The organism is Stenotrophomonas maltophilia group sp. Smal12 (genome assembly GCF_037079935.1).
Classification (GTDB): Bacteria; Pseudomonadota; Gammaproteobacteria; order Xanthomonadales; family Xanthomonadaceae; genus Stenotrophomonas; species Stenotrophomonas sepilia.
Genome location: NZ_JBAWUK010000006.1, coordinates 1 through 54,155 on the forward strand (window position 1 = coordinate 1; position 54,155 = coordinate 54,155).

At 66.5% G+C, this 54,155-nt stretch carries 62 protein-coding genes (1 of these 62 running past the window's edge); 22 read left to right on the forward strand and 40 right to left on the reverse strand.

The window, feature by feature from the left end; all coding sequences use genetic code 11:
- Positions 1-682: 682 nt before the first annotated feature.
- Together WDC87_RS03895 and WDC87_RS03900 are read left to right on the forward strand one after the other, a co-directional pair.
- On the forward strand, positions 683-1,039 hold the full coding sequence (locus tag WDC87_RS03895) for a hypothetical protein (protein ID WP_188249917.1): 357 nt from the start codon (positions 683-685) through the stop codon (positions 1,037-1,039).
- Positions 1,040-1,510 carry a hypothetical protein gene (locus WDC87_RS03900; protein WP_252745480.1) on the forward strand — a complete coding sequence of 157 codons (471 nt, stop codon included), beginning with the start codon at positions 1,040-1,042 and terminating at the stop codon, positions 1,508-1,510.
- Positions 1,511-1,571: 61 nt separating this feature from the next.
- Here the strand turns inward: WDC87_RS03900 and WDC87_RS03905 are convergent, their stop codons facing one another.
- From WDC87_RS03905 to WDC87_RS03945, 9 genes are all read right to left on the reverse strand, one after another.
- Positions 1,572-2,240, reverse strand: coding sequence for a nucleotidyltransferase family protein (locus WDC87_RS03905; protein WP_252745479.1), 669 nt, complete (start codon positions 2,238-2,240; stop codon positions 1,572-1,574).
- Positions 2,216-3,277, reverse strand: a complete 1,062-nt coding sequence (locus tag WDC87_RS03910) for an XdhC/CoxI family protein (protein WP_252745478.1) — start codon at positions 3,275-3,277, stop codon at positions 2,216-2,218. Before WDC87_RS03910 ends, WDC87_RS03905 begins: the two co-directional genes overlap by 25 nt.
- 8 nt (positions 3,278-3,285) lie before the next feature.
- The gene (gene paoC, locus WDC87_RS03915) at positions 3,286-5,490 is read right to left on the reverse strand and encodes an aldehyde oxidoreductase molybdenum-binding subunit PaoC (RefSeq protein WP_252745477.1); all 2,205 of its coding nucleotides are present in this window, start codon (positions 5,488-5,490) and stop codon (positions 3,286-3,288) included.
- Positions 5,490-6,440 carry a xanthine dehydrogenase family protein subunit M gene (locus WDC87_RS03920; RefSeq protein WP_252745476.1) on the reverse strand — a complete coding sequence of 317 codons (951 nt, stop codon included), beginning with the start codon at positions 6,438-6,440 and terminating at the stop codon, positions 5,490-5,492. The genes paoC and WDC87_RS03920 overlap by 1 nt, the downstream gene beginning before the upstream one ends.
- Positions 6,437-7,084, reverse strand: a complete 648-nt coding sequence (gene paoA / locus WDC87_RS03925) for an aldehyde dehydrogenase iron-sulfur subunit PaoA (RefSeq protein ID WP_301655214.1) — start codon at positions 7,082-7,084, stop codon at positions 6,437-6,439. The genes WDC87_RS03920 and paoA overlap by 4 nt, the downstream gene beginning before the upstream one ends.
- Positions 7,085-7,390: 306 nt before the next feature.
- Entirely contained in the window at positions 7,391-7,906 is a 516-nt protein-coding gene (locus WDC87_RS03930; protein ID WP_252745475.1) for an Ohr family peroxiredoxin, read from the reverse strand.
- Between the two features lie 47 nt (positions 7,907-7,953).
- Positions 7,954-8,721, reverse strand: a complete 768-nt coding sequence (locus WDC87_RS03935) for an SDR family oxidoreductase (protein WP_252745474.1) — start codon at positions 8,719-8,721, stop codon at positions 7,954-7,956.
- A 127-nt stretch (positions 8,722-8,848) separates the two neighbouring features.
- The gene (locus tag WDC87_RS03940; protein ID WP_252745473.1) at positions 8,849-9,880 is read right to left on the reverse strand and encodes a LysR family transcriptional regulator; all 1,032 of its coding nucleotides are present in this window, start codon (positions 9,878-9,880) and stop codon (positions 8,849-8,851) included.
- A complete protein-coding gene (locus tag WDC87_RS03945; RefSeq protein WP_252745472.1) occupies positions 9,877-10,185 on the reverse strand; it encodes a sigma factor-like helix-turn-helix DNA-binding protein in 309 nt (102 codons plus the stop codon). Before WDC87_RS03945 ends, WDC87_RS03940 begins: the two co-directional genes overlap by 4 nt.
- Positions 10,186-10,274: 89 nt before the next feature.
- On the opposite strand from WDC87_RS03945, the gene WDC87_RS03950 reads away from it, so the two are divergent.
- The 3 genes from WDC87_RS03950 to WDC87_RS03960 all read left to right on the forward strand — a co-directional run bounded on the left by WDC87_RS03950 (position 10,275) and on the right by WDC87_RS03960 (position 12,171).
- Complete coding sequence (locus WDC87_RS03950) at positions 10,275-10,754, forward strand: carboxymuconolactone decarboxylase family protein (RefSeq protein WP_180867889.1); 480 nt, start codon at positions 10,275-10,277, stop codon at positions 10,752-10,754.
- A 55-nt stretch (positions 10,755-10,809) separates the two neighbouring features.
- Positions 10,810-11,214 (forward strand): cupin domain-containing protein, encoded by a 405-nt coding sequence (locus WDC87_RS03955; protein WP_069138529.1) that lies wholly within the window; start codon positions 10,810-10,812, stop codon positions 11,212-11,214.
- A gap of 75 nt (positions 11,215-11,289) precedes the next feature.
- Positions 11,290-12,171 carry an RNA polymerase sigma-70 factor gene (locus tag WDC87_RS03960; RefSeq protein ID WP_065186738.1) on the forward strand — a complete coding sequence of 294 codons (882 nt, stop codon included), beginning with the start codon at positions 11,290-11,292 and terminating at the stop codon, positions 12,169-12,171.
- Positions 12,172-12,283: 112 nt separating this feature from the next.
- On the opposite strand, the gene WDC87_RS03965 is transcribed toward WDC87_RS03960, so the two are convergent.
- Positions 12,284-13,204, reverse strand: coding sequence for an MBL fold metallo-hydrolase (locus WDC87_RS03965; protein WP_252745471.1), 921 nt, complete (start codon positions 13,202-13,204; stop codon positions 12,284-12,286).
- 481 nt (positions 13,205-13,685) lie between these two features.
- Between WDC87_RS03965 and WDC87_RS03970 the strand changes: the two genes are divergently transcribed.
- Together WDC87_RS03970 and WDC87_RS03975 are read left to right on the forward strand one after the other, a co-directional pair.
- Positions 13,686-14,639 (forward strand): alpha/beta hydrolase, encoded by a 954-nt coding sequence (locus WDC87_RS03970; RefSeq protein ID WP_252745470.1) that lies wholly within the window; start codon positions 13,686-13,688, stop codon positions 14,637-14,639.
- Positions 14,640-14,875: 236 nt separating this feature from the next.
- Complete coding sequence (locus WDC87_RS03975) at positions 14,876-15,187, forward strand: hypothetical protein (protein ID WP_252745469.1); 312 nt, start codon at positions 14,876-14,878, stop codon at positions 15,185-15,187.
- Between the two features lie 43 nt (positions 15,188-15,230).
- Here WDC87_RS03975 and WDC87_RS03980 read toward each other — a convergent pair whose 3' ends face one another.
- From WDC87_RS03980 to WDC87_RS03990, 3 genes are all read right to left on the reverse strand, one after another.
- Positions 15,231-15,530, reverse strand: coding sequence for a hypothetical protein (locus WDC87_RS03980; protein WP_252745468.1), 300 nt, complete (start codon positions 15,528-15,530; stop codon positions 15,231-15,233).
- A 263-nt stretch (positions 15,531-15,793) separates the two neighbouring features.
- On the reverse strand, positions 15,794-16,063 hold the full coding sequence (locus tag WDC87_RS03985) for a hypothetical protein (RefSeq protein WP_005416562.1): 270 nt from the start codon (positions 16,061-16,063) through the stop codon (positions 15,794-15,796).
- Between the two features lie 58 nt (positions 16,064-16,121).
- A complete protein-coding gene (locus WDC87_RS03990; RefSeq protein ID WP_252745467.1) occupies positions 16,122-16,337 on the reverse strand; it encodes a hypothetical protein in 216 nt (71 codons plus the stop codon).
- Between the two features lie 154 nt (positions 16,338-16,491).
- Between WDC87_RS03990 and WDC87_RS03995 the strand changes: the two genes are divergently transcribed.
- On the forward strand, positions 16,492-16,773 hold the full coding sequence (locus tag WDC87_RS03995) for a hypothetical protein (RefSeq protein WP_072167046.1): 282 nt from the start codon (positions 16,492-16,494) through the stop codon (positions 16,771-16,773).
- Here the strand turns inward: WDC87_RS03995 and WDC87_RS04000 are convergent.
- A complete protein-coding gene (locus WDC87_RS04000; RefSeq protein ID WP_252745466.1) occupies positions 16,770-19,451 on the reverse strand; it encodes an excinuclease ABC subunit UvrA in 2,682 nt (893 codons plus the stop codon). The two genes, WDC87_RS03995 and WDC87_RS04000, sit on opposite strands and share 4 nt — an antisense overlap.
- Before the next feature lie 177 nt (positions 19,452-19,628).
- Here WDC87_RS04000 and WDC87_RS04005 point away from each other — a divergent pair, with 177 nt between their 5' ends.
- The 3 genes from WDC87_RS04005 (at position 19,629) to WDC87_RS04015 (ending at position 20,704) form a co-directional block, all read left to right on the forward strand.
- Entirely contained in the window at positions 19,629-19,907 is a 279-nt protein-coding gene (locus WDC87_RS04005; RefSeq protein WP_072167048.1) for a hypothetical protein, read from the forward strand.
- A gap of 123 nt (positions 19,908-20,030) precedes the next feature.
- Entirely contained in the window at positions 20,031-20,285 is a 255-nt protein-coding gene (locus tag WDC87_RS04010; protein ID WP_069138523.1) for a hypothetical protein, read from the forward strand.
- Positions 20,282-20,704 (forward strand): low affinity iron permease family protein, encoded by a 423-nt coding sequence (locus WDC87_RS04015; protein ID WP_072167049.1) that lies wholly within the window; start codon positions 20,282-20,284, stop codon positions 20,702-20,704. The genes WDC87_RS04010 and WDC87_RS04015 overlap by 4 nt, the downstream gene beginning before the upstream one ends.
- A 27-nt stretch (positions 20,705-20,731) precedes the next feature.
- Here the strand turns inward: WDC87_RS04015 and WDC87_RS04020 are convergent, their stop codons facing one another.
- Entirely contained in the window at positions 20,732-22,225 is a 1,494-nt protein-coding gene (locus tag WDC87_RS04020; protein ID WP_289852741.1) for an FAD-dependent oxidoreductase, read from the reverse strand.
- A gap of 222 nt (positions 22,226-22,447) precedes the next feature.
- Here WDC87_RS04020 and WDC87_RS04025 point away from each other — a divergent pair, with 222 nt between their 5' ends.
- A complete protein-coding gene (locus tag WDC87_RS04025) occupies positions 22,448-22,678 on the forward strand; it encodes a hypothetical protein (protein ID WP_072167051.1) in 231 nt (76 codons plus the stop codon).
- A 9-nt stretch (positions 22,679-22,687) separates the two neighbouring features.
- Here the strand turns inward: WDC87_RS04025 and WDC87_RS04030 are convergent, their stop codons facing one another.
- The 3 genes from WDC87_RS04030 to WDC87_RS04040 form a co-directional block, all read right to left on the reverse strand.
- Positions 22,688-23,137, reverse strand: coding sequence for a BLUF domain-containing protein (locus tag WDC87_RS04030; RefSeq protein WP_252745464.1), 450 nt, complete (start codon positions 23,135-23,137; stop codon positions 22,688-22,690).
- A gap of 138 nt (positions 23,138-23,275) precedes the next feature.
- The gene (gene ligD, locus WDC87_RS04035; protein WP_252745482.1) at positions 23,276-25,825 is read right to left on the reverse strand and encodes a DNA ligase D; all 2,550 of its coding nucleotides are present in this window, start codon (positions 25,823-25,825) and stop codon (positions 23,276-23,278) included.
- 13 nt (positions 25,826-25,838) lie between these two features.
- On the reverse strand, positions 25,839-26,015 hold the full coding sequence (locus tag WDC87_RS04040) for a DUF3606 domain-containing protein (protein ID WP_065426543.1): 177 nt from the start codon (positions 26,013-26,015) through the stop codon (positions 25,839-25,841).
- A 248-nt stretch (positions 26,016-26,263) separates the two neighbouring features.
- Between WDC87_RS04040 and WDC87_RS04045 the strand changes: the two genes are divergently transcribed.
- Complete coding sequence (locus WDC87_RS04045; protein ID WP_252745463.1) at positions 26,264-26,761, forward strand: DUF892 family protein; 498 nt, start codon at positions 26,264-26,266, stop codon at positions 26,759-26,761.
- A gap of 39 nt (positions 26,762-26,800) precedes the next feature.
- Here WDC87_RS04045 and WDC87_RS04050 read toward each other — a convergent pair whose 3' ends face one another.
- The 3 genes from WDC87_RS04050 to WDC87_RS04060 are packed head-to-tail and all read right to left on the reverse strand — an operon-like array spanning position 26,801 to position 28,759.
- A complete protein-coding gene (locus WDC87_RS04050) occupies positions 26,801-27,535 on the reverse strand; it encodes a DNA-formamidopyrimidine glycosylase family protein (protein ID WP_252745462.1) in 735 nt (244 codons plus the stop codon).
- The gene (locus WDC87_RS04055) at positions 27,528-28,295 is read right to left on the reverse strand and encodes a DUF72 domain-containing protein (protein ID WP_252745461.1); all 768 of its coding nucleotides are present in this window, start codon (positions 28,293-28,295) and stop codon (positions 27,528-27,530) included. Before WDC87_RS04055 ends, WDC87_RS04050 begins: the two co-directional genes overlap by 8 nt.
- Positions 28,292-28,759, reverse strand: a complete 468-nt coding sequence (locus WDC87_RS04060) for a BLUF domain-containing protein (RefSeq protein ID WP_289852744.1) — start codon at positions 28,757-28,759, stop codon at positions 28,292-28,294. The genes WDC87_RS04055 and WDC87_RS04060 overlap by 4 nt, the downstream gene beginning before the upstream one ends.
- Before the next feature lie 303 nt (positions 28,760-29,062).
- Between WDC87_RS04060 and WDC87_RS04065 the strand changes: the two genes are divergently transcribed.
- Positions 29,063-29,386: a KGG domain-containing protein gene (locus tag WDC87_RS04065; protein WP_005409695.1), complete on the forward strand. Its 324-nt coding sequence runs from the start codon at positions 29,063-29,065 to the stop codon at positions 29,384-29,386.
- A gap of 121 nt (positions 29,387-29,507) precedes the next feature.
- Here WDC87_RS04065 and WDC87_RS04070 read toward each other — a convergent pair whose 3' ends face one another.
- The 3 genes from WDC87_RS04070 to WDC87_RS04080 form a co-directional block, all read right to left on the reverse strand.
- Complete coding sequence (locus WDC87_RS04070) at positions 29,508-30,416, reverse strand: manganese catalase family protein (protein WP_188241013.1); 909 nt, start codon at positions 30,414-30,416, stop codon at positions 29,508-29,510.
- Between the two features lie 39 nt (positions 30,417-30,455).
- Positions 30,456-30,977 (reverse strand): ferritin-like domain-containing protein, encoded by a 522-nt coding sequence (locus WDC87_RS04075; protein WP_069138513.1) that lies wholly within the window; start codon positions 30,975-30,977, stop codon positions 30,456-30,458.
- Between the two features lie 158 nt (positions 30,978-31,135).
- Complete coding sequence (locus tag WDC87_RS04080; RefSeq protein ID WP_252745459.1) at positions 31,136-31,477, reverse strand: hypothetical protein; 342 nt, start codon at positions 31,475-31,477, stop codon at positions 31,136-31,138.
- 205 nt (positions 31,478-31,682) lie between these two features.
- Here WDC87_RS04080 and WDC87_RS04085 point away from each other — a divergent pair, with 205 nt between their 5' ends.
- The gene (locus WDC87_RS04085) at positions 31,683-32,075 is read left to right on the forward strand and encodes a response regulator (protein ID WP_072167057.1); all 393 of its coding nucleotides are present in this window, start codon (positions 31,683-31,685) and stop codon (positions 32,073-32,075) included.
- A gap of 15 nt (positions 32,076-32,090) precedes the next feature.
- On the opposite strand, the gene WDC87_RS04090 is transcribed toward WDC87_RS04085, so the two are convergent.
- From WDC87_RS04090 to WDC87_RS04125, 8 genes are all read right to left on the reverse strand, one after another.
- Complete coding sequence (locus WDC87_RS04090; RefSeq protein ID WP_072167058.1) at positions 32,091-32,489, reverse strand: BLUF domain-containing protein; 399 nt, start codon at positions 32,487-32,489, stop codon at positions 32,091-32,093.
- Between the two features lie 138 nt (positions 32,490-32,627).
- Positions 32,628-33,056, reverse strand: coding sequence for a BLUF domain-containing protein (locus WDC87_RS04095; RefSeq protein WP_151355106.1), 429 nt, complete (start codon positions 33,054-33,056; stop codon positions 32,628-32,630).
- Positions 33,057-33,234: 178 nt separating this feature from the next.
- Positions 33,235-33,924 (reverse strand): glycosyltransferase, encoded by a 690-nt coding sequence (locus WDC87_RS04100; protein WP_252745458.1) that lies wholly within the window; start codon positions 33,922-33,924, stop codon positions 33,235-33,237.
- The gene (locus WDC87_RS04105; RefSeq protein ID WP_065196295.1) at positions 33,921-34,508 is read right to left on the reverse strand and encodes an SAM-dependent methyltransferase; all 588 of its coding nucleotides are present in this window, start codon (positions 34,506-34,508) and stop codon (positions 33,921-33,923) included. The genes WDC87_RS04100 and WDC87_RS04105 overlap by 4 nt, the downstream gene beginning before the upstream one ends.
- Positions 34,505-35,263, reverse strand: coding sequence for a PIG-L family deacetylase (locus WDC87_RS04110; RefSeq protein ID WP_072167062.1), 759 nt, complete (start codon positions 35,261-35,263; stop codon positions 34,505-34,507). The genes WDC87_RS04105 and WDC87_RS04110 overlap by 4 nt, the downstream gene beginning before the upstream one ends.
- On the reverse strand, positions 35,251-36,192 hold the full coding sequence (locus WDC87_RS04115) for an acyl-CoA dehydrogenase (protein ID WP_336331285.1): 942 nt from the start codon (positions 36,190-36,192) through the stop codon (positions 35,251-35,253). Before WDC87_RS04115 ends, WDC87_RS04110 begins: the two co-directional genes overlap by 13 nt.
- 109 nt (positions 36,193-36,301) lie before the next feature.
- Entirely contained in the window at positions 36,302-36,799 is a 498-nt protein-coding gene (locus WDC87_RS04120) for a hypothetical protein (RefSeq protein WP_072167064.1), read from the reverse strand.
- Positions 36,800-36,809: 10 nt separating this feature from the next.
- Entirely contained in the window at positions 36,810-37,973 is a 1,164-nt protein-coding gene (locus tag WDC87_RS04125) for a zinc-dependent alcohol dehydrogenase (protein WP_088497169.1), read from the reverse strand.
- 148 nt (positions 37,974-38,121) lie between these two features.
- On the opposite strand from WDC87_RS04125, the gene WDC87_RS04130 reads away from it, so the two are divergent.
- The 3 genes from WDC87_RS04130 (at position 38,122) to WDC87_RS04140 (ending at position 39,603) form a co-directional block, all read left to right on the forward strand.
- On the forward strand, positions 38,122-38,310 hold the full coding sequence (locus tag WDC87_RS04130) for a hypothetical protein (protein WP_088497168.1): 189 nt from the start codon (positions 38,122-38,124) through the stop codon (positions 38,308-38,310).
- Between the two features lie 99 nt (positions 38,311-38,409).
- Complete coding sequence (locus WDC87_RS04135; protein ID WP_252745457.1) at positions 38,410-39,048, forward strand: DUF6766 family protein; 639 nt, start codon at positions 38,410-38,412, stop codon at positions 39,046-39,048.
- 3 nt (positions 39,049-39,051) lie between these two features.
- Complete coding sequence (locus tag WDC87_RS04140; RefSeq protein WP_252745456.1) at positions 39,052-39,603, forward strand: cysteine hydrolase; 552 nt, start codon at positions 39,052-39,054, stop codon at positions 39,601-39,603.
- A 15-nt stretch (positions 39,604-39,618) separates the two neighbouring features.
- Here the strand turns inward: WDC87_RS04140 and WDC87_RS04145 are convergent, their stop codons facing one another.
- The 4 genes from WDC87_RS04145 to WDC87_RS04160 form a co-directional block, all read right to left on the reverse strand.
- Complete coding sequence (locus WDC87_RS04145) at positions 39,619-39,852, reverse strand: hypothetical protein (protein WP_005416583.1); 234 nt, start codon at positions 39,850-39,852, stop codon at positions 39,619-39,621.
- 147 nt (positions 39,853-39,999) lie between these two features.
- Positions 40,000-40,446, reverse strand: a complete 447-nt coding sequence (locus tag WDC87_RS04150) for a Rap1a/Tai family immunity protein (protein ID WP_252745455.1) — start codon at positions 40,444-40,446, stop codon at positions 40,000-40,002.
- Between the two features lie 45 nt (positions 40,447-40,491).
- Positions 40,492-41,160: a hypothetical protein gene (locus WDC87_RS04155; RefSeq protein ID WP_336331282.1), complete on the reverse strand. Its 669-nt coding sequence runs from the start codon at positions 41,158-41,160 to the stop codon at positions 40,492-40,494.
- Positions 41,161-41,238: 78 nt separating this feature from the next.
- Positions 41,239-42,222: a LacI family DNA-binding transcriptional regulator gene (locus WDC87_RS04160; protein WP_252745453.1), complete on the reverse strand. Its 984-nt coding sequence runs from the start codon at positions 42,220-42,222 to the stop codon at positions 41,239-41,241.
- Between the two features lie 157 nt (positions 42,223-42,379).
- Here WDC87_RS04160 and ptsP point away from each other — a divergent pair, with 157 nt between their 5' ends.
- From ptsP to WDC87_RS04180, 4 genes are all read left to right on the forward strand, one after another.
- Complete coding sequence (ptsP, locus tag WDC87_RS04165) at positions 42,380-44,893, forward strand: phosphoenolpyruvate--protein phosphotransferase (RefSeq protein ID WP_336331283.1); 2,514 nt, start codon at positions 42,380-42,382, stop codon at positions 44,891-44,893.
- Positions 44,890-45,846 (forward strand): 1-phosphofructokinase family hexose kinase, encoded by a 957-nt coding sequence (locus WDC87_RS04170; protein ID WP_252744984.1) that lies wholly within the window; start codon positions 44,890-44,892, stop codon positions 45,844-45,846. The genes ptsP and WDC87_RS04170 overlap by 4 nt, the downstream gene beginning before the upstream one ends.
- Before the next feature lie 86 nt (positions 45,847-45,932).
- Complete coding sequence (locus tag WDC87_RS04175; RefSeq protein WP_252744985.1) at positions 45,933-47,639, forward strand: fructose-specific PTS transporter subunit EIIC; 1,707 nt, start codon at positions 45,933-45,935, stop codon at positions 47,637-47,639.
- A gap of 14 nt (positions 47,640-47,653) precedes the next feature.
- Entirely contained in the window at positions 47,654-48,907 is a 1,254-nt protein-coding gene (locus WDC87_RS04180; protein ID WP_072167072.1) for a carbohydrate porin, read from the forward strand.
- A gap of 113 nt (positions 48,908-49,020) precedes the next feature.
- Here the strand turns inward: WDC87_RS04180 and WDC87_RS04185 are convergent, their stop codons facing one another.
- The 4 genes in view from WDC87_RS04185 to WDC87_RS04200 are tightly spaced (at most 59 nt apart) and all read right to left on the reverse strand, a layout consistent with a single transcriptional unit that may run on beyond the window.
- Positions 49,021-49,851 carry an aldose epimerase gene (locus tag WDC87_RS04185; protein WP_242015814.1) on the reverse strand — a complete coding sequence of 277 codons (831 nt, stop codon included), beginning with the start codon at positions 49,849-49,851 and terminating at the stop codon, positions 49,021-49,023.
- A gap of 4 nt (positions 49,852-49,855) precedes the next feature.
- Positions 49,856-50,893 (reverse strand): glycoside hydrolase family 43 protein, encoded by a 1,038-nt coding sequence (locus WDC87_RS04190; protein WP_088497159.1) that lies wholly within the window; start codon positions 50,891-50,893, stop codon positions 49,856-49,858.
- A 16-nt stretch (positions 50,894-50,909) separates the two neighbouring features.
- Positions 50,910-52,394, reverse strand: a complete 1,485-nt coding sequence (locus WDC87_RS04195; RefSeq protein WP_072167075.1) for an MFS transporter — start codon at positions 52,392-52,394, stop codon at positions 50,910-50,912.
- A 59-nt stretch (positions 52,395-52,453) separates the two neighbouring features.
- Positions 52,454-54,155: the 3' portion of a glycoside hydrolase family 3 protein gene (locus WDC87_RS04200; protein WP_252744986.1), read on the reverse strand. It continues 992 nt past the right edge of the window; 1,702 of the gene's 2,694 nt are visible here — the last part of the coding sequence; the start codon falls outside the window, past its right edge; the stop codon is at positions 52,454-52,456.

Genomic DNA, 54,155 nt, shown 5'->3' on the forward strand with positions numbered 1-54,155 from the left:
CATCGAGATGTTCTACAACCCGATCCGCCGGCATGGTTCCGCTGGCGGCGTGTCACCGGTAGAGTTTGAAAGGCGCTACGCGCAGAGCGGCAACTGAGTGTCTACAGAACTCTGGCCGGTCCAGTACCAAGGGGCATTGTGCAGATGATTCGCCCCGCCACATGGTGACATGCAGCGCCTTACTTCGCAGATTTCACGTATTAACGTGACGCGTCACACGCAATCGGAAGCGCATTGCTGGACAGGCATGTCGCATCTGCCTCGCTCACAACCTCGCCGGGCAAATGCCGACACTCGTCATGCGTGCACCACCGACATGGCCGATAGCGTTGCAGCGCAAGGCTCCAGCTTGTTTTCGTCGTATGCAACGATTCTGAAAATGTTGAAAGTAGTGACGTCATCAGCCCTACTGCATTGGCATCGCGCACAACCGGGCGTATTCCTTGCCGTGCCACCTTGAACAGGTGGCCGGGATTCGAAACCCCGGTTCTACGCTGAAGTAAACGCTTGCCAGCCGGCATCACCCATCAGGTGGTGCCGGCTGGCAATCCGTCGGCCTGCTATGGCGGGCGGTGCGTGGAGGCCTTGCGCCTGCCGGTTTAGCGTAGACCGGGTTTCGAACCTCGCATCGTCCGCCACCTTTATCGGTGGCGGCTTCTGCATGCACGCAAGGAGCCCCGCCATGACCCAGCCCCACTCCCCTGCCCCGCACCCGATCCACGACGCGCCTGCGAATGGCCCTGCGCTGGACCCGAACACCCTCATCGCCCTGCTGCACAGCATCGGCTCTGGCGTCGCCTCCGATGGCCAGCCGTGGCCTGAACGCCATCAGATGCCCGGTAGACGCATCGCCTTGGCGGATACCGATTGCTCGCTGGCCGGGCTTCGCGTGGTCCTGGAGATTCTGCTGGCCGCGCAGCGCGCCCGCGAAAATGGCGAGCTGGAGCAGTACGTTGGCCCGCGCGTGATGGAGGGGCTGATCATGGCCGGAATCGGCCTTAGCGCACACGCCAGTACCCGACTGCATCCGGAGGGCTGAGTGGCCTGGTGGCGCTGGGCGGCCACCGCGCTCTGTCTTGTGGTGGTGGTTGCGGCACAGACGCAGTGGCTGGCACCGCCCAAGCCCTCGCCTATCGGTTTCCACAGCATCCCCGGCGATCGCTTTCTGCAGTTGCGCCGCCAAGCCATGCAGTTCGTGCAGGCTCGGCCACTACAGAGCTTCCAGTTCGTTGAGCGGCGCCGAGATGCCGAGTTCCAGGTTCATTGCCGAGGCATACCCGTGCTGTGGCTGGAGAGGCGCTCGCAACATCTGCTGTTGCAGGTCTCACTGGACGCGAAGCAGCGGGCGCCTGCCGTTATGCGGTTGCGGGCGCTCCTCGAATGGCAGTTGGAGCCGTTGGGTTACCTGGAGCAGGTCCTGGCTGACGTGCCGGAACCTGTTCTGTTGGATCGGGTGCTGCAGATTCTTGCTGGTGATGTGCCTGATGGGGCGCGATGTGGCGTGCCGTAGTCGAGCATGGCTCGACTCTACAGGGCTGCGGGCAGCGAGGGTTCGGGGTCCGGCTCTGCCGCTAGTCATCTGCTTGACGGGCGTTGGCACCGTGATCGTGCGACTCGACCTCGGCATCGATCCAGCCCGCATCGCGCGCACGCGCAAGATCTTCTGGCGTATCGATATCCAGGCCCAGTGCCGGTGCCTTTAGGACATGCACCGTATCGGCAGGAAGTTGCCGCAGGCGCGCTCCGAAGCCGCGGTCACCGGTTGCACGCGCAGAGTTGAACCATGCACGCGGCACTACTGCAGGAATGCCAGGCGCGTCTCCATGACGGGTGCCAGCGCACCCTGACGCCGAGGCGCGGGCACCCGAAAGCAGCGCCTGCAGATGGGAGCGCTCGATTGCGGGCTGGTCGCATGCCACGACCATCACCGCGGTCACCGTGGGCAGCAGGTGTGCGCCGGCAACCTGCAGACTGCTCGCCAGGCCGCGTTCCCAGTGCTGGTTGGTTACCGGGGTGGCGTCCAGCCCGGCAATGCTGGATGTCACGGCCTGTGCGTTCGCGCCGACCACGACCAGTACCTGCGCTGGCGCGACCTCGCGCGCCAACCGCACCACGCGATGTACCAGGGTCTCGCCCTGCCGGGTCAGAAGCTGCTTGGGCTGGCCAAGTCGGGTGCTCCCGCCGGCAGCCAGCACGACGACCGCATGCGCATCAGTCACCTGCCGTGCGCGCTTCGCCATTGCTGCAGCTGCGCAGCGATGCTGAGCGAAATCGCCTCTGGCCCTCGGCCGCCGATGTCCAGGCCGACCGGTGACCGAAGTCTCGGGGAAAGGCGGTGGCGCTGATCCGGTGTCAGCAACTTGAACAGGTCCTCGCGCCTTCGCCGCGGACCCAGCAGTCCAATGAACATAACTTTGGTATCAGCCAGGGCCACCAGCGCCTCCCGGTCCAGTTCGAAATCGTGATGCATCACCAGTACCGCGTCGCACGGGTCGCCATGAAGGGCCTCGGCCGGGCTGGTCTGAAGATGCGCGTCTGCGCACTGCCCGGCTGAGGCCCAGCGCGCTCGCCGTTCGGCCACGCTGACCCGCCACCCCAAGCCCCGCAGCAACGGAACCAGGAGGGGCGTTTCCGGACCGCCCCCCAACACCAGGGCCCGCGGAAGCCGGGGCAACGGCAAACGCCACGCACCCTCGCCAAAGGACTGCGTACCGTCCATCGGGTGCAGCTGCCACGTCCGCTCGCGACAGCCCGCGCGGAAAACGATCTGCCCCGATGCGCGCAGCTCGCGCTGTAGTGGCACGCCCTCGCGCAGCCATGCCTCGATGACGTCGTCGATGCCGGCCATGGCACGCAAGGGCAGGAGCGCAATCCGCAGCCGGCCGCGGCACCCGAGCGCGGACCCACTCAACAGATCGTCGTCACTGCGGGTGTCGATCTCAATCCAGTCGACCCGGCCTGCAGCGCTCACCTGCTCCGCGCGTCGCGCGAGCTCGGGCTCCAGGCATCCGCCGCTCAGCCAGCCGACCTGGCTGCCGTTGCAGAACAGCACCATGTCGCCGGCACCGGCGTAGGTGGAGCCATCGGTTTCCAGCACCAGCGCGAGCACGGCGTACTCCCCCGCGCGCACGCGCGTCAATGCCGTCTCGAGTACGCCGCGCGGGCTGCCTTCGGCGAGGAAGCCCGGCGCTGCCGACAGGTCCTCGGCAAGATCGCCGGGCTCCCCTCCGCCTGCGGCGGAGACCTCCAGAGTGGTCGAGGCTGCGGGTCGGTCCATGCGCACCGTCAGCCTACGTCGGGCAAGCCGGGCAGCAGCTTGTCCAGGGTAATGGGATAGTTGCGCACGCGCACGCCGGTTGCGTTGTAGACCGCATTGGCGATCGCGGCGCCGACCCCGCAGATGCCCAGTTCACCCACACCCTTGGCCTTCATCGGCGAGATCACCGGATCCAGCGTGTCGAGGAAGACCACTTCCTGGTACGGGATGTCGGCGTGCACGGGAACCTCGTAGCCGGCCAGGTCGTGGTTGATGAACAAGCCAAGCCGTTTGTCGACCACCAGCTCCTCCATCAGGGTCGCGCCCGCGCCCATCACCATCCCGCCGATGACCTGGCTGCGCGCAGAGAGCGGATTGAGGATCCGCCCGCCATCGCATACGGCAAGCATGCGGCGGATGCGCGTCTCTCCCGTGTAGGCATGCACGGCAACCTCGCAGAAATGCCCTGCATAGGTGCCCACGTCATAGCCTTGCTTGAAGTCGCCGAAGGCAATGCCGTCCTCCGCCGACAGTGTCCCCGCCTCTGCCAGCTTGATCGTCCGCCCACCCGCCTGGATGCGGCCATTGGCGAAGTCTGCGGTGTCGCCGTCGAAGCCCAGTTTCTCGCCCACCTTGCGGCGCAGGCTGACGCACGCCGCGTACACGCCTGCGGTGGAGCTTGCCGCGCCCCACTGGCCGCCGGAACCGGCGGAGGCGGGATGACGGGAGTCGCCGAGGGTCACCTGGACCCGCTCCAGCGGCACGCCCATGGTTTCGGCTGCCGTCTGCGCGATGATTGTGTAGGAGCCGGTGCCGATGTCGGTCATGTCGGTCTCGACAATCACTCCGCCCTGGCCGTCAAGCCTGACCCGCGCCGCCGACTTCATTGTCGGTGCACCGCGATAGCCCGCAGATACGCCCATGCCGATCAGCCAGTCCCCTTCCCTGACCTGCGCCGGCCTGGGGTTGCGCTTGTTCCAGTTGAAGCGCTCCGCGCCTTCGCGCAGGCAGCGCACCAGGTTGCGGTCGGAGAACTTCTTGGACGGATCGCCGGGTACCACCTCGGGCTCGTTGAGGATGCGGAACGCGATCGGGTCGAGGCCCAGCTTCTCGGCCATTTCGTCCATCGCCACTTCCAGCGCCATGTGGCCGGGTGCTTCGCCCGGTGCGCGCATCGCATTGCCTTCGGGCATGTCGAGCGTGGCGATGTAATTGGCCACCAGGCGGTTGGCGCCTGCATAGAGCTTGGGCGTCTGCAGGGTGCCGTTCTCGCCGTCCTCACCGTTGATGTTGCCCGACCAGTTCTCATGGGCGATGGCGGAGATCCGGCCATCCTTTCCGCAGCCGATCCGCACGCGCTGGAGGGTGGCGTGCCGGTGCGTGGTGTTGTTGGGCATCAACGGGCGCTGCAGTGCGATCTTCACCGGCCGCCCGACCTGCTTGGCCGCCAGCGCGGCCAGCACCGCGTCGGCACGGATGAACAGCTTGCCGCCGAAGCCGCCGCCGATATAGGGCGAGTCCACGCGCACCTTGGCAGGATCGATGCCGAGGATCGCCGCCATGCCCTGCCTGGCCCAGTCGATCATCTGGTTCGCCGTCCATAGCGTGAGCGTGTCGCCCTCCCAGGCGGCGATGGTGGCGTGCGGCTCCATCATCGAATGACTTTCGTCGGAGGTGTGGTAGGTCTCGTCGAGCTTGACCGCCGCGCTCGCGTAAGCGGTGTCGAAATCGCCGAGCGTCTGCCGGTCGGGCTTGCCACCGCGCCCCTTTGCCAGCGGCGCGGACGGCGCCAAGGCTGGGAAATCGAAGCGGCCCTTGCCGCGCTCGTAGCGGGTGCGGATCAGCGCCGCGGCGGCGCGGGCCTGCTCGAAGGTCTCTGCCACCACGCAGGCGATGGCCTGGTGGTAGTGGGCCACTTCGGGTCCGCCGAACAGCGGCGCGTTGTTCCAGTTCGATTTGCCGACCGGCGTGGTTTCCGGTGCGGTGATGACCGCCAGTACGCCGGGGGCGGCGCGTGCGCGGGAGGCATCCATCGAAATGATGCGCCCCTTGCCGATGCCCGCACCGACGATGTAGCCGTAGGCCTGGTTCGGAGCCACGTCATGGCGCTCGTAGGCATAGGGGGCGGTGCCGGTGGTCTTGCGTGGACCGTCGATGCGCGGCGTCGACTTGCCGACGACCTTGGCCTTGTCGAACAGGTTGTCGCCGGCGGGGGCGTTGAATTCAAGGAGCATCAGCGCTCTCCTTCCACCAGCACGGCTGCTAGGGTGCGCTCGGCGAGCGCGATCTTGAACGCGTTCTCCCGCGTCGGGCGGGCACCGGCGAACACCTGCCGGGTCGCGGCCTTTACGCCGTCGCGCAGCAGCGGTTCGGCTGCCTCGACGCGCCACGGCTTCGGCGCGACCCCACCGAAGGCGAACCGCGCCGAGCCGTCACGCTGCACGACCGCGGCGACCGACACCAGTGCGAACGCATAGGACGCGCGGTCACGTACCTTGTGGTACACGTGCCGACCGCCCAGGGGTTGTGGCAGCGTGACGTGGGTGATCAGCTCACCGCGCTGCAGCACGTTGTCCTGCTGCGGCCTGTCGCCGGGGGAGCGATGGAAATCGGCAATCGGGATGCTGCGCGTACTGCCGTCACCCCTGACGGTCTGGATCGAGGCGTCCAGCACCCGCAGGGCCACCGCCATGTCGCCCGGATAGGTCGCGATGCAGCTGTCCGAAGTGCCGATCACGCCCATCTGCCGGGAGAACCCCTCGAGTGCGCCGCAGCCGGATCCGGGCAGGCGCTTGTTGCAGGGCAGATTGGGATCGTAGAAATACGGGCAGCGCGTGCGCTGCAGCAGGTTGCCGCCGGTGGTGGCTTTGTTGCGCAACTGCCCGGAAGCACCTGCCACGATCGCGCGGGTCAGCACCGCGTAGTCGCGGCGCACGCGCTCATGTGACGCCAGTGCGGTATTGGTGACCAGCGTGCCGATGCGCAGGCCGCCTTCGTCGGTGGGTTCGATCCTGTCCAGGCCGATGTCCTGCACATCGACCAGGTGCGCTGGCGTCTCGACCTCCAGCTTCATCAGGTCGAGCAGATTGGTCCCTCCGGCCAGGAACTTCGCGCCCTCGGTACCGGCGACGGCCTTGGCGGCCTCGGCCGGGGATTTCGCGCGTTCGTAACTGAAGGCCCTCATGCGCGCCTCCCTGCAGAGGTGACGCCAGCGACCTCTGCCATCGCCTCGGCAATATTGGAATAGGCGCCGCAGCGGCAGAGGTTGCCGCTCATGCGTTCGCGCATTTCCATGTTGGTGGCCCGGGGCCGTGCGCTGATGTCCGCCTGTACATGGCTGGGCACACCCCGCTTGATCTCGTCCAGGACCGCCACCGCCGAACAGATCTGCCCCGGCGTGCAATACCCGCACTGGTAGCCATCATGCTTGATGAAGGCGGCCTGCATCGGATGCAGGTCATCGGGAGTTCCGAGGCCTTCGATGGTGGTGATGGCATCGCCCTGGTGCTGTACCGCCAGGCTGAGGCAGGCATTGATGCGCTCACCGTTGACCAGCACGGTACAGGCACCGCATTGACCGTGGTCGCAGCCCTTCTTGGTCCCGGTCAGCTTCAGATGTTCGCGCAGGGCATCGAGCAGCGTGGTCCGGGTGTCGAGCTCAAGCTCCCGCCGCTCGCCGTTGACGGTCAAGGCCACCGTGCTGATGACCGGCGGCCTGGGCGGCGGGGGCGCCGCCAGTTCGGCGGCGAGCGATGATGCCCCCGGTGCGGCGGACATCGCCACGGTCGTGACGCCGCCGGCGATCACCTGGCGACGCGTCAACTTCATTCCTTCATCACAACTTGGCACAGTGACCTCCTGGCGTTCGGGGAAACCCCGTGGCTGGATGGACGCGCTCACACTACCGAAGGGCCACTATGCCCATCTGCGGGGTACAGATCTGTGAAGTCGGCGAAATGTACGAACCTGCCAAGGCAGTCAGCCTGAGTGCCCAGAAGAACATGTTGTAGCAAGTCCGAAGAAATCGACTGCATCCAGCCCTTTCATGGACACCCGGACTCATTCCCAGCCTGCAGGCCAACTACGGCGGGCTTGTCTGAGTTGCCACTTCCCATGGTCGAGCATGGCTCGACTCTACAGAGGCGAAGCCTGCGGGCCGACCCGCACATGCACCGCATGGCTGATGCCACGATGGAACATCTTGGCGTATGGGCAGACGCGTTCGGTGTTGCGCACCAGTTCGCAGGCGAGGTTCTCATCCATGCCGGGAAGATGTACCACGATCTCGGCCGACAGCAGGTACAGCCCATCTGCCGGATCACGGGCGAAGGTGACCGCCACCTCGATGCTGGGGTTGTGCAGCAGCAGGCCGGCACGCGCGGCCACCAGCACCAGTGCACCGTGGAAGCAGCCGGCATAGCCCGCAGCCAGCAGCTGCTCGGGATTGGCGCCGCCGCCAGGCCCGCCGAGCTCCGGCGGCAGGCGCAGGTCCACCGCCAGTGCACCGTCGTCCGATCGCACGACGCCGGACGCCCGCCCATGCTGGGCCTGGCCTCCGCTCACCCGCACGCGGCCGGTGTACAGCGGCTTCACGTCGTCGCCCTGGTAGCGGTCCAGCATGGCAGGCGAAGGCGGCTTCAGCTCGGTCATTGCACGGCTCCATCAAACGCAGCTGCGGCAGGCGATCGATTCGCCGCTCAGGCAGGCTGCCGCTGCAACAGACCGGACTGCTGCAGCCAGGCTTCGAAATCGACCTGCCCCAGCCACGCGTGGCCGGCCGGCACCAGCGTCTCGATCTGCAGCGGCGCGCCGAAGTACAGTGCATCGGCGTCCGCCACCACCTGCCGGGAATCACCCGTCAGTTGCAGATAGCGCCTGGCCAGATCCGCCATCGCGCTGCGCTGCGGCCCGGCGATCTCCAGCACGCCATTGGCTGGCGCCTGCTGCGCGATGCGTGCCACCGCTTCGGCAACATCCTCGGCGGCAATCGGCTGCACGTCGGCGGCCGGCAGCCGCACGGCCGTCCCGTCGCCGGCGGACTGGATGATGCCCGGCAGGAACTCGAAGAACTGCGTGGAATGGATGATGGTGTACGGCAGGCCCGAGTCGCGGATCAGCCGCTCCTGGGCGATCTTGCCGCGGAAGTAGCCACTGGCGGCAAGCTTGTCGGTGCCAACAACAGAAAGCGCGACATGGTGGCGCACGCCGGCACGGGTGGCGGCCGCAAGTATGTTGTGGCTGGCGGTCACGAAGAACGAAAGCACTGCTGCGTCTTCGAACGAGGGCGAGTTGGCCAGGTCCACCACCACGTCGACGCCGTCCATGGCGGCATCCAGGCCCTCACCGGTCAGCACATCCACCCCGGTGGAGGGCGCTGCCACCACGATCTCATGCCCGGCGACACGCAGGCGCTCCACCACCTTGCTGCCGATGCGGCCGGTACCACCGATGACGAGGAACTTCATTGCGTGTCTCCTGGAATATAGAGGGGCTACCGGCGTGTGGCCGGGCGCAGGCATCGTAGGTGGCGCGGGCGCGAGGCAGTAGGTCCGTGACCGGCCGCGCACTGTTGCCCGGCACGCACCAGTACGCTCAGGCCAAGGCAGGCTGTGCGCCTGGCTTCAGAGGGGTGGCCTGCTGGCGTGCTTCCCAGTGCGAGATCACATCCAGTTCGAGCGCGCGCACCCGCTGCGTGCTGAAGTCGATGAAGGCACGCACGCGCTTGGGCAGCTGGCGGCGGCTGAGGTAGCACAGGTAGTGGCCGCGATCGAGTGGCGCATGCCGATCCAGGCAGGTCACCACCCTGCCCGCCCACAGCGCTTCACGCACCTGATAGCTGGGCAGCTGGGCGATGCCCAGCCCGTCGATGACGGCCTGCAGGGCCAGGTCGGCATCGTTGAACACCAGTGCGGTCGGCGGCTGCAGGTGCACTTCGGCACCGTGGACACGGAATTCCCAGGGCTGCATGCGTCCGCCCGGCAGGCGCCGCCCGATGCAGGCATGCGTGGGCAGCGTGTCCACCGACGCGGGCAGGCCGTGCACCTGCGCGTACGCCGGTGATGCACATACGACCAGCTGCATCGGCACCAGCTGCTTGGCGATCACTTGGCTGTCTTCCAGTAGGCCGTCGCGAAACGCCACGTCGATGCGATCACCGGCCAGGTCGGGGGCCTGCTCGTCCAGCAGCAGCTCCACGGATACCTGCGGGTACTCGGCACGGAAGGCTGCCAGCAAGGGCGCAATCACCCGACGGCCGAAGCCGTGGCTGGCACTGATGCGCAGGTGCCCGCGCGGCGGGCCCTCGCGCAGGTCGCGCATTTCCTCCAGCGCCTGCAGGATGCAGGTCACGCCCGGGTTGCAGCCCTCCAGGAACAGCTCGCCTTCGCGGGTGAGCGTGGTCGAGCGCGTGGTGCGCAGGAACAACCGCACGCCCAGCTGGCTTTCCAGCTTCTGCACGCTGCGGCTGACGGCCGAGCGGCCGATGCCGAGCCGGTCGGCCGCGCGCGCGAAGCTGCCCTCGGACGCCACTGCAATGAAGGCCAGCACGCCGGCGTAGCTGGTGGAGAAGGACGCATTGAGCGCATCGTGGCCGTCGCTGGCCAGGCGGGGCGTTGCGGCGTTCATGGGTGGCCTGGCTCCGGGCGGGCACGTTGTGCGTGCAGGTGGCTCCGCGCCAGCTTCAACCGTTGCCTGCACGCGGCAAGATCGAGCCCCAGCAGGGGCACGATGTCCTCGAATCCGGCACCCAGCACGTCATGCAGCAACAGTACCGCACGTGCATCGGGCGGCAGTTCGCGCAATGCGGAGAGGAAGGCCTGCCAGACCTGTTCGCTGGCAGGGCGCGATGCGGTGCGCAGGTGCGATGAGGTGTCCATGCCCGGCAGACGGCCGAGCATCGCCCGCTGTGACAGGACATTGGTGCTCTTCATGCAACAGCGTGCGGCCCGGCCCCCGCCTACCGACATTGCGAATGCAGGCCTAGCCTCGCTGTGCCCTTCACACGCTACAGGAACACACCATGACCGCACGCCTGGATTACGCCGCGCAATCCCCCGAACTGTTCAAGAAGCTCGGCCTCTACTCGCATGCCGCCCACACCGCCTCGATCGAAGGTGCCATCATCGATCTGGTCAACATCCGTGCATCGCAGCTCAACGGCTGTGGCTTCTGCCTGGACATGCACGTGAAGGAGGCCACCCTGCGTGGTGAGCGCCCGCTGCGCCTGCATCACCTGGCGGCATGGCGTGAATCGACGCTGTTCAGCCCGCGCGAGCGCGCCTGCCTGGCCTGGACCGAAGTACTGACCCAGCTGCCGGCACAGGGCGTGCCCGACGAGCTGTACGCGCGCGTGCGCGGCCAGCTGTCCGATCAGGAGATTGTCGACCTCACCCACGCGGTGATGGCGATCAACGCCTGGAACCGCGCCAACGTTGCCTTCCGTACCACGCCCGGCACGCTGGACGCGGCCTTTGGCCTGGACAAGGCCGGCCTAGCCTGATCCTTCCGCCGCTGCCCCATGCTGCGGCCCTGCTCTACCGCTTTGGAGACCTGCCATGCGTCGTTCTGTTCTGGCCCTGTTTGCGCTGCTGCCACTGTGCGGCGCTGCCGCCACCCCGCCCTCTGCTGCGCCCCAGCCCCTGGTGCGCGAGGTGATGACCCGCGCCCTGCCGGAGCAGCCCGGCAAGGAAGCGCTGATCCTTACCGTGGAGTATCCGCCGGGTGGCGCCGATCCTGTCCACCGCCACGATGCCCATGGCTTCGTCTATGTCCTGGAAGGGCGGATCGTGATGGGTGTTGCTGGCGGCAAGGAAGTCACCCTTGGCCCGGGCGAGGCCTTCCATGAAGGCCCGGCCGATCTGCACACCGTAGGCCGCAACGCCAGCGCCACCGAGCCGGCGAAGTTCGTGGTGTTCCTGATCAAGGACATCGGCAAGCCGGCGGTGCTGCCGCCGCACTGATCGCACGTCCGGCGCTGGCACCAACGACAGGTTCCCGGGTGTCACAATCCGGGGACCTGTCCCGTCTACGCTGGCATGGACGAATCCACTGCGCTGTTCTCACGCCTCCGCCCACGCCTGTTCGGCGTGGCCTACCGCATGCTTGGGTCTTCGCACGAAGCCGAAGACGTGGTGCAGGATGTCTGGCTGCGCTGGCATGGCACCGACCAGTCACAGATCGAGAATCCGGAAGCCTGGCTGGTGGCGACCACCACCCGTCGCGCCATTGATGGCCTGCGCCTGGCCCGGCATGCGCGCGAACACTATGTGGGCATGTGGTTGCCCGAGCCGCTGCTGACCGATGACACCGCCACGCCCGAGTACGTGCTGGAAACCGCCAGCGATCTGTCGGTCGCCTTCCTCAGTGTGCTGGAACGGTTGGCCCCGGATGCGCGTGCGGCTTTCCTGCTGCACGATGTGTTCGATCAGGATTACGCGGTGGTCGCGCGCACCCTGGACAAGACAGAGGCCGCCTGCCGGCAGATCGTGCATCGCGCGCGCCAGCAGCTCAGGCAGGAGCGCCCCCGCTACAACGTCCCGCAGGACGTGCACCAGAAACTGCTGCGCCGCTTCGCCGAGGCTGCATCCAGTGGCGATTTCCGCACGATGAAGGCGTTGATGGCCGAATCGGCCGAGCTGGTGGGTGACGGCGGCGGTATCGTCACCAGCTTCCCAGGGCCGATGGTCGGGGGCGCACGCATTGCCCAGCTGCTGTATGCCCCGCACCTGCGGCGCAGCGCGCAGTTGCGGATGGTACCGGCCATGCTCAACGGACGGCTGGGACTGCTGCGCTATTTCGATGGCGAGCTGGAGGCGGCGATGGCCTTCGAGACCGATGGCGAGCGGATCACGCAGGTTCTGGTGCAGCGCAACCCGCGCAAGCTGCAGCGGTTGGCTCGCCCTATCGCCATCCAGTAGTTCCACGCCAGCCAGGGATGGCGTCCGTTGCCGGCCGCCCTTGCGGGATTCGAGCGGGGCGCCGATGCGCCCCGTCGAAAACTTCTGCTTGCGCTGTAACCGCAGGATCCGATCAGAAGTCCCAGAACACCGGCACCCAGCGGAAAGTCTCGCCCTCCAGCGACACCCGGCCCACTGACGGGAACGGAAGATGCGTGGCCACCAGCATTTCGCCGGTGCCGGCCAGTTCCTTCAGCAGAGCAACGCGAACGCGTGCGGATTCCTCCGGGTCGTGCTCGAAGCCGTTGTGCCAGTTCGGTTGGTCGAAGCCGACCGCGAACACCGCGTCACCGGCAAAGGTCAGGGCCTGCCCCGCAGACGCCACGCGCACCACGCAGTGGCCCGGGGTATGCCCACCGGTACGGCGGGCCGTCACGCCCGGTGCGATCTGCTGTTCGTCCTGGAAGGTGTGCACATAGCTGCTGTACTCGGCCCAGAAGTGCTTGGCCATGGCGCGCAGCGCATCGGGGAAGCCCTGCGGCATGTTGGTACGGCTGAAGTCCGGCGACTTCCAGAACTCGACTTCCGCGGCTGCGACGTGGATTTTCAGGTCCGGGCGCAGCTGTTCCTTTACGCCTTCAACCAGCAGGCCGCCGACGTGGTCCATGTGCATGTGGGTGATCACCACGTCGGTGATTTCGCTCAGGTTGATACCGGCGGCACCGAGGCGGCGGATCAGCTGGCCGGCGCGCGGCAGCTGCAGGTCCGGGTCCATGCCCAGGCCGGCATCGATGAGGATGGCGCGATCACCGCTGTGCACCACCATCACGTTCAATGCCCAGTCGAAAGCATCCTGGGGCAGGTACATCTCTTCGAACCATTGGGCACGGTCGTCCGCCGGCACGTTGTGGCCGAGCATCTGGGTGGGCAACGGAAGGACGCCATCGCTGATCACCAGCACTTCGATGTCGCCCACTTTCAGGGCGTAGCGCGAGGGCACCAGTTCATCGAGGGCGGGAGCAATGGGCGCGGCGGTGTTTTCCATACTGAACATGAGGGATCTCCACGATGAGGCGTTGGGCGGGCAGCAATGCAAGGCTGGCGCGAACGAATCCGGGCGCTTGCCCATGGCGCAGGCCGTGACATTGCCAGGGCACGGTTGCCTGGCAGGCCAGCGCTGCGGAGTTCATGGGAAGACGGGCCACTGCGCGGGCAATGGGCCCGGAACACGGCAGGTGCCGTGTGGGATCAGCCTAGGCAGCACGCCGCAGGTGCGGTAGGTCCGTGAAGGGGTACGTCATGTTGCGTTCCGGGAAGCAATGCGGCAGCGGCTGCAATGTCACCATTGCAAGCGCCTCTGGCTCGTTCGGTGGTGCGCAGGCCCAGGTCGGGCAGCTTCGGACGATCATTCAGTCGACCCTGCTGTGGATTCGTGCACGCAGGACGATCTATCAAGAAATTCGGACTTGTCATATCCCTGGCGCCTGATCGCGGGCGCAAAGTACCTCTCACCACCCACCCATGAGAGTTCCCGCATGAACACCTTCGCCCGTACCCTGGCCGTTGCCGCCCTCGCCCTCTCGGTCCAGGCCGGCCTGTCCGCGCAGGCTGCCGAACCGGCCACGCCGGCGGCAGTCACCAGCATCGCGCGCACCGCCAGCTACATCACCACCGCCGATGGCGTGCAGCTGTACTACAAGGACTGGGGCCCGAAGAACGGCCCGGTCGTGACCTTCAGCCACGGCTGGCCGTTGAACTCGGACAGCTGGGAGTCGCAGATGATCTTCCTGGCCAACCATGGCTACCGCGTGATCGCGCATGACCGTCGTGGCCACGGTCGTTCCAGCCAGCCGTGGGATGGCAACGACATGGATCACTACGCTGATGACCTGGCCACGGTGATCAATACGCTGGACCTGCACGATGTGACCCTGGTGGGCTTCTCCACCGGTGGCGGCGAAGTGGCGCGCTACATCGGCCGGCACGGCACTGGACGGGTGAAGAAGGCCGTGCTGATCAGCTCGGTGCCGCCGTTCATGCTGAAGACCGCCGACAACCCGAACGGCCTGCCGATCGAAGTGTTCGACGGCATCCGCAAGGCACAGATGGAGAACCGCGCGCAGCTGTACAAGGACATTCCGTCGGGCCCGTTCTATGGCTTCAACCGCCCGGGCGCGAAGGTGTCGCAGGGGCTGATCGATGCGTGGTGGGCGCAGGGCATGCAGGGCGGCCACAAGAACACCTACGATTCGATCGCCGCGTTCTCGGCCACCGATTTCCGCGCCGACCTGAAGAAGTTCGATGTTCCTACCCTGGTGATCCACGGTGACGACGATCAGATCGTGCCGATCGATATCTCGGGCCGCCAGTCGGCAAAGCTGATCAAGGGCGCAAAGCTGATTGTCTACCCGGGTGCGCCGCACGGCCTGACCGACACCCACAAGGACAAGGTCAACCAGGATCTGCTGGCGTTCCTGCAGGAAAAGTGAGTGTACGGGGCTCCGTCGTGATGGCGGAGCCCTTCCTGCCCAAAGGCAGGGCCGGCACCGGACGAGCGCCGGCTGCCACGTCAGTGCACGATTGCGGCCGTGGGATTTCAAGCCAGTCATGGCGCGCGGTGTGCCCTTGATGAAGGGTTAACCTCCAACAAAGCATACTGCGCTCTCACGGCTCTTCTCCGGCGCAGAATCCTTTGCTCCCGTGTCCAGCCCCAGACGACACGGCCATGCATCCTCCCAATGCCTTCCGGATCCACGCGATCCAGCCCGTTCTTGCACGCAATGGTGCCATCGTTCGCCTCGATCAGTTGCGATCGACCTGCAAGAGCTGCGGCTTGCGCTCATCAATGACTCAGGACGAGGGCCTCAAGACGAGTCCATTGGGCACGACGCTCACGTGCCCCGCGTGCGGTGCCACGGGGCTGATGGACGAGGTGGAGATATGGCACCACTGGCTCGATCAGTGCCGGCGGGAACGGATGCTGGCGCTCTTCGATCCCGCACCTGACGAACCTCTGGAGCCTGATGGCCCCGAATGAGAGCGACGCATGGACTGTCCGGCCGGCGCCTCAGCGCCGTGCCTCACCCGTCGCCCGGGTGCCGCCCCGCCAGGCTGCCCATCGTGAAGGCGTAGCCGGCCTCCTCCAGCAGCGCTCTCATGCGCAGCTCCACACGCCGGGGGGAAAGCAGGCTGTTGGGCGCGTACAGGGCATAGAGGTAGCCTGCGCCGTCGATGATCTCGCGGCGCACGGCGCACTCATTGGATTCGGCAGCCTCGGACCAGACGGACATCAACCTGGCGGGACTGATGGATTGGCCGTTGCGAAGACGGAAGAACAGCCAGCGCACTCCCAGGGAACGCACCGGATTCAACCTAGCCATTGCGAACCCCCGATGCGCCGGAAAAGGTCCCTCAGGACCTCTGGATCCAAGCGTGGATGCTCGTCTTTCGAAGAGCGCGGAAGGTCGATACGTGCGGCGCCGTTCACCAGCGCGGGCAGATCGGACTGAAGGTCGATCCACCACCCCGCGGGCAGCCGGAGCCCCGTGCGCGTTCTATCGTAGATGCAGATCGGAAAAGTCATCGCGTTGCTCCTGGATGACCCGAGCATACGCCTGCGCGATGTCAGGTCCGGATGCGACGCCTAGGAAGATGCCGCATCGGCGCGCTTTGCGCATTCGAATACGTGTGCTTCGTCCTGCTGGACCCTGCGGAACGACTCCAGCCAGCCGAACGCTGCGCCACGATTGTGAATCGTTTCGCCAAGCCTTCCGGTCAGGCACCGTGCACACTCCATCCCACCAGGACTGGGCGCATCGCAGCAACGGCATTGCGCCATCGTCGTCGTTCTCTCCGGGCGGCACTGGTACATGATCTTGGTCATCAGGCTGATCGCCTGGCTTTGCGAGGACATGCGCGCTCCCTGTCTGCTGCGCGGAAGCAGCCGCGCGACGCGCGGCTCCTCCTGTTCTTCAGCGACGCGTATCACCGCCGGGACCGCCTTTCCTTTGGTCCGTTGGATTCGAGTCGCTACGATCCTTCTTGTCCTGCTGCTGTTGTTCGCCTTGCCGGCCAGGCTCCTCCGCGCTGGGCTCGCCCCCCTCGACCTGCCCCTGCTGCACGGGCTGTTCTGCTTCAGCGGAAGCGTTGGAGCGGTCATTCCTGTTCTGTTCGGGGACGCTGTTCATTTCGATTCTCCGTCGCAGCAAGTGTGCTGCCGATTGACTGTGGGCCTGTTGCCGTTACGGGAACGTGCCGGCAAGCGCGTTGTATGAACGGTTGTGATGAACAGGCTCCCGGCAGCAAGCGTGTACAGTGAGGTTTCGAACAGGGGTAGGCGCCGTGAGCCGCGGAAGAAGCAAGCACGTTGTCGATGTGGAGCGCGAGCTGGCCCACTGGGAAACCGCGTTCAACCTGGGCGCGTTGCCCGCGGTGAGTTTCCGGCACGAAGTGGCGCCGGTCATCCGGCTTGCCTGCGACATCTATGTGAGAGATCCGCACGGTACCCGGTCAGCCTGGATGGACGATCTGCAGTGCCGCCTTGCGAAACGATCAAGCCTGCGCGGCCACCCTGGCGCGGCAGAGATTGCCGATCGTTGCTGGACGCTGCTGTCCTGCGGCTAGGCGCCTCCTGCCGGATGATTCCGCTCGCGCACACCCTGCCCCAGCTCGGATGCCAGGAACGGTGCCGTCCTGCTGCCCTTGGCGCGGGCCACCTGATGCGGCGTCCCAGCCGCCACGATGGTGCCGCCCGCGCCGCCAGCGCCCGGGCCGACGTCAATCACCCAGTCGGCCTGCGCGACAGAACGCATGTCGTGCTCGATCATCACTACCGTGTTGCCTGCGTCCACCAGCCGCTGAAGCTGCATCAGCAGCCTGTCCGCGTCTGCCGCATGCAGGCCGGTGGTGGGTTCGTCCAGCACGTACAGCGTGCGCCCGCGCTGGCTGCGCTGCAACTCTGTGGTCAGCTTGATGCGTTGCGCCTCGCCACCTGAAAGTTCGGTGGCTGGCTGGCCCAGCCGCAGGTAGCCCAGGCCGATCTCCTGCAGCAGCTGCAGCGGGCGGGCGATGGCCTCTTCTTCGGCGAAGAACGTATGGGCCTGGTCCACCGTCATCTGCAGGACCTCGGCAATGTTGCGGCCGTTCCACTGCACCCTCAGCGTGGCTTCGTTGTAGCGGGCGCCGTGGCAGGTGGGGCATGGTGCATAGACGCTGGACATGAACAGCAGTTCGACGCTGACGAAGCCCTCGCCTTCGCAGGTTTCGCATCGGCCCTTGGCCACGTTGAACGAAAAGCGGCCTGCGTCGAATCGGCGGCGGCGCGCGTCGGGTGTCGCGGCGAACAGCTTGCGCACGTGGTCGAACAGGCCCGTGTAGGTAGCCAGGTTGGAGCGTGGCGTACGCCCGATGGGCTTCTGGTCTACCTGTACCACGCGTTGAATGGCGTCTACGTCGCCGGCCAGCTGGCCCCGAGTGGCTTCGATCACGGTGGGTCCATCCGTGGGCGCGCTGTCGGCGCCGTCGTCTGCTGTCTCATGCCCAAGGTGCAGCAGCATCAGCTCAGGCAGCGCCTGCGCCATCAGGCTGGACTTGCCCGATCCGGAAATGCCGGTCACTGCAGTCAGCAACCCCAACGGCACCTGCGCATCCACGCCGTGCAGGTTGTGGCGATGGATGCCTTGCAGCGCCAGCCAGCTGTTGGCACTGCGCTGCCGGCTGGCCGGCGCGGGCACCCGGTCGAACAGGTACTGCGCCGTGCGCGAATCCTGGACGTTGCGCAGGCCATCAGGCTCGCCACTGTAGAGAACACGTCCGCCATGCTCTCCTGCCTGCGGGCCGACATCCACCAGCCACTGCGCGCGGCGCATCAGCTCCAGATCATGTTCAACAACGAACACCGAGTTACCGCCGTCGCGCAGCCGTTCCAGTGCGTCGTACAGCGCTTGGCTGTCGGCCGGATGCAGGCCGGCCGAGGGTTCGTCGAGCACGTACAGCACGCCGAACAGCAACGAGCTGAGCTGCGTGGCCAGGCGCAGGCGCTGCAGTTCGCCGGCCGACAGTGTGGGCGTGGCGCGGTCCAGCGAGAGATAGCCCAGGCCGAGCTCGCGCAGTTGTCGTACCCGCGCCATGACCCCACCCGCCAGCCGTTGTGCCGCTAGGCGCTTTTCCTCAGACAAGGCTGAGGTCAGACGCACGTCGGGTGCGCCGGCGTGGGTCGCGCGGCCACTTGCTGCCCGCTTGGCGCGATCGCGGGGCGTTGCACGCCTGCTGGTACGCGCGCCGTGGCTGTGTGCACTGAAGTCGCCCTGCGCGATGGGCTCGAGCAAGGCCGCCAGCTGGTCCAGCGGCAGCCGCATGAACTCGCCGATGTCCACGCCGGCGAAGGTGACCGACAGTGCTTCCGGCTTCAGGCGCTTTCCGTGGCAGGCGGGGCACAGCCGGCCCTCCATGTAGCGGGAAACACGCTTGCGCATCAGCGCGCTCTGGGTGTTGGCAAAGGTGTGCAGCACGTAGCGGCGTGCGCCGGTGTACGTGCCCATGTAGCTGGGCTCGAGCTTGCGCTTGAGCGCGGCGCGGGTCTCGGCGGGCGTGAACCCGGCATAGACCGGCACGGTCGGGGTTTCCTCGGTGAACAGGATCCAGTCCCGGTCCTTCTTCGGCAGCTTCTTCCACGGCACATCGATGTCGTAGCCCAGCGTGACCAGGATGTCGCGCAGGTTCTGGCCATGCCAGGCCGGTGGCCAGGAGGCGATGGCGCGCTCGCGGATGCTCAGCGATGGGTCCGGCACCATCAGCGCTTCGGTCACCTCATAGACGTGCCCCAGGCCGTGGCAGGTGCTGCAGGCACCCTGTGGGGTGTTGGGCGAGAAGTCTTCGGCGTACAGCATGGGCTGGTGGGCCGGGTAGGCCCCCGCTCGCGAGTACATCATGCGCACCAGGCTGGACAGCGTGGTCACGCTGCCCACCGACGAGCGCGCATTGCTCGCGCCGCGCTGCTGCTGCAAGGCCACCGCCGGCGGCAGGCCGTCGATGGCATCCACGTCGGGCACGCCGGCCTGGTCGATCAGGCGACGCGCGTACGGCGCGACGGATTCGAAGTAGCGCCGCTGCGCCTCGGCGAAGACCGTGCCGAAGGCCAACGAGGACTTGCCGGACCCCGAGACGCCGGAGAACACCACCAGTGCATTGCGTGGAATGGAGACATCAACATTCTTCAGGTTGTGCTCGCGCGCACCGCGGACCTCGATGCAGCCGCTGGCTGCGGCAGCACATGACGATTCGCCAAAGGGGGTGTTGGACATCTCAGCATTCCTGCATTCGGTGGGCGGATCGCGCATGGTGCGCCCGAGGGGCCATTGTCGCCGCTGCGGAGTGAATGGCGTGAGGGCGCCGGAAGCGGGATGTTGTCTTCACCTCCCGTTCGTACGGCCTTGCCCAGCCAAGGGCTAGCGTTGGGTGCCCACACACCGGAGGCCGTCATGCACCCCGACGTACTTGGCTGGGCCGCCACGGCGGTACTGATGGCAACCTTGATCCGGCAGATGGTGAAGCAGTGGCAGTCGTCCAACCCGGAAGCCGTGTCCAGGTGGCTGTTCGCAGGCCAGATGACCGCATCTGCGCTGTTCACGGTGTACAGCGCGATGCTGGGCAGCGTGGTCTTCGTGGTGACCAATGCGATGCTGCTGTTGACGGCGGTGGTGGGCCAGGTGATGGCGTGGCGCCGCCGCGGCCGACGCCGGGCTCCCCCGCCCTGCTGATTGTTAATGCGCGTTGCCTGAAGGTTTGACATCACGTTGCCCCGCCCTTGATGGGGGCGCCCACAACGCATTCCTATGCTGGGCCCACCACCTGCGAGGTGGTGATCAACCTGGAGATGCACCATGCAACGCGACCAGAAAGACCTTCCCCATCCGGACACGGAGGCGCAGCGCCCCGATCCTGTCAGTCCGCTGCAGGCAAAGCTGCACAACCACCGCAATCATGACGAAGCGCTGCAGGAAACCTTCCCCGCCAGCGACCCGATCTCTCCCTTCGTCGCTGCACCCACGCCGGACGAGCAGGCCAAGCGCCTTGGGGAGCGGGTCAGGCTGCCAGACCGTCGCACGGATGAGGAGGCCGCGGGAGGTGACGAGTGATCCGGCGCGGTTTCGCCCGTGTCGCGGCCGCGACGGCGCGATTGTCCGGCAGCCTGGGGGCATTCGTCGCAGCGCTGGGGGTGATCATCACCTGGGCTGCCAGCGGGCCGGCCTTCCACTTCAATGACACCTGGCAGCTGGTGGTGAATACGGGAACGACCATCGTGACCTTCCTGATGGTGTTCCTGATCCAGCATACGCAGAACGCCGACACCGCAGCGCTGCACATCAAACTGGATGAACTGATCCGTGTCAGCAAGGACGCCAACCAGGAGCTGTTGAACCTGGAGTCGATGGAGCCGGCCCACCTTGAAGAGATACGCCAGCGCTACGAGGCACTGGCGAAGACCGCTGCAGACATCAAGTCCAAGAAGGAGCGCTGCATGCCCTGCCATGCGGACGCGGCCGCCGAAGCCTGAGGTCGCTGCTCCGGCGGCTACCTGCACCTAACCCTGTTCTGGTGTGAGGCCCTGCCTGGCAGGGCCTTCCAGCAGCGCTCCGGTGGCGGAAAAGCGGCTGCCGTGGCAAGGGCAATCCCATGTGCGCTCATGACCATTCCATTGAACAACGCACTTCAGGTGCGGGCAGAGCGCCGACATCGTGTGCAGGCGCCCTCCCTCATCGCGGTAGACCGCAGTTCGCTTTCCGTCCACGTCCAGCAGTGCGCCGCAACCACGGGCCAGCTCACTGGGCGAGTGCGACGGCACAGCAGCAAGGCGATCTCCCACCATGTGCCGCGCAACCGTGCCATTGGTACGGGCCCAGCCGGCCGCCGAGCGCACCGGTGTGAAGCGCATGGGGCTGAGCAGCTGCTCGATCTCGCTGGTCGTGCCGAGGATTCCCTCGGTGATCGCACGCGCGGCCACGCCCGCCCAGGTCAAGCCGTCCGGCCCATAGCCGGTAGCCACCCACACATTGTCGTGCGCGCTGCTGCCGATGTAGGGCAGCTGGTCGGCTGCACGGAACTGCTGCGCGGACCAGCACAGCGGCTCTCCCTGCACGGTGAAATTGCGATGCGCGTCGGCGACCAGATGCTCGGCTGGATCCATCGGCGGCGTTTCGCCGGTGCGGTGGGTCTCGCCGACCAGCACCAACCAGTCACGGCCATCAGTACCGCGCACCCCGCGCAGCGATCGGTGCCGATCGGCAATCCAATGAATGCCTGCCGCGGGCGGCGTGGCAACCGGTACCGCCACGCCGTATTCGCGGTAGACCTCCATCTCGGCCTGCACCAGGTTGAAACCTGCTGGCGAATGGGTGGCCAGCACGAAGTGCCTGGCGTGGATGCGGGCGCCGTCGGCCGTCGCAACGCCGGCGGATGCCTCGATGCTGTTGATCCGGGTCCAGTCGTGGATGCGCACCCGGCCCGCCAGATGTCGCGCCAGCTCAATGCAGAACGCCGCCGGATCCAATTGCGCCTGATCTGCAACGCGGAAGGCGTGGCCCAAGGTGAACGGCAGCCCGGACTGGTGGTGTTCGCATTGCAGGCCGACGCGCTGATAGGCCTGCAGCTCACGCTCGAATCGCGCAGTGACCTCGCGGGTGCGCTCCTGCATGCCGTACTGCATGGCCACGCGTTCGAAGCCACAGCGCAGATCGTAGCGGTGAACCAGTGTTTCGATGGACCGCAGCGCCTGCTGCCGCCACTGCACGATACGACTGGCCGTGTCACCGCCCCAACGCGCGATCAGGTCTGCCAGCCGGGAAACGGGCGCGTAAAGATTGCCCGTGGACATCACCGTATTGCGCCCGCCGATGGGCCCCGCATCGACCACCAGCACATCCAGGCCGCTATCGGCCAGGCGGGCCGCTGTCAGCAGGCCAGTCATGCCAGCACCAACCACCAGCACGTCCGCCTGCGTGGTTCCGGCAAGTGGGCGGAAGCTGTTCGATTCGGTATCACGGGACCAGAGGCTGGCGCGCGGTAACGGGTCGGCCATGAATACACCCTTGCAGAGTCAGCTGGAAGCCTTCCCTGATACGCCGCTGCGGGTGAAACAGCAGTGGTGCGGCCGTGCAGGAAATGCTCACACGCGTGGCAGCAGCGATGCCGATCAAGGGCGGGTGAACATCGCGTGGGCGACACGCCTGCGCCCGCTGTGCGGGCGACGACGCCCCCCTTGCAGTGCGGTCGCTAGCGTGCCTGGAAGGAGGAACCCGCTGTGAGCACGCACCTGGAGATCGACCTGATGATCGCGCAGTTGGAGGAAATGCTGCCGGAATGGGCGGCGTTCTACCCCGAGCCACAGTTCATCCGAATGCTCGCCGAGGCGCTGGACTTCATTGCCGCCAGTGCCGACTCCGATGCCCGGATGTATTGCGTGATGCGCACCGGACACCTCAACGTGTGCAGCGGAGAGATCCCGTGGGCGGCGCGCTATGGAGGCGGTTGAGCCAGTACGTCAGGCCGCGATGGCATAGGGTTCGACCAGCTTGGCCAGGACGTCCATCGCCGTCTCAGCCTCGGCCTGGCCGTCGCTGTGCTGCACAAACCCAAGCCAGTCTGCGCAGGCCAGGCGTCTCAACGCCGCCGGCTGCGTAGGGAGCCAGCGCATCGGCCAGAACGGGAGACGCCGGTTGCCTACCCTGCCGCGCTGCAATTCAATCAGTCCCGTGTGGCTGGTAGCACCGAGCACCCGTGAGTACGCCACGCTCAAGCCGTCCTCGGGCCCCTCCGTGTACTGCAGGAATCGGGCTCCATCGAACAGCAGCACCCCGGTGACGCCGGCATTTCGGTTGAAGCGGGCGGCGTCGTCCACCAGTTCGTCCAGCTTCCCACTGCCCAGACCCAGCGGGTCACCCGCAACGGCTGGGGCCGCTTCACTCACGTATGCGACTGCCCTGATCGGCATTGGCTGCTCCTGTAGCGAATCCCCCCAGATTCCGTGTCGAAAGCATAGGCCAACCGCGCCGCCGGTATGTTCCGACGCTGTGTATTTTGTGGATCAGTTGGGTTCAGACAGACAGACGGTACGCAGAGTGCGCCTGGGCTACCCGTCTGCCTGCGCCCATCGCGCAAGATTCTGTTTCACTTTGTCGATGCCGGCCCACGGGTCCCTGCGGCGCCGTTTGAGCTTTGCTGGCACGTCCCTGATCGTGAACGCGTCGGCGCGCTTGAGTTTGGACAGATCCCCCCATGCAATCGGCAGCGCCACCGGTGCCCCCGGCCTGGCCCGCAACGAGTACGACGCGACCGCCGTTGCTCCGCGCCCGTTTCGCAGATAGTCAACGAAGATCCGCTTGTTGCGCAGGCTTCTGGTGGCTGTTGCCAGGAACCGCTGCGGCTCGGACTGCGCCAGTGCTTCGGCGAAACCCTTCGCAAAGCGCTTGGTCAGGTCCCAATCGCATCCCGGGTTGAGCGGCACGACCACGTGCAGGCCCTTGCCGCCGGATACTCGCAGGAACGACTCCAGCTCCAGCTGCGCCAGCAGTTTGCGGATGTCGGTGGCCGCTTTCTTGACCTCGGCAAAGGGCACGTCCGGTCCTGGATCCAGATCGAACACCACCCGGTCGGCCTGCTCGGGCGCTTCGGCGTGGCTGCCCCACGGATGGAATTCCAATGCGTTGAACTGCACCAGTTCGAGCAGGCTGGCCGGGTCGCGCACGACCAGGTAATGGGCATTGATGCCGCTTTCTTCCTTCAGCCTTGCCGCGTCGACCAATTCCAGTCCGGCCGTATGGTGTTTCTGGAAGAAGCAGGGTTTTGCAGTGCCACTGGGGCATCGGATGATCGACAGCGGGCGATCAATCACCTCGGGCAGGAGATGATCCATCACTGCCGTGTAGTAATCCCACACGTCCTGCTTGGTGTAACCGTCGCCGGGAAACAGGATCTTGCCCGGAGAGGACAGCGACGGCGGCACGCGATCCGCCACCGGTGCCTTCCTGGTCTTGCGCGCAGGTCGCGAGGCTGCCGGTGTGCGCGCCGCCGCCGGGGACGTTCCAGCGCGATCGGAATCGGCAAGGTCGGCGGTATCCTTGTCGGCCCGCACCGCCTTCAGCGACGCCTGGCGCAACAGCTTCTGCCCGCCGATCCCGCGGTAGAAGACCTCGACCACGAAACGTGGCTCGAACCAGGTCGCAGCGCGCAGGTCGGTGTCCTGCGTGGGCACGTAGGCGGTCGGCTTGCGGCCGCCACCGCCCTTGATGCGCTTGCTGATGTCACCGATCAGTTCGTCCGAGAACCCGGACCCGACGCGGCCGGCGTAGAGCCAGCCATGCTTCGCATCCGGCCGGGCCAGCAGCAGTGAGCCGAAGCCGGTGCGGTTGCCTTTGGGCGCGGTATATCCGACCACCGCGAATTCGTCGCTGGCCAGTTGCTTGGTCTTGCGCCAATCCTCGCTGCGGCCGCTGTGGTAGCTGCGGTCGGCGCGCTTGGAGATGATGCCTTCGAAATGCTGCTCGCCGGCCACGCGATAGGCTTCATCGCCATCACCTTGCACATGCGAACTGAACGCCAACGGGCGGCCCTGTCCTTCCAGCACGGACTGCAACAAGGCCTTGCGCTCCAGCAAGGGCGCATCAGCGACATCCACACCATCGAGGTGCAGCAGATCGAACAGTGCATACGTCAGCACGCCTTGGCGCTCGCCGGAGAGCGTGGCCTGCAGCAGGTTGAAGTCCTCCTTGGTGCCAGCGCCGGCGATCAGCTCGCCGTCCAGTGCGGCTGAAGTGAGGCCCAGCGCCGCCACAGCGTCACGTATCTCGGGGATCTTGCCGGTCCACTCCAGTGCATTCCGGGACCAAAGCTGCACATTGCCCTCGGCGACCGTGGCAAGGATGCGGTACCCGTCCCATTTGATCTCATGGACCCACTGCCCGCCCTGGGGCGGCGCGTCTCCCAGCTTGGCCAACTGCGGTTCGAATGGACCGGACGGCGCTGCGGCCTTTCTTGCCCTGCTGAGCGCCAGGGCCTTCTTCGCCCAGTTCTTTGGCCGGGTGCGCCTGGCGGGTACTGTGGCGAGCCTTTTCTTTGCAGCCTTGCCGGCACCCGACCGCTTCAGATCCTCTGCAGGGGGTTCAGCGACATCGGCCAGCAGATCGTCCGCCTCGATATCGCCGGCAAATTCGTCGTCGTCCTTGAACAGCAGCCACTGCGGCTGGCGCGCCGGCTTACCGGAACGGACCAGATGCCACCCGCCCTTCAGTTTGGCGCCGAACAGCTCGAAGCGCAGATGACCCTTGGCAAGCTGGGCTTCCGGGTCGCCCTGCGTGGCCCATACACCGTGGTCGAACTGGGCGACATGGCCACCGCCGTACTGGCCCTTGGGGATCTCGCCTTCGAAGCTCGCGTAGTCGACAGGATGATCCTCCACCTCCACCGCCATGCGCTTGACCTTCGGGTCGTAACTGGGTCCTTTGGGCACGGCCCAGCTCTTCAGCGCGTCGCCGACCTGCAGGCGGAAGTCGTAGTGCCTGCGGCTGGCATGGTGCAACTGCACCACGAAGATGGCGCGTTGGCCTTTCGGTAGCGCCTTGCCCGGCTCGGGCTCCTGGGTCTGGTCAAAACGACGCTTGCGGCGGTACTCGACCAGGGACATGGGCAACTCCGCGCTATTTTCCCAGATGCTTGCGGACCGCAACGGCGGTGGGGCCGACCGCAGCGACAGCGGCACGAAGTTCTGCGGCGGACACACCCAGCGTCGCGGTCCAGTATTGCAGCTCGTAATCTTCGTTGACGTTGATACGATCCCGGTCCGGGCTGCCGGTGTTCTTCTTGTCATCGCTCATGGGGGGTCTCCACGCGTGATCGGGCGTGAAGTGACCGTACCGGCCGGTGCATGGGCACGAAGCGATGCCATTGTGAAGCCATGGCGAAGGCTGGATGCATCGGCGGCAACAGACGCCGACAGATCCTGCATCGTGAAGACAGCGCGCAGAGTTCGCGTGGACGTTCCCATGCCGCCTTCACTTGGCCCCTGCTCGATCGCAACCGGTCAGAACCTACGCTGGGCACTCCACTCACTGCGGAGCCCAGTATGGCTATCAAGACGGCGGAAGACCTGTTCATCCACGAACTCTCGGATATCTACAGTGCCGAGAAGCAGCTGACCAAGGCCCTCCCGCGCCTGGCCGGTGCGGCCGAGAACCCGGACCTGGCGGCAGCGTTCGAAACGCACCTGGAAGAAACGCAGGGCCAGATCGAACGCATCGATCAGGTGGTGGAGGTGCTTGGCATTCGCCTGAAGCGCATCAAATGTGCGGCGATGGAGGGCCTGGTGGAAGAAGGCAAGGAAGTGATCGACAGCATCGACAAGGGGCCGGTGCGGGATGCGGCCCTGATCGGCGGCGCGCAGAAGGTCGAGCACTACGAGATTGCGTCCTACGGCACCATCGCCGCGCTGGCCAAGCAGCTGGGCTACAAGGATGCCCTGCCGCTGCTGCTGGAGACGCTGGAGGAAGAGAAGGCCACCGACGAAAAGCTGACCCTGCTGGCCAAGGGCGGCGGCAACGCCAAGGCCGCGCAGGCCGCCTGACCGGCGCACCGCGGAGCCAGGCGGCCACGGATGGTCGCCTCAGGGCCCGTACAGCACCTGATCATTCGGGCAGAAGAACGTGCGTCGCAGCGTGGTCCCCATGTAGAGCTTGCTGATCGGGCCACCGCACAGAGGGCAGACTTTTTTCGTGTGCACCTGCCAATGCTTCTTCAGCTCGAAACGGCGCTTCCACTCCAGGAAATCAAAGCTGTAGGCGCGGGCCTGCTCGATCATGGCGGTAAGCCTGCGTGGCGGCAGGTCGCCCAGCCGGGTGGCCGGATGCACGCCTATCCGGAACAGCACCTCGTTCTTGATGATGTTGCCCACGCCGGCGAAGACGGTCTGGTCCAGAAGCGCATCACAGACCATGACATCCGGCATGGCCTTCAACTTGCGCCGGGCCAGCTTTGGATCCCAGGCCTCGTTCATCACGTCCGCGCGCCAATCGTAGACATCGTCCAACGGCTCCTCGATCAGCCGCACGGAGCACGCATAGAAGTTCAGCTCGCCATTGTCGAACCTCAGGGATACACGCGGCGTGGTTGGCTTCCGTTCGTCGATGCGCCAGCTGCCGAACATCATCAGGTGGATGCGCAGCGTGTGGCGGCTGAATTCCAGCAGGAAGTGCTTGCCCCAACTGCGGACCGCCTTGACCCTGCGGCCCTGCAGCGGTGACAGGTCGATGCGGCTGTTACCGGACACGGTGCGGACCACGTGCCCCTTGAAATAGCTCGCCGCTTCCCGCAACAGCACGATGGAAGGACCTTCAGGCATGGGCGTTCTCCTGCAGCAGCGCCTGCAGACGCAGGGCGTTGCGGGTAGCGTGGCCGAGTGCGGTATTGTCCAGTACGAACCAGGCCGGCCGTTGCGCATCGGCTTCGCGCTGCAGCCGTTGCGCCAGCTTCGCCAGGGTCTGCTCGCTGTACGCACTGCGATAGATCTGCGGTTGGCCGTGCCAGCGCCAGTAGCTCCACGTGCGGTGACCGCCGGGAATCGCTGCCGCCGGCACCCGTGCCGGATCCGCGGCAACCCGTGCAACGCCATGCGCGCTCAACAGCGCATCGACCTCCGGCGTGAACCAACTCGGGTGGCGCGGCTCGCACGCCAGGTCGGCTTGCGTGCGTGCGCGCAGGCCCCGCAGGAAGGTTTCGGTCGTGATCGTGTCGTACACCAGGCTGGGCGGCAACTGCAGCAGCAACGGACCGAGCTTTCCGCCCAGCGCCAGCACGCCTTCAAGGAACTGTTCGAGCGGTTGCATTGCATCGCGCAGCCGACGCTCATGGCTGATCTCGCGCGGGAGTTTCACCGCAAACCGGAAGCCCTCCGGAACGCTCGCGGCCCATCGCGCGTAAGTCCTGGGCTGGTGCGGTCGATAGAAGGACGAGTTGATCTCCACCATCGGCAGGCGTGTGGCATAGCGCTGCAGCAGGCTTTCGCCCGCGCCGAACGCTTCCTGATCCGCCCGCGGCAGCGACCATCCCGCACAACCGACGCGTGGTGGGTCGGACGCAACCGGGGCGGCTGTGGCCCTCATCGTGCCAGCTGCCCGTCCGGTTCCGTGATGCCGCCCGCACCTGCCTCCGTGTGCGACTGCGAGACCGACAGCAGTCGGTCCAGGGCACTGGTACCCGCCTGCAGCGCCGACGCGCTGCGCACGAAGCCGGTCCAGTCGGAGATGGCGATCTTTCCCAGCGCCAGCTCGTCCACCCGCACGCTGCGCATCCGCCAGTGCGGAAACTGTCGACGCCCCACCCTGCCCCGGTTCAGTTCGACGATCCCACTGTGGCTGCTGGCGGCCAGAACGCGCATGTAAGCGGCCTTGAATCCTGCCTCCGGGCCTTCCAGGTACTGCAGGAAGCGCGAGCCATCGAACAGCAGTGTGCCGGTGACATCGACGGATTCGTTGAACTGCACCGCCTCCGCCACTAGCTGCTGCAGCCGTTGTTCGGTCAGGTTGCGGGAGGCTTCACTTACGTAGGCAATTGCTCGAAAAGGCATGGCACCACCGGTTGTTGCAGACCGCTCTACCTTAGCCACGCGGATCGTACGCGCGGTGAGATCGGTGTAGAGGCTGCGTCGAACTGTGGCGTGGCCCTTCCGCATCGCGTTGACGCGCGGTTGGGTTGCGGAAGAAGTGTCTGCCTGTGCGCACACGCGTGCACCATGGTTCGTGGAGGCAGGATGAGGAATCGCAGGCTTCCGGATGACGCCACGTTGGCAGCCATGCCACCGCCGTCTAGCGTCGGATCTGGAAGATGGTCGCTGCCGCCAATCGGGCGGCTGAACCCAAGGAGACTTTCCATGGCCAACCAGAACCAGAACCAGGGCAACAGCAACCGCGGTTTCGCTTCGATGGACGAGGACAAGCAGCGCGAGATCGCCGCCAAGGGTGGACGTGCCGCGCACGAGTCAGGCAACGCCCATGAATTCAGCTCGGAAGAAGCACGCGAAGCCGGCCGCAAGGGCGGCGAAGCAGTGAGCCAGGACCGCCAGCACATGGCTGACATCGGCCGCGAAGGCGGCCAGAACAGTCGCGGTGGTGGCAACCAGGGCGGCAACCAGGGAGGCGGGCAGCAACAGCAGGAACGTGGCGGCGGCAACAACCGCGGTGGCCAGCAGCGCTGATCTGCATTGAAACCCGATGTACCCCTTCGTGGGCGGACGTGATGTCCCCCCACTTTCGTGCGCCCTCGCGTCACTCACGGGCGTTTCAACTGGGGCGCCGCAGGCGGGCGCCCCAGGTTTTTCATGGCTCGCGTGGCGGCAGATCCAGTGCGCCCGCGCCCGGGCCGGCCCCCAGCTCGGCCCCGGTGGTCGGCCGCGCTTCCGGGTCGGAGAGCGTGCGCAGGGTCATGGCCTGCACCGCGGCCTGTTCGCGTGGATCGAGGTCCACCGTGCCGCTGCCGTCGCCACCGTCCACCGCAGCCTGTGCCTCGCGGTCGCTGACCCGCTCCCAGAGCTCGCCGCTGTTCCAGCTGCCCTGCAGGTCGTCGGCGCCGTCGCCCTGCGACATGTCCATGTACAGATCGGTGAACGCAGGATCCCCCGGCAGCTTGCCCGGTGGGAAGTTGGGCTGGATGCTGTGCAGCGCCTTCTCGAACGACTTCATGTGGGCGATCTCGCGGGTCATCAGGAAGCGCAGCGCATCCTTGATGCCCGAGTCGTCGGTGACGTTGATCAGGCGCTCATACACCAGCTTGGCGCGGGCTTCGGCCGCAATGTTCGAGCGCAGGTCTGCGCTGGGGTCACCGATCGAGTCGATGTAGGCGGCTGTCCACGGCACCCCACTGGAATTGACCAGCGCCGGGCCGCCGCCGTAGAGGATCTGTTCGGTGTGGCTGGTGCTGTTCTGCCCCAGCAGCCGCATGTCCTCGGCCTCGGCAAGGCCTTCGGACTGGATCGCCTTGGGCCCGCGGTTGAGCATGGCGATGATGGTGCCGATGATCTCCAGATGGCTGATCTCTTCGGTGGCGATGTCCATCAGCAGGTCCTTGCGCCCGGGATCGCATTCGCCAAGTCCCTGGGTGAAGTAGCGCATCGCGGCGGCCAACTCGCCCTGCGGGCCGCCGAACTGCTCAAGCATGAGGCTGGCGAGCTGCGGATTGGATTCGCGGACGCGCACGGTATACATCAGTTTCTTGTGATGAAAGAACATGAGGATTTCTCCAGTGGCTGGCGTGGGCTGGCTTTGCGGTCAACGCTTGGCCTGGGCGCCAGGCGTTTCGTCACGGTTGAGGAACGCACCGACCAGGCCGTCCTGGTGGTCCTCCAGCCAGCGCGCCATGGCAACCTCTTCCTGCAGGATCTGGCCACACACCGCCGCAATGTCGGGCGCGCCGGCGCGCTCGGCAGCGATCACCAGCGCCCGGTACGTGGCGATCTCGGTGTTCTCGAAGCCGAACGAAAGGCCCACGCTCTTGACCACCTCGTCTTCCATCAGCGTGTTGCCAGCGGCGTGGATGGCGGCGGTCATGCTGGCGAACAATCCCTTTGCGGTGGGCACGCTTCCTCCCAGCGCCTCGATGCACTCCCGCAGGGAAGCGGCCTGCCCCTGTGTCTCCTGGACGTGCTGGCCGATCCGGGCAGCAAGCTGGGGGTAGTTCTCGATCCGCGAAGCCATGGCCTTCATCATGGTCTCCGCTTCCTGTTCCATGGCGTAGGCATCCTGCAGCCATTTCAGCAGGCGTTCGCGTCGGGTGTCGTTGTGGTCTGCCATCTCGATCTCCGGTCTGGGGCGACATGCCTCCGGAGAACATGGTGGAGCGCTGGCAATCACCGCCTTGTCGGGCGGCGTGAACCGCTGGAGGTGGCCGCTGCACGCGGCCCTGATGCGGCGATAACATGCAGGGACTGCGGGTTGGCCCCGCTCCGCGGTCAGGGCATCGGGCTGGACAGTGCCGCGCCGCCGGCTCGACCATGCAGGCTGCCACCCGACGCGCGCGGAGCGTCCGTCGCCACCAGTGCCTGTACCACACGGTGTTGCATACGATGAGCACCGCCCTCCACGCCCACGACATACACGAAGCGCCCATCGAACTTGGCGTGCGCGCCCTCCAGGAGATCGTCGGCCTGCAGGGCCCGCTTGAGCGACTTCATCCACGTGCGCTCAGGCATGCGGTCCAGTTCCACTACGATGGCAGTGCCACCGCAGTCCAGCGGCATGCACTCGACACGCAGCACGCGTGGAGAAGCAGAATCGGTTCCGGATAGCGGCATGAGAGAAGCTCCAATGCGGGGGACGGCGGCAGTATCCATGCCACGTGCCAAGGCGCCGTCAACGAGCTCCATCCCGCCCTGCACGCTGCCTCGACGGTGCTGGAGGCGCGCTTCACGGGCTTCGCGCCGGGCTGACAAGCCGCACGCGTCGTATTGATGCTGCACAGCACAGACTGGCACTCCCGAAGCAATACAGGCTGTACACATGCAATCCGGAATGAGCCAGCGCAGATGCAACCTGCTGCTGGTGGAAGACCAGCTCGACCTGGCAGCACTGATGGAACATGCACTTGAGGACGCAGGCGACCAGGTGACGCACGCCTACAGCGTGTTCGACGCGCTGGGACTGCTGGACACCCAGCGATTCGACGGCGCCGTGCTGGATGTCGAGCTTCGTGACGGCGTGGTGTTTCCAGTCGCTGATCGCCTGGCCGAACTTGGCATCCCCTTTCTGTTCGTCTCTGCGGTCTATGACCAGCTGGTGCCGCAGCGCCACCGCCGCGCCGCCTTCGTGGCCAAGCCGTTCCACGTCGACCAACTGCAGGAGACTGTGCGGCGCGTGGTGGGCGACGCCTGCGCACCCTCTTCGGCACGCTGACCCCGACCGCAGCGGTCAACCCAGGTGCGGGGCCACCACCAGGCTCAGCTGGCGCAGCGCACCACCACGGGAGAGCCCGTCCCAGTTGCCACGCGCCACGCTGCGGATCTCGGAGGCCTCAACCCACAGCAACCGCATCGACCAATCAGGAAAGAACCGGCCTGAAACCCTGCCACGGCCCAGTTCGATCAGCTCGCGATGGCTGCGGGCACTGAGAATGCGGCTGTACACCACGTTGATGCTGTCTTCCGGTCCCTCGATGTACTGGAGGAAGCGGAGCCCATCGTAAAGAAGCACACCGGTAACGCAGGCTTCGAAGTTGAAGCCGGCGGCGGCCCTGGCGAGGTCGTCCACATGGTCCATGGAAAGCCCCGGTATCGCCTCACTTGCGTAGGCGATCGCGCGGAGGGGCACATTCGTTCCTTCTGGCGCAGGAGGTTTCCTGCACGGCAATGATCGCTGTCCCGTTGTAGGCGGCGATGAGGGCCTTCAGGCGCTGAGGCACCGCCGCCTCTCCTCGGCTGCACACTACGCTAACACCCGTCCCGGACTTCAAGCGGCGTTCGCGTAGGGCTCAACGATTGCAAGCAGCTTCTGCATCGCTTCGTCTTCGTCCTGGCTGGTTACCGCCCGCTGGATGAAACGGCTCCAGTCCGCAAGGGCGATCATCTGCAGCTCGCCCGCGCTGACCGACAGGCAGCGCATTGGCCAGAACGGCAACCGCCGCTGCCCGACACGGCCACGCCCGAGTTCGGTCAGTTGGGTGTGGCTGCGGGCGCCGCTTACGCGGGAGAAGGCAACATCCAGCCCGTCGGCCGGGCCTTCCATGTATTGCAGGAAGCGCTGCCCGTCAAACAACAGGACCCCGGTCACGCCCGCTGATCGATTGAAGCGGGCCGCATCTTCCATCAGTGCAGCCAGGCGTTCCGGCGTGAACCCTGGGGCAGCCTGGCTGGCGTAGACAATCGCGCTGTTCGGCATCGACCGCTCCTGCTCTCCCAGCCGATCAATGTAAGGTAGGCAGCGTTCACGCGCCGTAAACGCGTACAGGGCACGCGTCACACATCGGCCGATGTGCCCGGGTTTCATGGGATTCGGCCTGGATCGGAGACGCCTGACGGCGCGACCGCATGCTGCGGTGCGGCGAAATGGCCGGTGTTTACACAATGACCGGCCCGGTCAGCACGGCAGGGGCACCCGCCGCCCCAATCTCCGCCAGATAGGCTGAAAATCCCCCTGCGGCGCGCCCTTCCAGACGCGCACTGGTGAAGACGACGGGAGCACCGGCCCAGCGTACATCCGCGCCGCAGGCCTGCAGCGCCCTCACGATCTGAACGTCTTCCCCGCAGCGCAAGGCAGGAAAACCGCCGACCGCACGATAGAAATGGGCAGAGACACCCAGGTTGGCACCATGGATGCGCCCGTGACCTTCCCCCCACTGCTGCCGCCCCTGGAATACCCTGCGCAGGCGATGTTCGGACGGGCAGCGCGCCGCAATGTCCACCAGTCCGCAGAAGGCGTCACACGGCTGCTCCAGTTGTCCAACCAACCAATTGCCAGGGACCTCGCTATCGGCGTCGGTGCTGGCCAGCCACCTGGCGCCGCGACCCAACAGCTCGACGGCGGCCGCTGCGCGGGCAATCCCCACGCAGCGTGCATCCAGCCGCACAATGCCGACGCGCTGTTGGTGGCAGATGGACGCCGTCGCATCCGAGCAAGCGTCCAGTGCAACCACCACTTCGACCGGTTCGCCGCCCAGGCCCGGGTGCAGGGCCGCCCTTCGGATCGATTGCAGGCAGCGCGCCATGCTGGCTGCCTCGTTGTGCGCGGGGACCAGAACGCCTATCACCGCAGGCCCTCGTTGCGGGCCAGTGACAGCGTGCCGCGCGTCCAGCCCTGCAGCACGAAGTCCGCATCGCGATAGTGGAAGGCTTCGTGCAGGCCGTGGCCCAGGCACCGATGCACGACTTCGGTCCGGCTCACCCGCCCGGGGAACGAGGGCAACCAATGGCACGCGACCAGCAATCCGTCGTCACGAAGTGCTTGATCGATTCCGGCACGCAGCTCGCGAAGGGCGCTCGTCCCCAGGTAGTAGCCCATCTCACCGCAGACGATCAGGTCGAAGCGCCCCGGCGGCCATTGCTCGGGGTGGCTGGCGCAGTGGACCTGCACGTGCGGCAGGTGGGCCAGGTTGCGGCGGGCCCGGAACGCTGCGCGCGGGCTGATGTCGGTGGCCAGCAGGCGCTCACAGCGGGCCGCCAGGGCCTCGGTCAGCACGCCGTTGGAGCATCCCAGCTCCCAGCCACGATTGAACTGGCGCTGGCTCAGGCTGGCCAGCAGCAACGCACGCTTGCGTTCTTCATACCACCGGCTGCGGTAGCCAAAAGGGTCTTCCTGCTCATGCAGTTCATCGAAGTACGGTTGCGCGCTCATGCCAGAAATACCTCGTAATCGCGGAAAAATCGGGCCAGTACATGGGAAGGCAGCACCGGCGGGCTGTTCAGGCCCGGCACGTTGCCCGTCTGCGTCCGGAACCGGGCGATCGCACTTCGTTTCACCGACGCCACTGCGGAAATGTCGACAAGCTGCGGGAACTCCCACGCCATATGCGCGCAGGCCGGATCCAGCCAGTGCCAGCCCCATACCGGGTACTCCAGGCGACGGCAACCCACTGCGCGCGCGGCGCGGCAGGCTGCACGCCCTGCCGCTTCGTGATCGGGATGCCCATCGAAGCGCCAGGGCGCCAGCACCAGATCGCCCGGCTGCAGGTGCTGCTGCAGCCAGTCCTGCAAGCCCTGTTCGTGCTTGCTGACCGCGCCATCGCCGATGCCGAGATGAAACGTCGCGTCGGCCGCAATCCCAAGTTCCGCCAGCGCCGCTGCAAGCTCTGCCCGACGCGCCGACCGCAGGCGGTCCGGTGTCCACCACGGCTCACCCGGATAACACGCTTCACCATCGGTCACGGCAATGACGCCAATCTCCATGCCCTGTGCCGCAGCTTGATGGAGCAGCCCTCCACAGCCAAGGATCTCGTCGTCGGGATGCGGCGCAACGACCACAAGGCGGTGATGGTCGGCGCACAGCGAGCGGGCGGGCGTGGACGGTTGCTGCCAGAGCCAATCGCAGCGCAGCCAGGCCTGTTCCAGAGTTCCCTGTCCTTGCAGGGGTGTGCTGGCTACAGCGCCCATGCGGTCTCCTCGGCTGCCCGCTGCTCACCCAGCCACTGCCAATCGCGATCGGCATGGCACTGCCTGAGGAACACCGTCAGGTCCGCCCAGCGGCGGGCGTGCCCGTCTTCCAGGCACATCGGCGCCGGACCGAGCGCCCGGCCTGCAAGGTCCAGGACGCGCGTCGCCGCCCGCTCGACCACGCAGCGCAGCCGCACTACGTCTTCCCGATGTGCCGATTGGGGCGCGTCGTCGATGCGCGCGGCCACTTCGCGAAGCAGCGCCGCAGCCGGCCCCAGGGCAAGGTCCGCTGCACCCAGCAGCCGTGCGCGGTTGCCGTCGCTGCAGGCCGGCCGCATGCGTTCAGCCAGTGCCACCGCTGCGCCAAACCAGACCGCCGCGATACCGGCTCCGCCATGCCAGAAGACCGGCCGTTGCAGGTAGGCGTCGCGCGGTCCCAGAATCGTCATCGGTGCGCCGTCGAAGCGCACCGTCGTGGACGGAATGCCGGCCATGCCAGCCGCCGGCCAGGGCTCACCCGAAAGCGTGCACCAATGCTCCGCCGCCACATGGCAGAGCCACACGCCGTGTGTGTTCCGCACGGTTACCAGTGCCGCATCCACCCACGCGCTGCCTGAACACCAGGGCTTGTCACCATACAGTCCACCGCCGGCGTCGATGCGCAGGGTGTTGGCTGGGCCTTCTGCGGCCCACACCGCCAGCAGCTGCCCCTCAGCAACCATAGGCGCGTTCAGCTCGGCAATGATCGCCAGGGCGTCGTAATGCGCTTCCAGCACCTTGGCCAGGCAGAGGTCCTCTGCCCCCCACGCCGCCAGCGCCCGCCAACGCTGCAGCGTGTGGCCACTTCCGGGCAAAGGCAGTGCGGGCTGCTGGGCGAGAACCTGGCGCGCGCGGTTGAACAGCGAAGAAGGCAACGTCACATCCTGCATGGCCGATCTGCAATGAAGATAGGTCATGAACGTAGGCGCCCTGCGGTCACATCACTGTCTTGGCGGTGTGGCGGCCACATGAATACCCGGCGCAGTGTTCCTCACGCGCTCACCGCTGGCGCTGTTCGCTGGCACGCACGCACTGGCGCAGCTCCCACAGCCAGGGCAACACCACCAGGCCAAGCGCCGGCAGCAGTACGAACCCCCACAGCGCCGGTGCTGCCGGTGCCACATTGACTGCCCATCGAGGTTCGGCCTGCCACGCCACCCCGCCCAGCAGCACCCAAGGAGCGGCGTCGAGCACACTGTGCACGTGCTGCTCGGCCGGGCTGATGCGTCGCCGCCCGTCCGCGCTGACAGTGTCGAGGTAGCCGGCGATTGCGTGCGCGATGACCAGGACTGCCAGCAGCGTGACGAGCAACCACGTGCTTTCCAGCACGAGCCACGCCAGCACGCCGCTGCCGATGAGCAGCAGCTGCAGCCCATGCAGCAGGCTCTCGCGCATCGCGGACGTGTGCGGCAGGTCGGTACGCCGGTGAAAGTGGAAGTCCAGCGCACCGGCGGCCAGCCAGACTGCGTAGACACATGCCATGACAATCCAACTCATGACGGCCTGCTCAGGGAGTCAATACGATCTTGCGGCAGTCGTCGTCCTTGGCATCGAACATCGCATAACCTTGCGCCGCGTCGGCCAGGCGCATCCGGTGCGAGATGATGTCCCCCGGATCCAGCTTTCCTTCCAGGATTGCGTCCAGCAGCTCCGGCATCAGTCCCTGCACGTGAGTCTGCCCCATCTTGAATGTCAGGCCCTTGTCGAACGCATCGCCCAGCAGGAACCCGTGGATGAAACCGGCATAGACACCGGGAATGCTGACCACGCCGCCGCGGCGGGCGGCTGCGATGCACTGACGGATGGCCACGCCGCTGCTGCCTTCCAGTTTCACGGCGGTCAGCGCTGACTCCAGGGCACTGCCCTCGGCCTCGAAACCGACGGCCTCGATGCAGGCATCCACGCCGCGTCCACTGGTCTGGGTAAGGATGTAATCGGCCGGGTCCTCGATCTCCTTGAAGTCGATCGGCGTCACACCATATGCACGGCGCGCGTAGTCCAGGCGGTAGCGAAGATGGTCGACCATGAAGATGGTCTCCGCTCCCAGCAGCCGGCAGCAGGCCGCGCTCATCAGCCCAACCGGACCGGCACCGAAGATCGCCACTGTCGAGCCCGGCTTGACCCCTGCGTTCAGCGCGGCCTGATAGCCGGTGGGCAGAATGTCCGACAGGAACAGAACCTGTTCGTCGGCCACGCCTTCCGGGATGCGCAGTGGGCCCACATTCGCCTTGGGCACGCGCACGAATTCGGCCTGTCCGCCTGCCACGCCGCCATACAGATGGCTGTATCCGAACAACGCCGCCGGGGGCAGAAGGCCCTTCTGGTTCAGCGCAGCGCCCTTGCCCGGGTTGGTGGTCTCGCAGGCGGCATACTCGGCCAGCCGGCAGTGGAAGCACTCGCCACAAGCGATCACGAAAGGGATCACCACGCGATCGCCCGGCCTCACCTGGGTTACGCCGCTGCCGACCTCTTCCACCACGCCCATGAATTCGTGCCCCAGCACATCGCCGTCGTGCAGATCGGGAATCTTGCCCCTGTACAGGTGCAGGTCCGAGCCACAGATGGCGGTGGCGGTAACCCTCAGGATCAGGTCGTCCTCAGCTGCCAGCACCGGGTCCGGCACGGTCTCGACGCGCACATCCTTGCGGCCGTGATAGGTCAATGCCTGCATCGTGCTTCTCCAGAAGATCGGAACGACAGCATTGCAGGGACGCCCTCCTGCCCCGGTGACATCCAGGTGTGCGCAGCGTTCATTCCGCGGCGTCGTGGTGTTAACCCGGCCCGGGGCACGCTGCGAACACCCGCCACAGGAGCTCACCATGAACGACAAGCTGCCTTTCAATCCAACAACAGACGTGGACGATCAATCGAAAGCACACACGCCGGACAAGCGGCGCAATGGTCGAGCGAAGTGGAAGGAGCACGACATGCCGGACGACGGCGATGGCCCCAAGGCCGTACCCGAGGACTACGAGCGTCCCGATCCCGATCCGACGGGCAAGCGTTGAGGCCGCCTCACATCCTGGATGCGCCGGGTTCACGCGTCATGGTGCGCTGCCGGCGCAAGCTGCATGCACGGTTTCTGGTCAGGCTGAAAGAGGTGTTGCATGTGGAAACGCAACGGTCTCTCGCTGGTACTGCTCGCACTCACTGTCGTCTTCATTGTCGGGCAGGCAGTTGCGGGACATCACGTGCACAATCAGGAGTTGACGCAGCACGGGCGCGCGGCGATCGACCTCTGGCACTACCTGGCGACCGGGCATTTCGTGAGCGCTACATTCGAGAACTGGGAGAGCGAGTTCCTGCAGATGGGAATGTACGTTCTTCTGACCGTCACCCTGCGCCAGCGTGGCTCGGCCGAATCCCGGCCCCTGGACCCGGCGCAGGAGCAGAACCGCGTCGAGCCGGGCCCTGCGCCGTGGCCGGCTCGTCGCGGCGGCGCATGGAAGGTGCTTTACGGTCACTCGCTTGCGATTGCCTTCGGGCTGTTGTTCCTGCTCAGTTTTGCATTGCATGCATTGGGTAGCTGGCGCGCCGAGCAGGTCGAGCAGCAGCTGCAGGGGTTGCCGGTGCCGGGTTTCCTGGAGCATCTGGGCAGCAGCACGTTCTGGTTCGAATCGATGCAGAACTGGCAGAGTGAGTTTCTTGCGGTGCTGTCCCTGGTTGTACTTACGATCTTCCTGCGGCAGAAGGACTCACCGCAATCCAAGCCGGTCGAAGCTCCGCACGCGCAGACAGGGGATTGAACCATGGGAAATGCTCCGTCAACCGCCTTGCTGATCATCGATATGTTCAGTCGCTTCGACTTCCCAGGCGCGCAGGCGCTGGCGCCAGCAGCGGAGCGGGCGGCCGCACAGATCCGACGCTTGAGAAACCACTTTGATGGCCACGGATGGCCGGTCATCTACGCCAATGACAATTTCTCGGACTGGAAGCGTGACTTCCCCCAACAGGTAGCACAGTGCCAGCGGGATGGAGGACCGGCCGGGCGGATTGCCGACCTCCTCTCTCCCCTGCCCGGTCACTACTTCGTGCTCAAGCCCAAGCATTCGGCGTTCCTGGCCAGCCCGTTGCCGATTCTGCTGGCCAAGCTTGGCGTGCGCAGCCTTTGGCTCAGCGGGATGACGCCCGATTCATGTGTCCTGGCTACCGCGCTGGACGCCAACGCCAGGGAATTCGACGTAGTGGTGGCACGGGAGGCCGTGGCGGGGACGCCGGCCCGGAAACAGCGTGCGATGGCGCTGCTCGCCGATTCGGGTGCAGCCTGGGTCGCACGGCTCGCCTCGCTGGTCCCGGCATGACCGGCCGGAGCGGGCTCAGGCGCGGTCTGCGATTCCCTTTACACCGGCGTGACCGGCGCAATGTGCGCAGCAGAAGATCTGACCGCTTCCTTCAACGCCATGTCCGATGATCGCGCAGTCGCAATGTGCGCAGCGCGGTGCGAACGCATGGATGGCGCACTCGAACGAATCGAAGGTGCCGCTGCGTCCACCCTGCTGGAGGGTGAAGCTCTTGTCGTAGTCATTGCCGCAGACATCACAGGTAGCCATGGGGCACCTCATGCGGAGAAAGGAGCATGCAGTGTCGCGGGCGCGGGTGTCGGCGGTCGTGAATGCATCGTGTCGCCAGCGTGCAGAACACCGATGTGTTCATTACGCAGGCTGCAGCCCGCGTTGCCAACGCCCAGCCCACGCGTCTCAGCGTGCCTTGCCGGGCTCGGCACTGCCACCAGGCGATGTGCCGCGACCACAGGGAAACGCCGCGCGCAGCCCTTCGACAACCAGGGGAGACGCATCCTGTTGCAATCGTTCGCGGGGCAGCTGCCGGAGCTGGGAAGACACCTGATCGACCAGTTCATGCGGAAGGATCCGGCCCTGCCCACACCACTGACCGCGGCTGGCATCGGCGACACCCAGGATATAGCTGCTGGCCCGGGCGCTGGACAGCCCCCGGCAGTGTTCGCCATCGCAGAACCCGTCAGCACCTTTGCCCTGCAGCAGCGTGATGAGCTCCGCACCACTGACAAGCCAGGTGCGTTCCGGTTGCGTTGTGCCTGCCACGGCGGGTCCCACGAGGGCGCCGAGGCACAGTGTCAGGAGCCAACGCATGCGGCGGTGCGCGCGGCGGGCTTGATGTCCTTTCATATCGGGGTCCTGGCTGTCGTTTTTCTGGATTCCACGCGGCGCCGGTCAGAGTTGATCAAGCTGGTTGCGTGGTTGAAACGCCGGGTCGTCCTCAGCTTCCAGCATGGCATCCACCAAGGCGTCGAAGGGCGCGGCAGCGGTATCCAGGTCCGTGGAAGAAAGGAATCCGGATTCCCCCTGGCCGGCCAGGGCAATCGCGGCAACGGTCTCGCGCTCACCTTCCTCTGCCCAGAGATAGTCGTGGACCAGTGCCACCCCATGGTCGCCCGCCTTCAGGAAATCGGCCGCGCCCCGTGCCACAGCCAGAAACGCGATGAGATCGTAGAGGCTTTCCGAATACGTCAGCGATCCCGCAACAAAGTGCGTACCAGTGCGGTCATAGGCGGCAACCTGGATATTCTCGGCCTGCGCGGATGCAAGGAAGGCCTTCAATGCGGCGCGATTGTCGGGGTAGCGGGCCAGCAGGGCCTGGCAGTCTATGAGCAGTTCATCCAACGCCTCGTCGCTTGAAGACGGCAGGCATTCACCGTTGCCCAAGCGCCACGGCCCGGCGATGCATCGCCAGTCGGACCATCGGGATGGCGAAGGCAGGGGCGCCGCCAGCCATCTGGAGAGATCTTCGTGGCGCAACTGCAGGCGCAACAGCGCTGAATAAGGCTCTGACAAGGCGATGACCCATCCGGTCTGCGTGTCCAGATGGCTTTTAGCAGACAACGCGCGACCCGCCAACACCCCAGTCCCAGCCTCATGGACTGCGACTGCGACTGCTACTGCCGCAGGCGCGGCGCCGGACTATCGCGCAGCCGTTGACCCTCTCACTACGCACCTTCCGGTCATCACCAGTCTGCGTACCGGCAGCTCCGGCATGCGCAGGCGCTCCAGCAACAGCGACATCGCGGCCCGCCCCATCTCTTCAACCGGCTGCTCGACCACGGTAATACCCGGTTCGACCAGCTCGGTCCATCGCTCGTTGTCGAAGCCTGCCAGCGCCAGCTCTCCTGGAATCGCAAGCCCAGCGCTGCGGGCCGCTTTCAATGCGCCCATGAGCAGCAGGCTGTTGCTGGCGACCAGCGCATCGGGACGCGAAGGACTGGTCAACCACGGCTCGACCGTTGCGATGGCGGCCTCGGCCGTGGGCTCTACCTCGCGGTAGTCCGGTTCCAGCCCGTGCCTGCGCATTGCAGCGATATAGCCGTCGCGGCGTTCGGCCGCCGTGGTACTGGTGCTGCCGAACAGGCCACCGATGCGGCAATAGCCGCGCTCGGCCAGGTGTTCGACCAGGCCCGCCATCGCCGCTGCGTTGTCGAGGACCACGCTGTCGATCGAGCCACCGGGTGCGGCACGATCGACCAGGACCGTAGGGTAATCCAGCGTGAGCCGGTCCAGCCGCCCCACCGTGGTCCGGGTGGGCGCAAAAATCAGCCCACTGATGCGTTCCTCATGCATCAACTGCAGATACAGCGCCTCGCGCTCGGGGTCCTCATCGGTGTTGCAGAAGGTGACGCGAAGGCCTTCCCGGTACGCGACTTCCTCCACGGCGCGGATCAGCGCGGTAAAGAACGGGTTGCGGATATCGGCCACGATCAGGCCGATGATGCCGGTATGCCGGGCGCGCAGGCGTCTTGCCTGCAGGTTGGGGTGATATCCGGTCTGGCGGATCGCCGCCTCCACCCGGCCGCGCACGGCCTCGCTGACCGGGCCGCCGCCGAGCACCCGCGACACCGTGGACTTGGATACCCCCGCCACGCGTGCGACGTCATTGATGCTGATGCTCACTGGTAACGTTCCCGGAATCGAGCGCTTTTCTGGGCCGGACGGCCCTCCAGCACCATGTTAACGCCAAAGGACTATTGGATTTTTGTGCACTGCACATTGAAATGGTGAGTGGGAACGTTCCCAATACATCTCAGCCACCCCTTCCGCGGAGCCCCCTTTGTCGCCCCAGACCTCCCCTTCCCCGGCCAGCCGGGAACTGATCCGCCTGGACGCGCGGGCGCAGGACAAGACCGATGCCATTGCCCAGGTCGCCCAGATGCTGGTCGCGTCCGGCTGCGTGGCGCCGGGGTACGAAGCCAGCATGGGGCGGCGCGAAACGCTGGCGAACACCTTCCTTGGACACGGCGTAGCAATCCCGCACGGGCTTGGCGAGGACCGCCATCTGGTGCACCGCGATGGCATCGCCGTGCTGCAGTTGCCGCAAGGCGTGGAATGGAACCCGGGACAGGTCACCCGTCTGGTGGTCGGCATCGCTGCCCAGTCGGATACCCACATCACGGTGCTGCGCCGCTTGACCCGGCTGATCCAGGACGAGTCCACGCTGCAGCGGCTGTTCACCACCACCGAGGCGGGCGAGATCGTGAACGCGCTGGCCGGCGATGTTGCGATTGCCGCCATCCACGCGCCAGCGGTGGATCTGGCCGAGCGCTTCGAATGGACCATCGCCTACCCCAACGGACTGCACGCCCGTCCTGCCACGCGCTGGGCCGAGACGGCGCGCGGCTTCGCGGCCCGCGCGCAGGTCCGCGCAGGCGATCAGGCGGCCGATGCCAAGAGTCTGGTAGCGCTGCTTCAGCTCGGGCTGCGTGAGGGCGATGCTGTGCGTGTTTCTGCCGAGGGCGCCGATGCCCCCGCGCTGCTGGCTGCGCTGCGCAAGGTCATGGATGGATTGGTCGCACAGGAAAGGGCTGATGCCGAGCGTGCAGCCCAGCGCAAGGCAGCAGCCCCTGTCGCCGGGTGGAAACCACCCGAAGCGCAGGCGACGATCATTGGCATCGGCGCCAGCCCCGGATTGGCGATCGGCCCGGTGCATGTGCTGGCCAGCACGCAGGCGGAAGTCACCGACCGTCCTGCCCCGCTTGGCGAGGGCGGCGCACGCCTGCAGGATGCACTCGGCCGCACCCGCCAGCAGCTGGCCGCCCTGCAGGACGACACACAGCGCCGCCTTGGCGCTCCGGATGCGGCGATCTTCAAGGCGCAGGCCGCGCTGCTCGACGACACCGACCTGATCACCCGCACCTGCCAGCTGATGGTCGAAGGCCATGGTGTGGCGTGGTCATGGCACCAGGCCATCGAGCAGATCGCCTCCGGGCTGGCGGCGCTGGGCAATCCGGTGCTGGCCGGGCGCGCGGCGGACCTGCGTGATGTCGGCCGGCGCGTGCTGGCGCAGCTTGACCCTTCTGCTGAAGGTGGTGGCCTGGCGGATCTGCCGTCGCAACCGTGCATCCTGATCGCCACAGATCTCTCGCCTTCGGATACCGCCAATCTCGACACCGGTCGCGTGCTCGGCCTGGCCACCGCGCAGGGCGGGCCGACCTCGCACACCGCCATCCTCTCGCGCACGCTGGGCCTGCCGGCGCTGGTGGCCGGCGGCGCCGGGCTGTTGGCGATCCAGCCAGGCCGCGAAGCGATCCTGGACGGCAGCAGCGGACGGCTCTACCTGTCCCCCTCCGAAGCCGATCTCGCCTCGGCACGCGAATGGATCGCCGAACAGCAGCAGATCCGCGAGCGCGAAGCCGCGCAACGCGCGCAACCCGCCCAGACCCCCGACGGCCACCGCATCGACATCGGCGCCAACGTCAACCTGCCCGACCAGGTGCCACTGGCACTGGAACAGGGTGCGGAAGGCGTCGGCCTGATGCGCACCGAGTTCCTGTTCCTCGAACGTGGCAGTACGCCCAGCGAGGAGGAGCAGTACACCACCTACCTGGCGATGGCCAAGGCACTCGACGGCCGCCCGCTGATCGTGCGCGCGCTCGACATCGGCGGCGACAAGCAGGTGGCGCACCTGGAACTGCCACGCGAGGAGAACCCGTTCCTCGGCGTGCGCGGCGCGCGCCTGCTGCTGCGCCGCCCTGACCTGCTGGAGCCGCAACTGCGTGCGCTGTATCGCGCCGCCAAGGACGGTGCACGCCTGTCCATCATGTTCCCGATGATCACGTCGGTGACCGAGCTGGTCGCACTGCGCGCCATCTGTGAGCGCCTGCGTGCCGAGCTGGAGGCGCCGGTGGTGCCGATCGGCATCATGATCGAAGTGCCGGCTGCCGCCGCTCAGAGCGACGTACTGGCGCGCCATGCCGACTTCTTCTCGATCGGCACCAATGATCTGACCCAGTACGTGCTGGCGATCGACCGCCAGAACCCGGAACTCGCCGCCGAGGCCGACAGCCTGCATCCGGCGGTGCTGCGCGCGGTCCGCGCCACGGTTGAAGGCGCACGGCTGCATGGGCGCTGGGTCGGCGTCTGTGGCGGCCTGGCCGGCGACCCCTTCGGCGCCATGTTGCTGGCTGGCCTGGGCGTGGACGAACTGTCGATGACTCCGAACGACATCCCGGCGGTGAAGGCGCGCCTGCGTGGCACCGCGATGACCGAACTGCAAGCGCTGGCCAGCACCGCACTGGGGTGCGAAACCGCCGAGCAGGTGCGCGCCCTCGATGGAGCGCGCGCATGACTGCCCGCGCCGTCACCGTGACCCTGAACCCGGCCATCGACCAGACCGTGCGCCTGGCCCGCCTGCAGCCAGCCCGCGTGCATCGGGCCGGCAGCTCCCGCGACGACGCAGGCGGCAAGGGCATCAACGTGGCGGCCTGCCTGGCCGACTGGGGCGTGCCGATCACCGCGCTGGGTGTGCTGGGCGACGGCAACGACGGCGTGTTCCGCACGCTGTTCCGTGAGCGGGGCATCATTGACGGCTGCCTGCGCGTTCCGGGCCATACCCGCACCAACATCAAGCTGGTCGAAGAGGCCAACGGCGAAACGACGGACATCAACCTGCCGGGCCTGGCCGTGGACGCTGCCGATCTGGACGCGGTGTCGCGCCAGCTCGGCGCCCTGCTCGCGCCCGGCCTGCCGGTCGTGCTGTCCGGCAGCCTGCCGCACGGACTACCGGCCGATGCATGGGCGCGGTTGCAGGCGCAGGCCGGAACGGCCGGTGCGCGCGTGCTGCTGGACACCAGCGGCGATGCGCTTGCAGCTGCGCTGGACGGCGCGCGGGGCGCGCTGCCCTACGCCATCAAGCCCAACCGCCACGAACTGGAGGCTTGGACCGGCACGTCGCTGCCGGATCGCAGCGCACTGCGCGCTGCAGGCCAGGCCTTGGTCGAACGCGGTGTCGCACTCGTTGCCATCTCCATGGGGACCGACGGCGCGCTGTTCATTGATCGCGCCGGCGCCCTGGTCGCGCGACCGCCGCGTCTGGCCCAGGGCAGCACGGTGGGCGCCGGTGATGCCATGGTCGCCGGCATCGCCGCCGCGCTGTTGGAGCGCTCCCTCGACCTCGCCGCCTGTGCACGACTGGCCACGGCGTTCTCGATGAGCCGGCTGGATAGCGGAGACGCGCGGCGGCTCGATCCGGCGCAGGTGCGCGCCGGGGCCGGCGATGTACTGATCGAGCGGTTGGATTGAAACACCTGCCGGAGGAGCAGCGGTCGGCTTCGGGCCACCCGCGATGCCTCCGGCAAGGACGAACCCGAAGCATTCCAGGAGTTCCCATGCACGCTTCCACCGTAGTCATCGCCGCTGGCGAACGCAGCATCGAGGCGGTACTTGCCGCCGAGGCTCTGCGTCGCGCGGCCCGCCAGCGCGGGCTTGAGCTGATGATCGAAATCCGCAGCGACCAGGGCGTGACCGGCGCGCTGCCCGCCTCGGACGCCGCCTCCCCGACCCAGCTGCTGCTGGTGGGCGATGGCGAGGCAGACATCGCACGCTTCGGCAATGCCCGGATCGTGCATGCCAGCCTGGGCGAGGTATTGGACGATCCGGTCGCCGCGCTTGCACCGCTCGCAGCCGCGCCGGCCAGTGCCCCCGCCACCGGGGCTGGCAAGCGCATCGTTGCCGTCACCTCCTGCCCCACCGGCATCGCTCACACCTTCATGGCAGCAGAAGGCCTGCAACAGGCTGCCAAAGCGCTGGGCCATGCGATCCGGGTTGAAACACAGGGCTCGGTCGGCGCGCAGGATGCGTTGAGCGATGCGGAAATCGCCACTGCCGATGTGGTGCTGATCGCCGCCGACCGCGAAGTCGATCTTTCGCGTTTCGCAGGCAAGCGCCTGTTCAAGAGTGGTACCAAGCCGGCGATCAATGACGGCCAGAACCTGATGCGCAAGGCGCTGGCCGAGGCCGGCGTGCACGCGGGGACAGCGGCTTCGGGCCGTACCGCAGAAAGGAACAAGAGCACCGGTCCTTACAAGCACCTGATGACCGGCGTGTCGTTCATGCTGCCGTTCGTGACAGCCGGCGGCCTGTTGATCGCCCTGGCGTTCGCACTCGGCGGCATCTATGCCTTCGACGACGCACACAAGGGGACGCTGGCCTGGTCGCTGTTCCAGATCGGCGCCAAGTCCGGTTTCATGCTGATGGTGCCGGCGCTGGCCGGCTACATCGCCTACTCCATCGCCGACCGCCCCGGCATCGCGCCCGGCATGATCGGCGGGCTGGTTGCGGTCAACATGGACGCAGGCTTCATCGGCGGCATCCTCGCGGGCTTCATCGCCGGCTATGGCGTGCACTGGATCAACCGTGCGCTGCGCCTGCCGCGCAGCCTGGAAGGCCTCAAGCCGGTGCTGATCCTGCCGGTACTGGGCACGCTGCTGGTCGGCCTGCTGATGATGTACGTGATCGGCACGCCGGTGGCCGCACTGCTGGCCTGGCTGACCGACTGGCTGCGCGGCATGGAGGGCAGCAGCGCGATCCTGCTCGGTTTGCTGCTGGGCGGCATGATGGCCGTTGACATGGGTGGACCGGTCAACAAGGCGTCCTACGCCTTCTCCACCGCCCTGATTTCCAGCCAGGTCTACACGCCGATGGCGGCGACCATGATCGGCGGCATGACGCCACCGCTGGGCATCGCGCTGGCGACGTGGTTGTTCAGCAACCGCTTCACTGCCGAGGAGCGCGGCACTGCCGGTGCCGCCGGCGTGCTCGGCCTGAGCTTCGTGACCGAGGGGGCTATTCCCTACGCGGCACGCGATCCGCTGCGCACCATTCCTGCGCTGATCCTCGGCTCGGCCGTGGCCGGTGCGATCTCGATGGCCGCAGGCGTCGAGTTGAAGGTGCCGCACGGCGGTGTGTTCGTGCTGCCGATCCCGAACGCGGTCACCCATCTTGGTGTCTACCTGCTGGCGCTGTTGGCCGGCGTGGCGGTCACCGCGATTGCACTGCGCATCCTCAAGAAGCCGGTCACAGCCCCCACCCCGTAAAAGGAACCCCGCCCATGACCTGCCCTTCCTGCCGCCTGGTGCCGGTAGCGATCCTGCTGACCCTGCCCTCACTGGCCGTAGCTGCCAACGCGAGTGATGTCTTCACTCCCAAACTGGCTTACACCGGCGAGGCGGCCGCCACGCTCGATGGTGGCAAGCGCAGCGGCACCGCTTACGCCGGCCAGCTGATGTTCGGCGCCGATGTTGACCTCGACGCTGCGTTCGGCTGGCGGGGGGCCACGATCAAGGCCTATGGCATCAATCGCCACGGCACCAACCTCGCCAACAGCAGCACCGGCAACAGCACCTCGGTGCAGGAAATCTACGGCGGCCAGGGGACCCGCCTGGCCAACCTGACCCTGGAACAGAAGCTGTTCAACGACCGGCTGGTGCTGGAGGCCGGTCGCAGCGTCGCCAACATCCACCACCTCGGGTCGGAGCTGTGCCAGTACTTCCAGGGCAACTCGGCGTGCGGCAACCCGACCTACGTTTTCCGCACCAGCAACTTCACCTGGTGGCCGGTGTCGAGCTGGATGGCCGACGCCACGGCCTGGGTGACGCCCGATGTCTATGTCCGCATCGGTGCCTACCAGGTCGATCCCAGCCAGGCCGAGGATGGCCAGCATGGCCTGAAGTGGAATACGAACCAGGCCACCGGCTGGATCGTGCCCTACACGATCGGCTGGCGCAGCCCGGCTTCGGCACGACTGAAAGCCCGCTACGAACTCGGTGGCTGGCAGGACAACTCGACCTATCGCGATCCGCTGCGCGATGCCAACGGCATTCCCGCGCTGCTCAGTGGCCAGGAGTACGCGGCACGCCACGGTCGCTCCGGTGCGTTCGCGCGCTTCGAGCAGCAGCTTACCGGCGATGGCAATGGCCGCGGCCTGACCCTTTTCGGCGCCGCGCTCAAGGGTACCTCCGGGCAGCTGATCGAGGATCACTTCCTGCAGGCCGGGCTTGTGCAGAAGGGCACGTTCGCCCGCCGGCCGCAGGACAGCATCGGCTTCGTCGTCACCCGGCAGAAGTACAGCGGCATCGCGCTGGAGAACCTCCGCCTGGCCCGCGCTGCCGCCGGCGGCAGCGGCACCCCGCACGGAAGCCAGGTGATGATGGAGCTGAGCTATGGCATCCAGCTCACCCCGCAGCTCAGGATTGCACCGAACCTGCACTACATCGTGCATCCGGACCCGTTCAACGAACCTGCGCGGCAGCGGGACCTGCCGAATGCACTGATCGCGGGCATGCGGGTTGACTGGAACCTGTAGCAGATGGCACGTGTCGGTCAGGCGCAGCCCGTGTCAGGCACCAGGGTCCACAACCGGTCCAGGCGGCGTACCGATACTCCGGAACCAGGGCGATTGCGGGCCCTGGCCGGGCTTCAGCTGCTGTCCGCCACCCACGCCAGTTCGAACGTCAACGCGAGGCGCTGGCCAGGCTCCAGCCGGTGCGGTGCCAGCGTGAAGCCGTCCGGCGGGCCACTCTGCGGTTCGACACAGGTGGCGTGCGGCGCAGCGTCGTAGACCACCCAGTGGTCGTGGTCCGACCTCAGCCGCAGGCGTTGGCCTTCGCGTACCAGCGTGATGTCACCGTCGGCAACGAAGCAGTCATCCCAGGGGCCGGTGGTGGGCTCCACGTGGGGCAGCGTGGCAATACCTTCCCTGTCCCGCGGATACATCGCGCGAGGATTGAACAGCAACCGGTCCGGCTTCCTGAACCAGGGGTGCCAGCCCAGCACCGCCGGCATCGCCTGCTCGCCGGCCTGGACCGAAAGGCGCAGCTGCAGGGTGTGCCCCTGCAACCGCAGTTCCAGCATGGCAATGCCACCGAAGGGCCAGTAGCTGTCGCGCGGCAGCTGCAGCGACACCTCGGCTGCGGCCGCATCCAGCCGGTCGATCTGCCAGGGTCGCGAGAAGCCGACCCCATGGATGGCATGCCCGTCGAAGTTGAGCGGCAGCCGATGCGGCATGCCGTCAAAACGGAACTGTCCACGGCGGATGCGCCCGGCCCACGGCACCATCGGGTAGCAGCCCCAGGCGATCGCCGCCGCCCCGGTCTCCTGCGCGTCCACCAGCCATTCCACGCCCCGGTAACGTAGGTGCGCGATGCGCCCGCCCGCCGCTGCGGCGAGCGCAACCTCCAGTTCGCCGCATCTCAGCCAGTGCAGCTGACCGGCCGGCAGCGGGGCCAGCGCATCATCCCTCGGCAACATGTGCTCAGGCCCCATAGGGATTGATCGTGCGGATGCTTCCGTCCGGCTCCATGTGCAGCGGCGTGCACTTGGCTGAGCGCAGGTGGGTAATGCCGCCGGACATCAGCGCATCGTGATAGAACAGGTACCACTGGCCCTGGAACTGGCAGATGGAGTGGTGGGTGGTCCAACCGACCACGGGGGTGAGGATCACGCCAGCATAGGTGAACGGCCCGTACGGGCTGTCACCCACGGCGTAGCACAGCTGGTGGGTGTTGCCAGTGGAGTACGACAGGTAGTAGCGACCCTGGTACCTGTGCAGCCACGGGCCTTCGAAGAAACGGCGCGCATGGTCGTCCGCACGCAGCGGCTGGCCATGCTCATCCAGGATCTGCACTTCGCGGGTGGGTTCGGCCAGCTCGGTCATTCCAGCATCCAGGCGGCCCACGCGCGGCCCCAGGGCCGGCGCGCCGCCCTCGGGTTCCTCGTGCGCTTCGCTGTACTGGTTGTCACGATACTTCTGCAGCTGCCCGCCCCAGATGCCACCGAAGTACAGGTAGTGGCTGCCATCGTCGTCTTCGAACACGGCCGGGTCGATCGAGTACGCGCCCTTGATCGGCTCCGGCTGGGGTACGAACGGGCCCTCCGGTCGCGCACCGATTGCCACGCCGATGCGGAACCGGCCCTCGGCGTCCTTGGCCGGGAAGTACAGGTAGTAGCGGCCATCGCGACAGGCGGCATCGGGAGCCCACATCTGTTTCCGCGCCCACGGCACGTCGCGCACGTGCAACGCCATGCCGCAATCCACGGCCGCGCTATCGGGCGTATCCATCTTCAGCACATGGTAATCCTGCATGCCGAAGTGGCCGCCTTCATCGTCGAATGGCTGGCCACCGTCGATGTCGTGCGACGGATAGATGTACAGGCGCCCCTCGAATACGTGCGCCGAAGGGTCGGCGGTGTAGATGTGGGTCACCAGCGGTTGCGAAATGGCGTGTGCGCTGAGCTGCGCGAGACGGGCTTCGCTGGCCTGGCCGTCTTCACCGGCAGAGAGGTCGATCATGGTTGTCATCTTGGCGTTACGCGGAGGCGTCGGCGGAACGGCGACGCAGGTGGAGATCCTGCTCGATGCGGGTTTCCGCGCGCTTGTCGATCCGGTAGAAGAACAGCAGCGCCACGGCGAGCAGGAACGGAAGGGAGCAATAGACGCTTACGGTCAGGCGGATGCCCTGCACCACGGCCTCAGGCTGCTGCACCAGGCCTGCCTGGTAGCCGTAGTGGGCAAGGATCGCGGCGACCAGCGCGCCGCCGACACTGAGGCCGATCTTCAGGCCGCACAGCATCGCCGAGAAGATGATCGCCGTTGCCCGGCGATGGTTCTTCCACTCGGAGTAGTCCGCAACGTCCGCGATCATCGCCCACAGCAGCGGGATGGTGATGCCATAGCAGAAGCCATGCAGCATGAAGGCAGCGAAGGCCACCGCCACGCCCGTGGGTGGAAACAGGTAGAAGGCAAGCAGGAACAGGGTCGAGACAAACAGGGCGCCACCGAAGACATCGCGCTTGCCGAAGCGATCCGCCAGCCGCCGTGATGCACCAATACCCAGGATCATGCAGAGGATGCCGCACGCGTTGAACAGGCTGAACGCCGAGGTGGCCGCGTCCTTCGGCCAGGTGAACGCCGCGAAACCGGCGCTGGCCAGGGCGCCATTCAATGCACGGATCAGGCCGTTGAAGCCTGAGTTTTCCAGAAAGCCGGCCAGCGCGGCTTCGCTCATGTAGTACTGGAAGTAATAGATGTAGGTGCCGCCTTTCAACGCCAGGTTGATGAACACCAGCACGGTCAGCGCCAGCATCACCTGCCACGGGCGGTTGTGCAGCAGGTCCGACAGGTCCTGCACAATGCCGCCGGTCTGCTCGCGCGTCGGCACGATGCGTTCGCGGGTGGTGGCGAAGGTGATCAGGAAGAACACTGTTCCGATCAGTGCGAAGGCGGTCATGACCTGTTCGAAGCCGCGCACCCGGTCGCCGTCACCCAGAATCAGCACCAGCGGCATCAGCAGCACCTGGATGATGAACTGCGCGATCATCACGGCCACGAAGCGGTAAGCCGAAAGGCTGTTGCGCTGCGCCATGCTGCCGGTCAGCACGCCGCTCAGGGCCGAGTACGGCAGGTTGTTCGCGGCGTAGACGCAGACCAGCAGCGCGTAGGTGCCCAGTGCATAGATCACCTTTCCGCGCTCGCCCAGGTCCGGGGTGCTGAACGCCAGCAGGGACAGTACGCCAAAGGGGATGGCCGTCCACAGGATCCACGGGCGGAAGCGGCCCCAGCGGGTGGACGTTCGGTCAGCCGCAATTCCGATCAACGGCGTGAACACGAACGCACCCAGCAGGCCGACCACAAAGATGATCGTGGCCGCGGTCGCAGCTGGCAGGCGGTAGACGTCGGTGTAGAAGAATGCCAGGTAGGTGATCAGGGTCTGGAAGATCAGGTTGGCGGCGAGATCGCCCAGGCTGTAGCCGAGCTTCTCGCGAACCGACAGCGCGTGTTCAGTGCTTGCCATGCAGCGGACGTCCTGGAAAAGGGATCTGGTCGAAGGGGAATCGATGCCAACGAGGGCGATCAGTCATGCGCGGGCACCACGCTGAACCTGCCCTGCGCACGAATATCGGCACTGGACGCCCCTACCCTGACCTCGTAGGCACCGGGCTGCACCTCGTACGCCGCACGCGCTTGGTCATAGTGGCGCAGGGCCTGCGCTGCCTGCAGGGTGAACGTCACCGTGCGGCGTTCGCCCGGGGCCAGATGGACCCGCTGGAAGCCACGCAGCTCCTGCACGGCATCACCACCACCGGCGTGTGCGCGCCGCACGTACAGCTGTACCACTTCGTCACCGCTGCGTGTGCCCGCGTTGGTCACATCCACCGCCACGCCCAGGCGGCCATCGGCGCCGATGGTGTCCGCATCGAGGCGGAGCGCTCCATAATCGAAGCGCGTGTACGAGAGCCCGTGACCAAACGGGTACAGCGGCGTGCCGCGGAAGTAGCGGTAGGTACGGCCCTCCATGGCGTAGTCGTCGAATGCCGGCATCGCTTCGCCGGCCTTGTAGAACGTGACCGGCAAACGGCCGGCGGGATTGACGTCGCCGAACAGCGCCTGGCCGACGGCGGTGCCGCCGCGCTGCCCGGGGTACCAGCTCATCAGGATCGCCGGCAGATGCGCCTGCGCCCAGTCCACGGCGATGGCCGAGCCGCCGGTGAGTACCATCACCACCGGCTTGCCGGTAGCGTGCAGGGCCTCCAGCAGGGTGCGCTGCGGCGCGGGCAACCGCAGGTCGGTGCGGTCGCCACCGGCAAAGCCCGGATAGTTGACCGTCATTTCCTCGCCTTCGACATCGCCGGTGAGTCCACCGACGAACACCACCACATCGGCCTCGCGTGCAGCATCGAGCGCTTCATCGAACGGCGCCTTGGCACCGGGCATGCGCCACCCCAGGCGCACGCCGGCATCGCGCTGGTCGTCGTAGTATTCCAGTTTCAGGTCATAGGCACGCCCCGCCTGCAGGTCGAGTTCGACACCCTCGGCATGCAGGCGATCCGTGTTCACCCAGTGATCGATCACACGCTTGCCGTCCAGGTACAGGCGGTAGCCATCATCGCCGGCCACCTCCAGCCGGTAACGACCGGACACGGGGGGCAGCAGCTGGCCACTCCAGCGGATGCTGAAGCGGTCGTCGGGAATCCCCTGCCCCGGTGCCGCTTCGCCGCGTGCCAGCAGGTTGTCGGTCGGCGAGCCCCGGTCCCAGCGGAAGCCGATCTGCGCGTCGGTCCGCACCAGGGCCGGAGTGCCAGACAGGTCGGGCGTGCGGAAGTACTCGCCGCGCAGGCCGCGCTCGGGCGAGTCGGCCGAGGGCCGCAGGAAGGTCGGCTCGATCAACGGCGTTGCACCGGGATCGTCGCGCCCTTCCACCAGGTCCACGCCGCGGGCATAACGCACTTCAACGCCCTTGGCCGCCTCGCGTATGCCCTGCAGGATGGTGACCGGCGCGGCCGGTGTGCCGAAGTAGTTGCCGAGCAGCGCCATGGTGTCGTCGGCGGTGGGTCCAACCACGGCAATGCGCCTGGTGTCGCGCGACAGCGGCAGGATGCCATCGTTCTTCAGCAGCACCAGCGAGGCCTGCGCGGCCTTGAGCGCGAGCGCATCATGGGCCGGCGCCTGGTTCACCGAGGCCGGAATGCGCGCCCAGCGCACCCGCTCCGGCGGATCGAACATGCCCAGGCGCATCCGTGCGGTGAACAGGCGGGTCACCGCATCGTCGATCTCC

Coding starts and splice junctions, on each gene's coding strand:
- WDC87_RS03970 (WP_252745470.1), top strand. CDS start 13,686: ATGAACACCTTCGCCCGTACCCTGGCCGTTGCCGCCCTCGCCCTCTCG.
- WDC87_RS04005 (WP_072167048.1), top strand. CDS start 19,629: ATGCACCCCGACGTACTTGGCTGGGCCGCCACGGCGGTACTGATGGCA.
- WDC87_RS04180 (WP_072167072.1), top strand. CDS start 47,654: ATGACCTGCCCTTCCTGCCGCCTGGTGCCGGTAGCGATCCTGCTGACC.
- WDC87_RS04185 (WP_242015814.1), bottom strand. CDS start 49,851: ATGTTGCCGAGGGATGATGCGCTGGCCCCGCTGCCGGCCGGTCAGCTG.
- WDC87_RS03980 (WP_252745468.1), bottom strand. CDS start 15,530: ATGGCTAGGTTGAATCCGGTGCGTTCCCTGGGAGTGCGCTGGCTGTTC.
- WDC87_RS04150 (WP_252745455.1), bottom strand. CDS start 40,446: ATGAAAGGACATCAAGCCCGCCGCGCGCACCGCCGCATGCGTTGGCTC.
- WDC87_RS03935 (WP_252745474.1), bottom strand. CDS start 8,721: ATGAAGTTCCTCGTCATCGGTGGTACCGGCCGCATCGGCAGCAAGGTG.
- WDC87_RS03940 (WP_252745473.1), bottom strand. CDS start 9,880: ATGAACGCCGCAACGCCCCGCCTGGCCAGCGACGGCCACGATGCGCTC.
- WDC87_RS04010 (WP_069138523.1), top strand. CDS start 20,031: ATGCAACGCGACCAGAAAGACCTTCCCCATCCGGACACGGAGGCGCAG.
- WDC87_RS04145 (WP_005416583.1), bottom strand. CDS start 39,852: ATGGCTACCTGTGATGTCTGCGGCAATGACTACGACAAGAGCTTCACC.
- WDC87_RS03945 (WP_252745472.1), bottom strand. CDS start 10,185: ATGAAGAGCACCAATGTCCTGTCACAGCGGGCGATGCTCGGCCGTCTG.
- WDC87_RS03950 (WP_180867889.1), top strand. CDS start 10,275: ATGACCGCACGCCTGGATTACGCCGCGCAATCCCCCGAACTGTTCAAG.
- WDC87_RS03905 (WP_252745479.1), bottom strand. CDS start 2,240: ATGGCGAAGCGCGCACGGCAGGTGACTGATGCGCATGCGGTCGTCGTG.
- WDC87_RS04135 (WP_252745457.1), top strand. CDS start 38,410: ATGTGGAAACGCAACGGTCTCTCGCTGGTACTGCTCGCACTCACTGTC.
- WDC87_RS04120 (WP_072167064.1), bottom strand. CDS start 36,799: ATGAGTTGGATTGTCATGGCATGTGTCTACGCAGTCTGGCTGGCCGCC.
- paoA (WP_301655214.1), bottom strand. CDS start 7,084: ATGAAGTTGACGCGTCGCCAGGTGATCGCCGGCGGCGTCACGACCGTG.
- WDC87_RS04030 (WP_252745464.1), bottom strand. CDS start 23,137: ATGCCGATCAGGGCAGTCGCATACGTGAGTGAAGCGGCCCCAGCCGTT.
- WDC87_RS04195 (WP_072167075.1), bottom strand. CDS start 52,394: ATGGCAAGCACTGAACACGCGCTGTCGGTTCGCGAGAAGCTCGGCTAC.
- WDC87_RS04070 (WP_188241013.1), bottom strand. CDS start 30,416: ATGTTCTTTCATCACAAGAAACTGATGTATACCGTGCGCGTCCGCGAA.
- ligD (WP_252745482.1), bottom strand. CDS start 25,825: ATGTCCCTGGTCGAGTACCGCCGCAAGCGTCGTTTTGACCAGACCCAG.
- WDC87_RS04140 (WP_252745456.1), top strand. CDS start 39,052: ATGGGAAATGCTCCGTCAACCGCCTTGCTGATCATCGATATGTTCAGT.
- WDC87_RS03920 (WP_252745476.1), bottom strand. CDS start 6,440: ATGAGGGCCTTCAGTTACGAACGCGCGAAATCCCCGGCCGAGGCCGCC.
- WDC87_RS03985 (WP_005416562.1), bottom strand. CDS start 16,063: ATGTCCTCGCAAAGCCAGGCGATCAGCCTGATGACCAAGATCATGTAC.
- WDC87_RS04085 (WP_072167057.1), top strand. CDS start 31,683: ATGCAATCCGGAATGAGCCAGCGCAGATGCAACCTGCTGCTGGTGGAA.
- WDC87_RS04080 (WP_252745459.1), bottom strand. CDS start 31,477: ATGCCGCTATCCGGAACCGATTCTGCTTCTCCACGCGTGCTGCGTGTC.
- WDC87_RS04055 (WP_252745461.1), bottom strand. CDS start 28,295: ATGAGGGCCACAGCCGCCCCGGTTGCGTCCGACCCACCACGCGTCGGT.
- WDC87_RS04065 (WP_005409695.1), top strand. CDS start 29,063: ATGGCCAACCAGAACCAGAACCAGGGCAACAGCAACCGCGGTTTCGCT.
- paoC (WP_252745477.1), bottom strand. CDS start 5,490: ATGCTCCTTGAATTCAACGCCCCCGCCGGCGACAACCTGTTCGACAAG.
- WDC87_RS04060 (WP_289852744.1), bottom strand. CDS start 28,759: ATGCCTTTTCGAGCAATTGCCTACGTAAGTGAAGCCTCCCGCAACCTG.
- WDC87_RS04095 (WP_151355106.1), bottom strand. CDS start 33,056: ATGCCGAACAGCGCGATTGTCTACGCCAGCCAGGCTGCCCCAGGGTTC.
- WDC87_RS04170 (WP_252744984.1), top strand. CDS start 44,890: ATGACTGCCCGCGCCGTCACCGTGACCCTGAACCCGGCCATCGACCAG.
- WDC87_RS04110 (WP_072167062.1), bottom strand. CDS start 35,263: ATGGGCGCTGTAGCCAGCACACCCCTGCAAGGACAGGGAACTCTGGAA.
- WDC87_RS04020 (WP_289852741.1), bottom strand. CDS start 22,225: ATGGCCGACCCGTTACCGCGCGCCAGCCTCTGGTCCCGTGATACCGAA.
- WDC87_RS04040 (WP_065426543.1), bottom strand. CDS start 26,015: ATGAGCGATGACAAGAAGAACACCGGCAGCCCGGACCGGGATCGTATC.
- WDC87_RS04125 (WP_088497169.1), bottom strand. CDS start 37,973: ATGCAGGCATTGACCTATCACGGCCGCAAGGATGTGCGCGTCGAGACC.
- WDC87_RS04190 (WP_088497159.1), bottom strand. CDS start 50,893: ATGATCGACCTCTCTGCCGGTGAAGACGGCCAGGCCAGCGAAGCCCGT.
- WDC87_RS04050 (WP_252745462.1), bottom strand. CDS start 27,535: ATGCCTGAAGGTCCTTCCATCGTGCTGTTGCGGGAAGCGGCGAGCTAT.
- WDC87_RS03930 (WP_252745475.1), bottom strand. CDS start 7,906: ATGACCGAGCTGAAGCCGCCTTCGCCTGCCATGCTGGACCGCTACCAG.
- WDC87_RS03990 (WP_252745467.1), bottom strand. CDS start 16,337: ATGAACAGCGTCCCCGAACAGAACAGGAATGACCGCTCCAACGCTTCC.
- WDC87_RS04045 (WP_252745463.1), top strand. CDS start 26,264: ATGGCTATCAAGACGGCGGAAGACCTGTTCATCCACGAACTCTCGGAT.
- WDC87_RS03955 (WP_069138529.1), top strand. CDS start 10,810: ATGCGTCGTTCTGTTCTGGCCCTGTTTGCGCTGCTGCCACTGTGCGGC.
- WDC87_RS04175 (WP_252744985.1), top strand. CDS start 45,933: ATGCACGCTTCCACCGTAGTCATCGCCGCTGGCGAACGCAGCATCGAG.
- WDC87_RS03895 (WP_188249917.1), top strand. CDS start 683: ATGACCCAGCCCCACTCCCCTGCCCCGCACCCGATCCACGACGCGCCT.
- WDC87_RS04105 (WP_065196295.1), bottom strand. CDS start 34,508: ATGAGCGCGCAACCGTACTTCGATGAACTGCATGAGCAGGAAGACCCT.
- WDC87_RS03910 (WP_252745478.1), bottom strand. CDS start 3,277: ATGGACCGACCCGCAGCCTCGACCACTCTGGAGGTCTCCGCCGCAGGC.
- WDC87_RS04075 (WP_069138513.1), bottom strand. CDS start 30,977: ATGGCAGACCACAACGACACCCGACGCGAACGCCTGCTGAAATGGCTG.
- WDC87_RS04000 (WP_252745466.1), bottom strand. CDS start 19,451: ATGTCCAACACCCCCTTTGGCGAATCGTCATGTGCTGCCGCAGCCAGC.
- WDC87_RS04130 (WP_088497168.1), top strand. CDS start 38,122: ATGAACGACAAGCTGCCTTTCAATCCAACAACAGACGTGGACGATCAA.
- WDC87_RS03975 (WP_252745469.1), top strand. CDS start 14,876: ATGCATCCTCCCAATGCCTTCCGGATCCACGCGATCCAGCCCGTTCTT.
- WDC87_RS04115 (WP_336331285.1), bottom strand. CDS start 36,192: ATGCAGGATGTGACGTTGCCTTCTTCGCTGTTCAACCGCGCGCGCCAG.
- WDC87_RS03965 (WP_252745471.1), bottom strand. CDS start 13,204: ATGTTCAGTATGGAAAACACCGCCGCGCCCATTGCTCCCGCCCTCGAT.
- WDC87_RS03960 (WP_065186738.1), top strand. CDS start 11,290: ATGGACGAATCCACTGCGCTGTTCTCACGCCTCCGCCCACGCCTGTTC.